We start from the raw sequence: 57671 nt of genomic DNA, 5'->3' as shown, positions 1-57671 counted from the left end.
AAAATGCCTTCGAGTCTGGCAGCCGTTTTGATAACGAATTTGTCACCGATGAAAGTCACCTAAAAGCACAAGTGGTTGCCGATTATTGGCGTAAACAATTTTACCCGTTGCCCATTCAACTGGCTGGTGAGGTTCGTAATATCTGGGGTTCACCTTCTGCGTTACTAGCGGACGTAAATCGCTATCTGACGGGATCTCCATTGAAGCTAACCGTAGATGCGATGTCGGGTGACTTGCAAACTTTGCACAACCAAAACCTAGACAAAGTGAAGCAGCTTAAGGCGTTGTGGTGCGAATCCGAAGCGGACTTTTTGGCTTTGATCTCTGGCTCGGATGTGAATAAGCGTAGCTACACCAAGAAATCTCTGCCGACATGGTTAGAAGCCGTAACAACATGGGCACAAAGTGATACTCATGATTACCAGTTTCCAGATAAATTAGAGAAGTTCTCTCAAGCTACTTTAATCGAGAAAACACCGAAAGGCACCGCACCTCAACATGCTGTTTTCGAAGCGATTGACGATTTCCTAAATAACCCAGCCGATCTAAAAGCTCCGTTATTGGCACATGCGATTACTCACTGTCGAACTATGTTAGCCAAGGCAAAACAGCAGAAGCAGTGGTTATCATTTGACGACCTACTGACTCAGTTATCCGCGTCGATTGATGTCGATGAGCAATCATTGCTGGTGGAAAGAATTCGCACGCTCTACCCGGTGGCGATGATCGATGAATTCCAAGATACCGATCCGCTGCAATACAGTATTTTTAGCCGAATCTATCTCGATAGCCCGCAGTGTGGTTTGTTTATGATCGGTGACCCGAAGCAGGCTATCTATGGCTTCCGTGGCGCAGATATCTTTACCTATATCAAGGCGAGAAACCAAGTTAGTGCTCACTACACCTTAGGCACCAACTGGCGTTCGAGTGCTGATATGGTTAGCGCAGTAAACCAAGTGTTTATGAACTCGGATAGTCCGTTTATCTATGACCAAGACATTCCATTTCTGCCTGTTGCAGCCAGTCCATCGGCCGACAAACGCCAATGGGTGATGAATGGTGAAACTCAGCACGCACTCACCTTTTGGCTGCAAGAGGCTGAAGACAAGCCATTACCAAAAGGCGAATATCACAAGGCAATGGCCGAGGCGACCGCGAGTCAAATTCAAACCATTCTGACCGCTTCTCAAAATCAGCAAGCCTATTTTGATAACGGCAAAAAACAACATGCCGTGAATGCGGGTGATATTGCTGTCTTGGTTCGAACCGGTAGTGAAGGTCGTCTGATCAAGAATGCGCTGTCTGAGCAAGGAATTGCGAGCGTGTACTTATCTAACCGAGACAGTGTGTTCACTAGCTTGGTTGCACAAGATATCCAACGCTTACTGCAAGCGGTACTGACACCTGAAAACGACCGTGCATTGCGCGCGAGTCTAGCCTCTGAGTTGTTTGCTTTGGATGCGGCTTCATTGGATGAACTCAATAACGATGAAGTAGTGTGGGAAAACGTCGTTAACGAGTTTCGTGAGTATCGTAAGTTGTGGCTACAGCGTGGTGTATTACCAATGCTTCGCAGCGTTATCAGTAAACGTCATCTAGCAGAGCGCTTGTTGGAAGAAGAAAATGGTGAGCGCTCACTCACCGATTTAATGCACATTGGCGAATTACTACAACAGGCAAGACAAGAGCTCGACAGTGACTATGGCTTGCTACGTTGGCTAGCAGAAGCGATCTCAGATGCTCAAAACGGTTTGGGCGGTAGTGAAGATGACATTCAGCGTCTTGAATCCGAAAGAAACTTGGTTCAAATCGTTACCATTCATAAGTCGAAAGGTTTGGAATATGACTTAGTGTTTCTGCCATTTGTCGCGAGTTACCGAGAAGCGAGCGAAGGCAAATTCTACGACCATGATTCAGATACTACAGTACTGGATATTACAGGTAGTGACAGTGCCTTAGCTCAAGCCGATAAAGAGCGACAAGCGGAAGATCTACGCTTGATTTATGTAGCGCTGACTCGTGCGGTTTATGGCTGTTTCATTGGTATGGCACCACTGCGTAAAGGGCGTTCAACCAAAGAGCCGACAGGCGTACATTTGAGTGCTATGGGCTACTTGGTTCAAAACGGTCAAGAGCAAGGTATTGCCGAATTGCATCAAGCTCTAGCGGCCATTGAAGGAAAAAATTCAAGTGTGCTGTTAGCCGAAACACCAACCGCTCACGAGCAAGTGTTTGTGCAAACAGAGCAGTTGAGTGAAGACTTACAGGCCAATGAACTCAAGGCTTCAATCGACAGAGCTTGGCGTATCACCAGTTACTCGGGGCTTGTAAAACAAGGCAGTCACGGAGCAAGCCATGACGCTACGATTGAGGTGTCTGGCTTCGATATTGATTCAGCCGATGAGCAAGATGAGTCGGAACTGATTGAGCCTGAACGTTCTATATTCACGTTCCCTCGCGGTGCTCGCCCGGGTACTTTCTTACACACCTTGTTTGAGAATGTTGAATTTACCGAGCCAGCAACCAGCGAACATAACACGCAAGTAATCACTCACTTGTTAGAGTCAGAGCAATACGAACTCGAATGGTTACCGGTGCTTCAACAACTGGTTGATACGGTGCTGAACACGGCTTTAGATGGAAAGAATTTAAAGCTAAGCGAGAAAGACTCAACGCAACGATTGGTTGAGATGGAATTCTTGTTGCCGATCGAAGTGTTAGCTGCATCTGAATTGAATCAAACCATTCAGTACCATGATCCGCTATCAGCAAAAGCCGGTGATCTTGGCTTTCAAACCGTGCAAGGCATGCTGAAAGGTTTCATCGATTTGGTGTTTGAGCACCAAGGTAAATACTATGTGCTCGACTGGAAATCGAACCATCTAGGTGATGACGTTGCCGTCTACCATGGTGAAGCATTGAAATCGGCGATGGCAGACCACCGCTACGATCTGCAATATCAAATCTATGCGTTGGCCTTACATCGCTTCTTACGCAGCCGCGTTGCGGATTACAGTTATGAACAACATTTCGGTGGGGTTTATTACTTGTTCTTAAGAGGAATGGACGGCCAATCTCAACAAGGTGTTTTCTCGGCTAAACCTACATTGGCTTTGCTCGATGAAATGGATCAATTGATTGACGGTAAAGTGATAGACAGACGTTCAGCACAATTGAATGATAATGAAACTGGACAGATGGGGCTTCTATAATGACAACGACCACGACGACTATGGAAACAGTTAACGCTGTAAAGCCAGTTTCACTTATCCCTGAGCAGATCATGGATGTACTCAAGTTCCTTGCAGACAAGGGTTCGATTCGCCAATTGGATTATCAGTTTGCTCGTTTTATTGCTCAGCAAGCGACGAGTCACTCTCAAGAGATCGGCTTTCTAGCTGGGGTGGTGAGTCATGAGTTGGGCAAGGGGCATATTTGTACTCAGCTTATACAGCAGCATAAGGCAGGCCCTGAACAAACAACAGATTTAGCCCAGTTACTCGGGTTATACGGTGAAACGGCACTGCAATTGAACCAAAAACTGTTGGGTATTGATTGGGTGACTGTTCTGCAATCATCTAACCTAGTTGGAACAACCAATGACTGTGTTAAGCCGCTAATGTTTGATGGACAGCGTGTCTACTTACAGCGTTACTGGAATTACGAGGTAGTGCTGGCAGACACGTTAAACCGTTTAAGTAAGCCGGTAGAGTTCAATATAGAACAGAAAAAGGCGCTGACGGAAACACTTAATCAGCTCTTTGCACGCAGCTATCACTTTCTGTTTAACGCCTTAGCGAAGGCTGAAGCAAGCCAACAAACGTCTCAAGTATTCCGCCAACAGCTGGTGTGTGATCATCTTGATATCGTCGATGAGCAATCTCTGAATTGGGGCGCAATCGACCAAGCGATTGTTCAAGCTAAGCAGGTAACAGACTTAGATGTTCTAGACAGCTTAGCACCGTTATCGGCATGTTTGAATTGGCAAAAAGTGGCAGCAGCGGTGGCGCTGAGTCGGCGCTTTGCGGTGATTTCTGGTGGACCGGGGACCGGTAAAACAACCACAGTAACCAAGTTATTGTCGGCTATGGTCGAGCAATCACTCAGCCAAGGTAAAACACCGACGATCAAGCTGGTGGCACCGACAGGTAAAGCGGCGGCGCGTTTAACCGAGTCGATTGGTAAAGCGATTGAACAACTGCCTCTAGCGCCAGAAGTTAAGGTGAATATACCGACTGAATCCAGTACCTTACACCGCTTACTGGGTGCGATTCCTAATCGAGCTGAATTTAGACATAACCGACGCAATCCACTTCACCTTGATATTTTGGTGGTGGATGAAGCATCGATGGTCGATCTGTCGATGATGTATAAGCTGGTGGATGCGCTTCCTGAGCACGCAAGGCTCATCTTATTGGGTGATAAAGACCAACTCGCTTCAGTAGAGGCAGGTGCTGTGTTGGGTGATATCTGTTCATTCAACTCTGCTGGTTACAGCACCGCGCAAGGAAACTTGATTGCGGAGATGACAGGCTTTGATGCGATAGCTAAAACAAGGCAAGGCAAAGCTGGAGCGGTTAACCCTCCTGCGATTGCGGATAGCTTGTGTATGCTGCAGAAGAGTTACCGTTTCGATGCGCGTTCAGGTATCGGACAGTTGGCAAAAGCGATCAATAACGGGTCTGCCAGTCAAGTTGACCAAGTGTTTGCTAAAGGGTTTGGAGACATTGAAAACCATCCTCTGTCGAGTGACAGCTATAATTTGATGCTGCGTACTTTAGTCAATGAGTATGGCGGGTATCTCAACCGAATGAATGTGCCGCTAGAAGATTTAGAAACTCAAGAAGCGCGAGCGAAGTCGGTGCTCGATCTGTTCAGCCGATGCCGACTGTTATGTTCTATTCGTGAAGGGGATTTTGGTGTTAAAGGCCTCAACCACAGAATCGAAAGAGCACTTGCTGCAAGACGTTTAGTGAATCCACACAACGATGAGTTGTGGTATCACGGGCGACCAGTGATGGTAACGCGTAACGATCATGGCTTGGGGTTATACAATGGTGATATTGGTATCTGTATGCTTGAAGCGGACTCAAGCCACTCTGACTCTGTGCCTAGATTGAAGGTCTACTTTGAGTTGCCGGATGGTAGTGTGAAAGCTGTGCTACCAAGCCGAGTGCCTGAGCATGAAACGGCTTATGCAATGACGATACACAAATCTCAGGGTAGTGAATTTGATCTGACCTTAATGATCCTGCCGCCGGATTTCAGCCCTATTCTAACGCGAGAGCTTATCTATACCGGTATTACACGTGCCAAGAAACGACTGATGATGTTCAGCGACATAAATGTGTTGAAGCGTGGGATTAAGGTGAAAACAGAGCGAATGAGTGGTTTAGGCAGTCGCTTAACAAACTAGTTGTTAATTACCGCTAGAAAGGACTTGAATTTAAGTTAGATAAACACAAAGCAACCATCCCTGGTTGCTTTGAACGTTATTAAGACTCTTTGCTTAAAAACGCTCGAGTAAACGATATGTGGTTTATCTTGTATTTTGCTTGGCAATTCAAAATAAACTCTTTTAGATTCTCGCTAACAGGGAACACGCAGTGTACGTCTAGCCCTTCTAAGAATTGGTTATCAGCCATATCCCAAAAACTTTGCAGCGAGTTACAAACAATGGTTCTCATATCAATGTTGCTCTTTTTGCTGTTTATATTAACGAGCAGAGCTAATGTTAGCGTGCTGACCGTCAACGGGTATAGCAATCCGTGCAGTGACCACCTCAATGCATGTGATATGACAACCGAGATGGTAATTCCAATAAAAACATTTGTTATTTTGTTAAAGCGACCAAATTCTATACAATTTTACTTGTGAGTTAAAGTGCATAGTTAATAAATCTCATATAGAAAACGATTACATTTGCAATTATTTTTCTTTTGAAGTGAGATTGTGCTCCAAAACTTTATTTATACGTTGAGCGCCAGGATCTTTGAGTTTCTCTGATAGTTGTATAGCCCTTGCTTTTCCATCGGTAATTCATCAACTGTTATCTCGTAAAAGCCCTGTTCACGGAACCAATGAAGGCTATGTGTCGTCAGGACAAAGATTTGGTCGATATCACGAGATTTAGATTGGTGACGCATGTAATCCAATAATAACTGGCCACGATTTCCATCACGATAATCTGGATGAATTGCAACACAGGCCATCTCTGCCATGTGATCTTCCGGGTAGGCGTATAGCGCTGCACAGCCGATGATCAGTCCGTCTTTTTCGATAATGGTAAAGCGGTGGATCTCCTGCTCTAATTGCTCTCTTGAACGACGAACCAAGATGCCTTGTTCTTCTAAAGGACGAATGAGATCAAATATGCCACCAATATCGTCAATCTGAGCTTGTCTTACTTGCTCAGCACTCGCCATAACCACTTGGGTGCCAATACCATCAAAAGAGAACAGCTCTTGGATTAATGCGCCGTCGACTTTGTAGCTGATTAGGTGGCAACGAGGGACTCCGGCACGACAAGCTGAGATCGCACCTTTCAAGAAGCGCAGTGTTCCTGTACTCATATCTTCAGCAGGACTTTGAGATTCCGTTAAGCGTTCCAGAATTTTCTTAGCGTCTTTAGGGAAGAGTTCAGCAAGTACATTGCCGTTTTCATCTGTTACACCTTGCTCAGAGCAAAAGCCAATCAGTTTGTCGGCCTTTAGACGAATAGCGACTTGGGTTGCGACCTCTTCAGAAAGCAGATTAAAGCTTTCGCCAGTCACGGAGCTAGCAATAGGGCCAAGTAGTACGATTGAACCTTGGTCAAGTGTGCGATTAATCCCTTCAATATCGATTCGACGAATACGTCCGCTGTGACAGTAATCGGTACCGTCATCCACGCCTAGTGGCTGTGCGGTAATGAAGTTACCACTCATCACATTGAGTTGAGTGCCTGCCATCGGGGTGTTGTTCAAACTCATTGAAAGGCGGGCTGTTATGGCGAGTTGTAGCTGGCCGGCTGCCTGCATAGCAACACCCAGAGAGTATTCATCGGTGACTCTAATATTCTTGTGATAAGGCGTATGGCAATCTTGTTTTTCTAGCAGTTGGTTGATCTGTGGTCTTGCCCCGTGAACGAGAACAATCTTCACGCCAAGGCTATGGAGTAGGGCAATGTCGCTAATAATGTTACCAAAGTTTCTATCGGCAACAGCTTCACCTCCCAGCATAATGACCATGGTTTTGCCACGGTGAGCATTCACGTAAGGGGTTGATTGTCTGAAACCTTTTACTAGCGCTGTACTTCTTAATTTCACAGAACAAGTCCATTTGTGTTTATTTATTCGTTAATTTAGCATTTAAATTCAAATCTAGACAACATCTTTTTGGAATAAAGCGCAAACTATTCTTATCTAGGCTTCAATATATAAACTGTCTCAGTGTAGAATGCGCATAGCATCCTTATGAGTCGTAAACGAATGCCACAAGCTTCAGCAACAAAGAACAAAATCGATGAGATAACCAAAGGCCTCTACAGTGAAGCAGATCAGCGCAATCAATCAAAGTTGAAGCGTAAGATCATTGAGCGCTGCTTAATGGTTTTAGCCTTGGTGGGTTCATTTGCGGTGGTTTCTTTATTCGGTGATGTGCTTTCCCGAGTGCAAGATGCGGCGACGCCTGATCATCTAATATATGGCACTTGGATAGAGCAGGATGTTGCACATTATGCGACAGACGAGTTTGTACTGAATGCTAATGGTGTGTCAGTTCGTGGGTCTGTTGTCTCGACGAACTTTGACTTTGATGGCCACTACTTCGAATATAAGGCCGGTGAAAAGACCTATCGCTACCGCATGACTAATTCTGACAATACAGAAATGGTGCTTGATTCGGACAGTCACTATAACCCTATCTTCCGTCTTAAAGGTCACATCGATAACTCCGTTCGGTAGGTTATCTTATTGTAAACTCTTACAATCTAAGATTGTGTTATCTGACTGTTTTTGTCATCCTCGATGCATAGAATTTTTAGGATGACTCTTGTGATTAAAAAATGGCTTCCCCTTATCGCAGCCTCTTTGTTATTTGGCTGTGCTCAACCCACTGATCTCGCTCAACAACACCTTGATGATGAATTTCCCCGCACCTTAAATAAGGTCGATCAGGTTGAATCCAATAAACCAAGAGACTATACCGCATTTTCAGAGCAAGCTGAGATGGTGGTTTCTAAATCCCCTTCGATGGCTAAAATCTATGAGCCGCTTTATCAGCAACTCAATGAGTGGGCAATGCTGAGTGGTGACCCGAGTGAGTTAGCAAACTTTGGCGTTCAAACTGCGCAGCTTGGTGGTGGTGATAAACAAGGCAATGTTTTGTTCACGGGGTACTTTTCTCCTGTAATGGAGTTGCGCCACGAAGCGAATGAAGAATACCGTTACCCAGTTTATGGACTTCCGGAGTGTGATAAAGAGTGCCCAACACGTGAAGAGATCTACAATGGCGCATTAGAAGGTCAAGGGCTTGAACTTGGCTATGCAGCTAACCGTATCGACCCGTTTATGATGGAAGTTCAAGGCAGTGGTTTTGTGCATTTTGGTGATGACGATACCCTGCAGTATTTTGCTTACGCAGGAAAAAACAATAAAGCTTACGTGAGCATCGGTCGTGTTTTGATCGAGCGAGATTTAGTTCCCCGTGAAAAAATGTCGTTGAAAGCGATTAAAGAATGGGTGTTGGCGAATGACCCTGAAGTGGTTAAAGAGCTGCTTGAGCAAAACCCTTCTTTCGTGTTTTTTGAAGCGAGAGACGACTTGTCGGTAATGGGCAGCGCTGGGATTCCTCTATTGCCTATGGCTGCAGTAGCAGGCGATCGCTCTATCTTGCCTATGGGAACTCCAATTTTGGCTGAGGTTCCATTATTGAATGCGGATGGCACTTGGAGCGGTGCGCACCAACTCAGACTGTTACTGGTTTTGGATACGGGGGGCGCGGTGAAGCAAAACCATTTAGACCTTTACCACGGCATGGGCCCGCGAGCGGGCACTGAAGCTGGTCATTACAAGCATTTTGGTCGAGTGTGGAAGCTTGGCTTAGATGGCAGCGCAACCGAAGCGCCTTGGGCTTTGCCTCCTGAAAAGGTTGAGTAAGCGACAATAAAATAGGGCATTGAAAGCGAATCGCTAATCCCCTAGACTTTTTATTCAAGAGTGCGTATAAAACGCACTCTTTTCTTTTTCTCAGAAATAAATTGGCGGCAACAATGCGTGAATTGACCACTCCAGCTTCAGAAAACTATGACCAACGATTTGGTGGCACTCGTCGCCTATATGGCAATAGTGAAGTCGACATACTTAGAGCAGCACACGTGTGTGTTATCGGTATTGGCGGTGTCGGTTCATGGGCGGTTGAAGCACTTGCTCGTACCGGTTTAGGTGAGCTGACATTGATCGATATGGACGATGTGTGTGTGACTAACATCAACCGTCAAATCCATGCAATGTCGGGTACCGTCGGCAAGAGCAAAATCGAAGTGATGGCAGAGCGCGTAAAGCTGATTAACCCTGAGTGTAAAGTGAACCTGATTGACGACTTCATTGGTCCTGATAATCAGGCGGAATACTTGTCTAAAGAGTTTGATTTTGTGCTAGATGCGATCGATAGCATGAAAGCTAAGGCTTCGCTGTTGGCGTATTGCCGTAGCAACAAAATCAAAGTGATCACCACTGGTGGCGCTGGTGGCCAAATCGATCCGACTCAAATCAAAGTGGCTGATCTGACTAAGACGATTCAAGATCCGCTAGCGAAGAAGCTAAAAGATACTCTGCGTCGTCATCATAACTTCCCTAAGAATCCAGCGCGTAAGTTTGGTATCGATTGTGTGTTCTCAACTGAACAGCTGAAATATCCTCAAGCTGACGGCAGTGTATGCGCTGCGAAAGCGACTGCAGAAGGTCCAAAACGTATGGACTGTGCGACAGGTTTTGGTGCGGCAACGGTTGTAACGGCGACTTTTGGATTTGTGGCTGTTTCACGTATTGTAGAAAAACTGATTCAAAAGCACGCTAAGTAACGTCTTCTATTTAACTAATAATCGACTGGATATTAAAATGACCTCATTTCCAAGCTCTCCATTCGGCACTGAAATTACCAGTGATGATATTGTCGCAAAAATGCAGACATTCAGCGGCTGGGAAGATCGTTATCGCCAAGTGATTCAATGGGGTAAGAAACTGCCAGTAATGCCTGATGAGCTGAAAAGTGATCAGGTGATTGTCTCTGGCTGTGAAAGCCAAGTGTGGTTGGTTTCTCACAATGTCGACGGTGTTTGGCACTTTTGTGCGGATTCAGATGCGCGTATCGTTCGCGGCCTGATTGCATTATTAATAGCTGCGTATGATGGAAAAACATCAGAGCAGGTTCAAGCGTTCGATATTGATGGCTACTTTGAAAAAATCGGTTTAATTACGCACCTTAGTCCATCTCGTGGTAATGGATTAAAAGCGATTGTTGCTCAAATCCAAGAGCTCAGCTCTTAACATTTCTTAGATGTACAGAAACAAAAAGGGTTGACGCTAAACGCCAACCCTAACTCATTTAGTTACTAGGTTATCCCCTAAAGCATATCAACGGCTTTTTCTATCGCCGCTACCAGCTTTTCAACATCATCCATGTTGCTGTAAATACCAAATGAAATTCGAACCGTGCCTTTCACATTAAGTGCATCCATTAATGGATGAGCACAATGATGTCCAGCTCGTACTGCGATACCTTGCTGATCCAGTAGAGTCGCTATATCTTGATGGTGAATACCATCCATCACAAAAGTAATCACACTCGCATTAGGTTGATACCCCAAAATCTGAATGTCATCCACTTTGCTGAGTGCAAGATAAGTCTCGTGTTGTAGTTGGTGGATATGCTTTTCGACATCTTGTTGGACAAAGTCATTTAACCACTCAATTGCGGCGCTTAATGCTATCGCTCCCGCCACATTTGGCGTGCCTGCTTCGAACTTCCCTGGTAGTTCAGAAAAAGTAGTGCCTGAGAAAGAGACGCGCTCAACCATTTTTCCACCACCGTGCCAAGGTGGCATCGCTTCGAGCAATTCAAGTTTGCCGTAAAGTACACCGATACCGGCAGGGGCATAGAGCTTGTGCCCTGAAAACACGTAGAAATCCGCACCTAGCGAAGAAACATCAACTGGCTCATGAACGATGCCTTGCGCGCCATCGACGACTACAATTGCATTCATCTTATGTGCTTTTTCTATGACAGCTTCGATCGGTTGACGAGAACCGGTTACGTTGGTGATCTGAGCTAACGCAACAATCTTGGTTTGTTCATTTAAAAGTGTATCAAATGCAGTTAGGTCGAATTCACAATCCGACGTCATTGGTACTTTAACGACTTTAGCGCCGGTTTGTTCCGCAACAATTTGCCAAGGCACGATGTTGGCGTGATGTTCCATTTCACTCACTAAGATCTCATCACCAGGTTTAAGGGTACTTCTTGCGTAAGTTTGAGCAATGAGATTGAGCGCTTCGGTAGCACCACGAGTCCAGATGATCTCTTTTGAAGAACCCGCGCCAATAAACTGAGCGACCTTGTCTCTTGCCGCTTCAAACTGACTGGTCGCGTTCGCCGTTAAGCTATGACTACCACGGTGAACATTGGCATTTTGTTTGGAGTAATATTGGCTAATGGCATCAATAACTACCTGAGGTTTTTGTGTGGTTGCCGCGCTGTCTAAGTAAATCAATGGTTGTTGATTGATGGTTTGTGATAGCGCAGGAAACTGCTCTCGGATGTGATTGATATCAAGCATCTATTCTTACCTAAAATCTTGGAAATTGGTGCCAGCGTTATGCTTGGCGGTATTGTTATTTTATCGCGACTTGTTGACCGTTGCTGACTAATCTTGATGATTCCAGCTATTTTCTCGTTCTTTAACCATTGCGAACAGCTTTTGGTTAACGGGAACTTCTATCTGATGCTTACGTGCAGTTTTTATCAGGTGCCCGGTGATGAAGTCGATCTCAGTCTTTCTTTGATAGAACATATCTTGCTTCATTGAAGAATTGTTTTGAGCCGTGGCTTGGATTACCTGTTTAATGCTTGCTTCCAATTCGTCGAATGAACAAGCGATCTCTTCGGCTTGCATAACTTGTGTTAGTTCTTCTGCGACAGAGCTTAAAATATCCCCAAACCTTTGGCCTGCAAGCTCGCCATTCTTGATTTGTTCCAGCCCAGTAAGTGGGTTGATAGCACAATTGATGGCGAGTTTAGTCCATAGTGCGGCTTTTATTTGTGGATTCCAATTCATAGCGGGAAGAGCATTATCCAATACATCAACTAAAAACGAGCACTGCTGACCCGTTTGGTTAAAAGCACCCAATTGAGTTTGGCCCAATCCTGTATGAGAAACATTATTACGGTCGGGTTTAAAGGCTGCTTGGGTGGTGGTCGCCAGTATTACCGGGTGATCATTAATCTGAGTGGCAATGTTATCGACCGCGCCCATTCCGTTGTGCATGAACATAAGAATGGTGTCTGAGTCGAGATGTTGAAGTAATGGAGTAGTCGCTTTTTCTACTTGCCAAGCCTTGACGGTGATGATCACTAAGTCACTTTCTGATAGCTTCTCGATATTGTTGTTACTGAAGGAAAGTGAAGCTTGTCCATCAAGCGATAAGTCAATTGAGTTATCAGTGGAGCGACTCCACAAATACACATTATGACCCGCTTGAAGTAGTTTTATCGCCCACAAAGAGCCGATAGCTCCAGGCCCAACAATAGTGATGTTCACAGCAATACCGAGATAAGAAAGTGATGCTGCAAGGATAACGAGGCATTAAATGAAAGCAATAAAAAATGGCACCCGAGGGTGCCATTTTATCTAATGAAGATTAAACTTGATTAGAAGTTGTACTGTAGACGGTAGATTATTAGATCTTGGTAATCTTCACGTGCTAGTTTGTTCACTGTGTAACGGTAAAGTACACCTGTTGACCAGTTTTGGTGGAAGTTCCAAAGTGCGTTGATGCTACCGTTTAGACCGTAGTCACCACCTTGAACTGCCGAGTACTCATCGTTACGAGCGAATTCGTATTCACCCCAAGTTGAGAACGTGAAGTTCTGACCTGCAATATCAGTATTGTAGTAACCAACCCAACCAGCCATACCACCGTTAGAACCACTGATATCGCCAGAGTTAATTTGGTGTGCACCGATGAATGGTGTAAATGCCCAGCCGTCACCGCTTAGACCTGTATAGCCAAGACCAAGAACACGGTTTTGCTCATGGAAACCGCTATCTGCATCAGTGTTGTAAACTTGTGCGTAAAGGCTAACTTTTGTATCCATTAGGTTGTAGTGGATAGTACCTTTAGTTGAAGCTCCGCGATCATCACCAGAACGATCAACACCTTCGTAGTCGTAGAAGCCGTAGATTTGACCCCAGTCAAATGCAGCGCCGCCTTCGATACCAATAACTGCTTGGTTACGATCAGAGATGTCGCCACCGAAGTTATCATCATCGTTACCAAAGCCTTGGTCCCAAACTTGGTAGTCAGCATACATGCTACCAAAGCCGTATAAGTATTCTGCTTGAGCAGGAATTGCTGTTGCTGCTGCAACGATGCCAAGAGCTAAAAGTGATTTACGCATAATGGAACTCTCTATGTTTGAAATAAGTAACCCGCTAATCCGTGCGTGTTTATGATGTCCGAATGCCGAGCATAATAGCGATTTTGTTCTCAAATAAAAGTGAGACGAGATGAAAATTGCAATTATTAAGGTGAACTTGATCACACTAATGATCTAAATGATGGAACTTTAAGATGGTAATGCATCTTGATGCACCATTGATTCTATTGATTTTGTGAAATTCGATTATTTTGTGGATAGATTGGTGAATTACTGCCCTAAGCAAACGATTCTACTGAATAGAGTGACATGCATATCAAAATCAACAGTATTCCTTTCCAAGGCTTTTCGTGCTGAAAAGTGACTAAATCAAATCGCCCTCCATCCTGTCTTTGATCTATTTTTGACCAACTCCGTAATGGTGGGGGAATCAATTGATGAACAACTCAGTGATGAGTAATTTGGAGTACGAGCCTGATTACTTTTCAAATCACAGATATATTTGAGACAGTTCACTGCACTAAATACCGAGAAAGTATTTAAAGATTTTTACTGAGCTAATCTTCTGTGTGACGAACTGGTCTAACTTTTTGGAGAGAAGACCAATGAAATATTCACCATTATTAGCGGTAGCAATTTCAGCGCTGTTCATTGTTGGGTGTGACGACGATGATGAACCAACGACACAACTGCAAGCCGTTCATGCATCACCCGATGCACCTTTAGCTAATGTTATCCTAAACAGTCAGGCTCGTTGGACTGGCGTTGATTATGCTCAGGCGTCTGGTTACGCCTCTGTCAATCAAGGACAGACATCAGTACAAGTCGATGTTCAACTTCCTGGTGACGCTGTTGCTACGGTGATCCCTCAAAGCCAATTCGATTTGAGCGGTGATCTAGATTACACCGTTATGGTGGTTGGTGATGCCGATGGTTCTAATAACCCTGTAGAGGCTTTAGTCGTGACACGCCCTGCTGAGGGAACGGCAACAAGTTCAAGCTTAGATGTGCAAGTTGTACATGCAGCAACAGGAGTTGGTGCGGTGAACCTGTATGTTACAGGGCCGAGTGATCCGTTGGGCGCGCCGCTTGGGACTCTAGACTACAAAGATTTTACTGATGTGTTGAACATTCCAGCTGGTCAGTACCGAGTAAGATTAGAAACAGTGAGCGGAAGTGCTATTGCTTTTGACTCTGGAGAAATCACTCTGTCTGGCGGTAGCGAGCTAACTATTGCGGCGGTGCCAAGAGCTGACTCAAACAGTGCATCTCCGGTGAAGTTGATGGTGATGGACGGTCGCGGTTCATCTTTAATTTACGACATGGCAGAAACTGCTGAGGTAAGAGTGGGGCACCTTGTTGATGGAGCACCGGTTGTTGATGTGTTCGTGAATGCAGCGGCATCGACTGATTTTGCAGATTTGATGTTCAAAGATGTAACGATGTTTAAAAATTTGGCTGTGGGTAGTTACGACTTAGATGTGTATCAAGATGGAACCACGACTTCGGCATTTATTGACGTCGATGGGTTAGCCGTATTTGCCGGAATGGATTACAGCATTTATGCCGTGGGGACTGTCTCTCCATTGAATTTGGAAGCTCTTGTCGTTCCTGAAAACCGTCGTCCGGTAGCGACCAGCGCAGTGTTGAACATTACCCATGCGGCGGCAAACCCAGTTGCAGCTTCGGTTGATATTTACTTGACTGAGAACGTAGGAATCTCTGGAAACACTCCTGCGCTGAGTGATGTGAAATTTAAAGATTACGCGAATGGCATTTATGTAGCTGCGGGCTCTTATTTTGTGACGATCACAGTCGCAGGTGACCCATCTACTGTTGCGATTGATTCTGCGCCTGCAACTTTGGCTAACGGTGTTGTGTATCAAGTGGTGGCGATTGATGATTCGATGGGAACTGGCTTTAACTTAATAGTGAGTGATACGACAGACTAGCTCCTGAACATCCGTATACAGAAAACAAAAGAGGGTAGCTCATTGCTACCCTCTTTCTTTCGTTTGCTTTTTCTCTTATTCGTGGTTCTGTTTAGCTTTTTCTAACAAATCAGTGAAAAAGTGGCGTAACGAATAGAGCATGATCAAACTCGGTATCACCATTAATGATGTCAGTATAAAGAAGGTTGACCAGTCATTGAGGAAGTCGACCAATTCACCGCTGAAAGATGCCAACGTCGTTCGACCGAAATTTCCCAATGATGCTAGCAAGGCATATTGCGTTGCAGAGAAAGCTTGCCCAGTTAGTAGCGTTAAGAAAGAGACAAATGCCACTGTCGAAAAGGCGGTTGTGAAGTTATCGACAATAATGGTTGCCAAAAATAAGTGCTCATTTGGTCCTACTTGCGCAATCCATGCGAACATTAGGTTGCTGGCCGCCATTGCAACACCACCGATCATCAGCCCGCGTACAATACCGAATTTCACATTAAAGACACTGCCTAGCAAGGTGAAGAATATGGTTGCACCCCAACCAATTAACTTCGAATAGTGGCCGATCTGTTCGTTACTGAAACCTATCTCTTTATAAAATGGTACCGACATCCGGCCTAAGAAGGCTTCACCGATCTTAAACAGGAAGACGAACAGCAGTAGGGTAATGGCAACTTGCACGCCGTTTCGCTTGAAGAAGTCATAAAACGGTTCTAACACCGTAACACTGAGCCACGCCACGACTTTTGAACCCACAACTTTATTGTGACGTTGCTGAGCTTGTTCTTGTAGGACTTCGCGTTGTGTATTTGGTTCGCCGACAAAAAGAGTAAACAGCATTAATACGACAACGACACCTGCCATTCCGTAATACACACCATTCCAACCGATTGAATCTGCATTGATAAAGGCGAGGTAACCGGGTAGGGAATAACCCGTCCACCAACCAACGACAGCCATTGCTGAAGCTTGCGGCAGTTTAGATGATTCAGATTTTGGAAACGAATCGATACGGAAGGCATCAATCGCAATATCTTGGGTAGCAGACGCAATCGCAATACCCAGTGCAAGCATTGAGGTGAACATCAAGTCATTAGCAGGATTCACTCCAGCAATGAAAAGTGTGCACACGAGTACAAAGCTTTGACAGAGGAATATCCAACTGCGTCGTTGGCCTAAAATTGCGTGTAAGATTGGCAGTTTTACTCGGTCGACCAATGGTGCCCATAGAAAGTTAATCGCATAGACGGCAAAGACACTACCAAAGTAGCCAATGGCTGCACGTGTTAAGCCTGCATCTTTTAGCCAACCAGACATGTTGGATCCAATCAGAACCCATGGGAAGCCACTCGAACAGCCAAGCATGAACACCCAAAGTAGGCGTTTATCTAGGTAGCTGCGGAAAGTCTGCATCCAAGAAAGAGAGGGAGTGCCTGATGACATAGGGCGTCCTTGTATAGAAAAACGCCCTTAAGAAATAAGGGCGTTACATTGGATTACTTAAGAAGGGTCACTTTAGTGATGACGATTGGGTCGACTGGGATGTCTGACATGCGTCCCATTCGCTTAGTCGGAATTGTTGCCATCTTTTGAACAACGTCAAAGCCTTCGGTTACTTTACCAAAGACAGCGTAACCTGGGTTGCCACCTTTAGCGTTTAAGAAATCGTTGTTAGCGAAGTTAATGAAGAACTGGCGAGTTGCAGAATCTGGCGCATTAGTACGAGCCATCGCGATTGATGCTGTATCGTTCTTCAAGCCATTGCTACCTTCATTCTTGATAGGAGCGTAAGTCGCTTGTTGATTCATCTCTTGATCGAAACCGCCACCTTGCGCCATAAAACCAGGAATAACACGATGGAAGATGGTGCCTTCATAGCTGCCGTCAGCAACGTATTTCAGAAAGTTCTCAGCACTAACTGGTGCTTGCTCTTGGTTAAGCTCGATAGTGAAGTCGCCTAATGTTGTCTCTACGTTCACTTTAGGACCAGCCCAAACGCTCACGCTCACCAGCATTAATGCGATAGAAGATAGAATACGACCCATTAGAAACGTTCCTTCATGTAAGTTTGCAGTTCTTGGTCATTGGCAATTTCTTTCAATACCAAGTTGATTACATCGTTAAGCACCATCGCGATATCATCGTTTGAAGCGCTCAATGCACCGGTACGCGTTGCAGTACCGTTGAATGTCTTAACTAGTTTGCCTTCAGGCGTTTCAGCCGTAACTTCAAGCGTTACTTTACCGTCCATTTTGTTTTCCATAATGGTGTGTTCTACGGTAACGAGTGCTTCTTGAATCTCTAAAACAATCGAGTTCTCACTGTTTACGCTTGCACGAAAACCTTGAGACTCTAACTGTTGAGCCACAGCGTTTTCTAGAGAAATACGCATGTTTTGCTTAGCGTGAATTGGTTGAATGTTTGAACGGCCACTATCAACCAATGCAACATATTGAGCAGCACGAACATCTTTACTGGTTAGTGTGTATGTTTTGCCTTGTACAAGGTTGCTTGAGCTTAGTGAAGCTTCTGGCATTACATTGATCTGTTCTTGCTGAGGGGCTGAACATGCTGTCAAAGCCATAATAGAAGCAGCCAAAATCAGTTTTTTCATTCCTTTATCCTTTCTAAATTCACACCAGAAGCTCGGTATCTTAAATTCTTGTGAAGTCGTTTCTGCTTATTTATTAAAATTTGCAGGTTCTCTTGTTGCTTGTAATATCTCAAATTTTTGGTTTAGTTCAAGCGTTTCAACGTTAGCTTCACCAAATAGTCTTGCTAGTTTGACATCGTATCCGAGGTGTCGGTTGCCAATAACAATTAATTTGCCTCCATTGCTAAGAACATGCTTTGCATCACAGAACATTTGCCATGCAATGTGATCAGTAATCGCTTGTTGCTGATGGAATGGAGGGTTACACATTACTAAGTAGGTGCTGTTCTTCTTAAAGCCATCTAAACAGTTATTGGCGATGAACTGGAAGTTGCCTTCTTCACCAAGGTTATCCTTGATATTTTGGCGCGCCGATTCCACCGCCATAAAGCTCTCATCAACACAAGTGATACGAGCCTGAGGGTTTAATTGCCCTGCTTTTACACTCAATACACCGTTGCCACAGCCTAGGTCTATGATATGACGTAACTCAGGATCTTGAGGGATGTGCTCTAGCATATAGCGAGCACCTTGATCGAGTGCTTCCCCTGAGTAAACATTTGGTAAATTTTTCAGACGGATATCTTCACCGTCTACATCCCATTCAACAAAAGGCTCTACCGTTTGAATTGGTTGGCAGTTAGGAGAAGAGAATACTAAGCGGTGTTTTTTCTTTGCTAGTGATGTTTTAGTTTCGCCTAGGTACTTTTCGAACAGGTTAAGCGTAGAGGTGTGAATCTCTTTGACTTTGTTGACACCAATCACTTGGCAGCCTTCAGGCAGTGCTTGGCGTAGCTGGCTCAGTTGCCAGATTAGGTGGCGATTTGTTTTTGGCAGCTGCATGATCACAAGGTCGATACCATGTGGGATATCATCCATTGTGTTCAAGAAGTTTACTCGGTTACTTTGATTGCGCTGCAAGTTTTTCAGAGCACCACGGTGAGAGATAAAGGAATCGCTCATCATAGTGACATCATGATCTTTCGAGAACCAAGTTGATAGAGCACCGAAGCTGTCGTTCATGATAAGGATGTGTTTGCCAGGTTCAAGGTCCATCTCTTCTACATGGCTAATAATGTATTCGTCGCCCGCATCCCAAGCTTGAAGGGTTTCATTTGAACGTTTCGGGAAACGATGTAAGGTCAAAGTTCTGTCGTGAAGGGTAAGTTCGGTTTTCATTGCTTGAGATACTTATGTAAGAAATAACAAAGATATTGTCTCAAATGCAGGCTGAACAAGATAGAAAAAACTCAACCAAACCTATGCCATTCACTATGAAATACTCAGACACTCGACCAGTTAGGGTTTATACTCACCCCACGGATAATGCCAATACGTTATTAAGGAATCACAATGATCCAAGAAGTTATCGAAACAAAATTGCACAATGAGTTTTCACCAAGTCATTTAAACGTGGTCAATGAGAGCTATATGCACAATGTTCCGGCTGGTTCTGAGAGTCATTTCAAAGTGATTGTTGTCAGCGATGTGTTTGAAGGATTGCGTCTTATTGCTCGTCATCGAGCGGTAAATAAAACCCTTTCAGAAGAGCTAGCGAACAATATTCATGCATTGTCCATTCACACTTATACAAAAGATGAATGGATGAAGCAGCTAGATAACGTGCCAGATAGCCCGATGTGCATGGGCGGTGGTAAGTAAGAAAGCTTATCAATATAGAAGAGGTGGCGATGCCGCCTTTTTTGTCGTCAAATCCATCTGTTTTTCGTTGTTATATCATTCAAACTGATGGTAAATCGAACGTCTAAAAATACCTACAATGAGTAATGTTTTTATTAACAGTGTTTCAACATAACTCGTAAAATATTAGTTTGTGACAGAGTATTAATCTCTTGTTTAAAACACGATTCAAAAGCCAATTTATCTGTGCGGCTCGTCAAATTTATACATATTTGAGAGTCCATATGCTTCAAATCTCACCAAATAAAGGCGGTATTCAAGTTATTGGTCATGGCATCAAGTTGTCAAAAAATGCTAGAATACGGCACCTGATAAATCTCACATAATATTTGTGATGAGTTTATTAATGTAATGTTGCGATTTTGGTATCTCAAATTTACCAAAACCGGACACTGTAATGTCGTGTCTAAGGGCGATTTTAAAACGTCCCGAATTTACGCAATTAAAAGAATCTTTTTCCCGATAAAGTAGTGCAAGTGCGTATGATTACAATAAAGAAGGGTTTGGATCTTCCTATCGCAGGAACTCCATCCCAGGTGATTAATGATGGTAAGTCCATCACTAAAGTCGCCTTGCTTGGCGAAGAGTACGTTGGTATGCGTCCTACGATGCATGCTCGCGTTGGTGATGAAGTGAAGAAAGGCCAAGTTCTTTTTGCAGATAAAAAGAACCCAGGTGTTGTATTTACTTCTCCAGCAAGCGGTAAAGTTATTGAAGTGAACCGTGGTGCTAAGCGTGTTCTTCAATCAGTAGTGATTGAAGTAGCAGGCAATGAGCAAATCACGTTCAATAGCTATGAAGCTAACCAACTAGCAAGTCTTGACCGTGAAACGGTTAAAACTCAGTTAGTTGAGTCTGGCGCATGGACCGCTTTGCGAACTCGTCCGTTCAGCAAGGTTCCAGCAGTTGATTCTGAAACTCAGGCTATTTTCGTTACTGCTATGGATACTAATCCGCTAGCAGCTGAGCCAGAATTAATCATTAACGAGCAGTCTGATGCTTTCGTTGCTGGTTTAGATCTTCTTTCAACTCTGACTAACGGTAAAGTGTACGTTTGTAAAAAAGGTACTAGCTTACCTCGTTCAGCTCAGTCTAACGTTGAAGAACATGTTTTTGATGGCCCACACCCTGCAGGTCTTGCAGGCACGCATATGCATTACCTATACCCGGTAAATGCACAAAATGTAGCGTGGAGCATTAACTACCAAGACGTTATCGCATTCGGTAAGCTTTTCCTTACTGGTGAGATTTACGCTGAGCGTGTTGTTTCTCTGGCTGGTCCAGTAGTGAACAACCCACGTCTAGTTCGTACTCAAATTGGTGCTAGCCTTGAAGAGTTGACGGACAGCGAGTTGATGCCAGGTGAAGTTCGCCTGATCTCAGGTTCAGTGTTATCTGGTGTTCACGCTTCAGGTCCACATGCTTACCTTGGCCGTTACCATCAACAGGTTTCGGTTCTTCGTGAAGGTCGTGATAAAGAGCTATTCGGCTGGGCTATGCCTGGTAAGAACAAGTTCTCTGTTACTCGTTCATTCCTTGGTCACGTGTTTAAAGGTCAGTTGTTCAACATGACAACGACAACAAACGGTAGTGATCGCTCTATGGTTCCAATTGGTAACTACGAGAAAGTAATGCCATTAGATATGGAGCCTACTTTGCTGCTTCGCGATCTATGTGCTGGCGACGTTGATAGTGCACAAGCACTTGGTGCGCTAGAGCTAGATGAAGAAGATTTAGCACTGTGTACCTTTGTATGTCCAGGTAAGTACGAGTACGGTCAGCTACTTCGTGAATGCCTAGATACAATTGTGAAGGAAGGGTAATTTTCATGGGCCTTAAAAAGTTTATTGAAGACATCGAGCATCATTTTGAACCAGGTGGTAAACACGAAACGTGGTTTGCGCTTTACGAAGCTGCAGCAACACTTTTCTACACACCAGGTACAGTTACAAAGAAAAGCTCGCATGTCCGTGATAGCGTTGACTTAAAACGTATCATGATCATGGTTTGGCTTGCGGTATTCCCAGCAATGTTCTGGGGTATGTACAACGCAGGTGGTCAAGCTATCGCAGCACTAAACCACATGTATTCAGGTGCAGAACTGGTTTCTATCATTGATGGTAACTGGCACTACTGGCTAACCGAAATGCTGGGCGCTTCTCTTGGAGCCGATGCAGGTTGGGGCAGTAAGATGCTCTTGGGTGCGACTTACTTCTTACCAATCTACGCGACGGTCTTTATCGTCGGTGGTTTCTGGGAAGTACTGTTCTGTATGGTGCGTAAGCACGAAGTTAACGAAGGTTTCTTTGTTACTTCTATCTTATTCGCGCTTATCGTTCCGCCAACACTTCCTCTATGGCAAGCAGCACTAGGTATTACCTTTGGTGTTGTGGTAGCTAAAGAGATCTTCGGTGGTACGGGTCGTAACTTCCTGAACCCTGCTCTTGCTGGTCGTGCGTTCCTATTCTTTGCATACCCTGCACAGATTTCAGGTGACGTAGTTTGGACTGCTGCAGACGGTTTCTCTGGTGCAACTGCTCTTAGCCAATGGGCTCAAGGTGGCGGTAGCGCACTAATGAACGTAACATCTGGTGAAGCAATCACTTGGATGGACGCATTCATTGGTAATATTCCAGGTTCTATCGGTGAAGTATCAACGCTTGCACTTATGATCGGTGCTGCAATGATTGTATACATGGGCATTGCTTCATGGCGCATCATTGCTGGTGTTATGATCGGTATGATTGCTGTATCAACATTGTTTAACGTGATCGGTTCTGACACGAATGCAATGTTCAGCATGCCTTGGCACTGGCACCTAGTTCTAGGTGGCTTCGCATTTGGTATGTTCTTCATGGCAACAGACCCTGTATCAGCGTCATTTACCAACGGTGGTAAATGGTGGTACGGCATCCTAATCGGCGCAATGTGTGTAATGATTCGTGTAGTTAACCCTGCATACCCAGAAGGCATGATGCTTGCGATTCTATTCGCAAACCTATTTGCTCCTCTGTTTGACCACGTTGTAATCGAGAAGAACATTAAGCGGAGACTAGCGCGCTATGGCAAGTAATAACGATAGCATTAAAAAGACGCTGTTTGTTGTTATCGCATTGAGCTTAGTGTGCTCAATCATCGTTTCAACAGCTGCAGTTGTTCTTAAACCTAAGCAACAAGCTAACGCGGTTCTGGATCAGCAAACTAAGATCCTTGAAGTTGCAGGCATTGAACTTGCGGGTAATATTCCAGCACTGTACGCAGAGAACATTGAACCTCGTCTAGTTGATTTCGCTACTGGCGATTTCGTTGACGGCGATGCTGCTGCATACGACCAACGTAAAGCGGCAAAAGATCCAGCTCAGTCAATAAAGCTTTCAGCTGAAGATGACATTGCTAAGATCCTTCGTCGTGCTAACACGGGTACTGTATACCTAGTGAAAGATGGCGCTGAAACTTCTAAAGTTATCATCCCTGTTCACGGTAACGGTCTATGGTCAATGATGTACGCATTCGTTGCGGTAGAAACTGATGGCAACACAGTTTCTGGTATCACTTACTACGAGCAAGGTGAAACTCCTGGACTTGGTGGTGAAGTTGAGAACCCAACTTGGCGTGCTCAATTCGTTGGTAAGAAATTATTCGACGAAAACCACAAACCTGCTATTCAGGTTGTTAAAGGTGGCGCTCCTCAAGGTTCTGAGCACGGTGTAGATGGCCTTTCTGGTGCGACACTGACTAGCGTTGGTGTTCAACATACATTTGACTTCTGGTTAGGTGATATGGGCTTTGGTCCGTTCCTAGCAAAAGTTCGTGACGGAGGTCTGAACTAATGTCTAGTGCAAAAGAAATTAAAAAGAGCATCTTAGCGCCGGTGTTGGACAACAACCCAATCGCGCTACAGGTTCTTGGTGTGTGTTCTGCTCTTGCGGTAACCACTAAGCTAGAAACAGCATTTGTTATGACTATCGCGGTAATGTTCGTTACTGCTCTGTCTAACTTCTTCGTTTCTTTGATCCGTAACCACATTCCTAACAGTGTGCGTATCATCGTTCAGATGGCAATTATCGCATCGTTAGTAATCGTGGTAGACCAAGTGCTTAAAGCATACCTATACGATATCTCTAAGCAGCTATCTGTATTCGTAGGCCTAATCATTACTAACTGTATTGTAATGGGTCGTGCTGAAGCATTCGCAATGAAGTCTGCACCAATCCCATCTCTAATCGATGGTCTTGGTAACGGTCTTGGTTACGGTTTCGTTCTTATCACTGTTGGTTTCTTCCGTGAGCTTCTAGGCTCTGGCAAACTATTTGGTATGGAAGTACTACCTCTAGTGAGCAACGGTGGTTGGTATCAGCCAAACGGCTTGATGCTTCTAGCACCTTCTGCATTCTTCCTAATTGGTTTCTTGATTTGGGCAATTCGTGTGTTCAAACCAGAACAAGTAGAAGCGAAGGGGTAAGGTAGTCATGGAACATTATATTAGTCTGCTAGTTAAATCGATTTTCATCGAAAACATGGCGCTTTCTTTCTTCCTAGGTATGTGTACATTCCTAGCGGTATCTAAGAAAGTTAAAACTTCTTTTGGTCTTGGTGTTGCGGTAGTTGTAGTACTTACAATCGCTGTTCCTGTAAACAACCTTGTTTACACACACATCCTAAAAGAAAACGCGCTTGTTGAAGGTGTCGATTTAAGTTTCCTTAACTTCATCGCATTCATCGGTGTTATCGCTGCACTTGTACAAATCCTAGAGATGGTTCTAGACCGTTTCTTCCCACCTTTGTACAACGCACTAGGTATCTTCCTTCCACTGATCACAGTTAACTGTGCAATCTTTGGTGGTGTATCTTTCATGGTAACTCGTGACTACAACTTTGCTGAATCTGTTGTTTACGGCTTCGGTTCTGGTGTGGGTTGGATGTTAGCTATCGTTGCTCTTGCGGGTATCCGTGAGAAGATGAAGTACTCTGACGTACCTCCAGGTCTACGTGGCCTTGGTATCACGTTCATTACTGTTGGTCTGATGGCGTTAGGCTTTATGTCTTTCTCTGGTGTTCAACTGTAGGGTAAGCACCCAGTAATAAGGAATAACAAATGCAAAGCATTATTCTTGGCGTAGCGATGTTTACCATTATTGTATTGGCTCTAGTACTAGTGATTCTTTTCGCTAAGTCTAAGCTGGTACCATCAGGTGACATCACTATTTCAGTAAACGGCGACCCTGAAAAGGCGATCGTTACTCAACCTGGTAGCAAGCTACTTGGTGCCCTAGCTGGCGCTGGTATCTTCGTATCTTCTGCTTGTGGTGGCGGTGGCTCTTGTGGTCAGTGTCGTGTAAAAGTTAAGTCTGGTGGTGGCGACATCCTACCAACTGAACTTGATCACATCACAAAAGGTGAAGCTCGCGAAGGCGAACGTCTTGCATGTCAAGTTGCTATGAAAACTGACATGGAGATTGAACTAGACGAAGATATCTTTGGTGTTAAAAAGTGGGAATGTACTGTTATCTCGAATAACAACGAAGCTACTTTCATCAAAGAACTTGCTCTAGCAATCCCTGAAGGTGAAGAAGTTCCGTTCCGCGCGGGTGGTTACATTCAGATTGAAGCTGAACCACATCACGTGAAATACGCAGATTACGATATTCCTGAGGAATACCGTGGTGACTGGGATAAGTTCAACTTGTTCCGTTACGAGTCTATCGTTAAAGAGCATTCGATCCGTGCTTACTCTATGGCTTCATACCCAGAAGAGAAAGGCATCATCAAGCTTAACGTGCGTATCGCAACTCCGCCGCCAAACAACCCTGACGTAGCTCCTGGTGTGATGTCTTCATACATCTGGTCTCTTAAAGAAGGCGACAAATGTACTATTTCTGGTCCATTTGGTGAGTTCTTTGCTAAAGACACAGACAATGAAATGGTATTCATCGGTGGTGGTGCAGGTATGGCGCCAATGCGTTCACATATCTTCGACCAACTTAAGCGTCTTAAGTCTACTCGTAAGATGTCTTACTGGTACGGTGCACGTTCTAAGCGTGAGATGTTCTACATTGAAGATTTCGATGGTCTAGCGGCTGCAAACGAGAACTTTGTGTGGCACTGTGCACTGTCTGATCCTCAACCTGAGGACAACTGGGATGGTTACACAGGTTTCATCCACAACGTATTGTACGAAAACTACCTGAAGGATCACGAAGCTCCTGAAGACTGTGAGTACTACATGTGTGGTCCACCAATGATGAACGCGGCTGTTATCGGCATGCTGAAAGACCTTGGTGTAGAAGATGAAAACATCCTACTAGATGACTTCGGTGGTTAATCCACTTAAGTGATTGATATTATGGCTGACTCTCACGAGTCAGCCATTTGTTTTTCTAAGACTATTTTTGACAACATACTGGCTTATATAAGAAAGAGTAAGGCATTCAAAATACCTATTTTTTACTCTTATTTTTCCTTATATAAATCCTTAACATTAGACAGGAGTAAGCAAGTGAGAATTTGGCTTGTTGCATTAACTTCTTTGATTTTTCTTGCGGGCTGTGAGCAGGCAAGAGAGCAAGTGCATTTAAGTGGCCCAACAATGGGCACTAGTTACAATATTAAATACATCAATGGTGATGAATTTCCTGAGTCTAATGAAGTTCATACGGAGATCGATCGTCTACTTGAAGAAGTGAATGATCAAATGTCGACTTACCGTGAAGACTCAGAGCTGAGCCGTTTTAACCAACACAAAGGTGCAGACGCATTCGAAGTCTCTGAACAAACGGCAATCGTTGTGAAAGAAGCGATTCGTTTGAACGGTCTTACTGAAGGTGCGTTAGATGTTACGGTTGGTCCATTAGTTAATCTGTGGGGGTTTGGTCCTGAAGCTCGTCCGGAAGTGGTTCCATCAGATGAAGAGCTTGCTGCTCGTAAAGCTAAGGTTGGTATTCACCACTTGAGCGTTGAAGGTAACAAGCTAACTAAAGACTTGCCTAATTTGTATGTCGACCTGTCAACCATTGCAAAAGGTTGGGGCGTTGATGTTGTTGCTGATTACCTTGATTCAATTGGCATTCATAACTACATGGTAGAGGTAGGCGGTGAGATCCGCTTGAAGGGCCTTAACCGTGAAAGTGTAGGCTGGCGTATTGCAATTGAGAAGCCAAGTGTTGACGAGCGCAACATTCAAGAGATCATCGAACCTGGTGATATGGCGATCGCGACGTCTGGTGACTACCGCAACTATTTTGAGCGTGATGGTGTTCGTTACTCACACATCATCAACCCAGAAACAGGAAAGCCTCTTCATCATAAAGTGGTTTCTGTGACTGTTTTAAACCCGTCTTCAATGACTGCAGACGGCTTATCTACGGGCCTTATGGTCTTAGGTGAGGAAAAAGGAATGGAAGTCGCAAACCAACATAACATCCCAGTGTTCATGGTGGTAAAAACAGCAGATGGCTTTAAAGAAATTGCTTCTGAAGCATTTAAGCCATACTTAGGTAAATAAGGTAAGCGAGATAATTATGAATACATTTCTGATTACATTTGGTGTTTTTCTTGCAGTAATCGCAGCGATGTCAATTGGCTACATTATCCAAAAGAAAGTTGTGAAAGGTAGCTGTGGTGGCTTAGGGGCTGTTGGTATTGATAAAGTATGTAACTGTCCTGAACCTTGTGACGCGCGTAAGAAGCGTGAAGCACGTGAAGCTTACCGTGAAGAGAAGCTGGCTGAGCGTCAACAAAAAGAAGCGGCTTGGAGTAAAGACCGTATCGCTTAATTGGTGACAGTCGTCGGGGTAGAGTTCTCTTTGCCTATAAAATCAAAAGCTCAAGATTATCGTCTTGAGCTTTTTGGGTTCTGAGGCTTAGTCATTTATCTTGGCAGATTAACGATGAAACAAAAATGAATGGCTATTGTTCTATTTGCATGCTATTACGCGCAAACACTAGCTGGTTTCTACCTTGCTCTTTTGCTGTATAAAGAAGCTCATCAGCGGCTTTGATCTGTTCATCTAGCTTAGCGTCTAAATCGGTTACGCCGATACTGATACTGACCTTGATTCTTTGGGAGTCATGCTCAACAACGTGGCTTTCAATGGCTTCTCTCATGGACTCCAAGTTGTCAACGAAGCTCTCAAACGCACCGCATGACTGAATACAAAACTCTTCGCCGCCGAAGCGCACAGCGACATCGTCTTTGAAATGATCTTTGATGATTTTCCCCACATCGATCAGCACTGCATCACCACCATCGTGGCCAAAGGTATCATTCACTTTCTTAAAGAAGTCGATATCCATCATAGCAATGTTTCGTTGATCGCAGCCCTTACAAGGATGATTGAACAGATAGCGACGATTCCATAAGCCAGTAAGAGCATCCTCGTTGGCATGTCGAAACAGCTCATTGGCCGCTTCTTTCATATCAAGCAGTTGATGGATTCGGCAGAAAAATTCTTCTTGGTTAAAAGGCTTGTAAAGGAAGTCGTTAGCTCCCGCTTTAAGAAATCGCGCTGTCATGGTGCGGTCATCGCTGCCCGATAGCCCTAAAATAGCCAACTGGTTTCTATCGTGATCGCGTCGAATTTCACGGATCATAGTTATACCGTCTTTGTTCGGCATATCATGGTCTGTAACAACGAATGTAATATCGGGATCGTTATGCAGAAGCTTTAATGCTTGTTCGCCGTCTTCGGCTTGGATAGTTTGAATATATTGGTGTTCGAGAAGTTGAGCTATGTAACGGCGAACAACCGCAGAATCATCGACAACTAGTGCTTTGTGGTGGCGATTATTCGAAATTCTTTGAACTAGAGGGAGTAGGTAGCTTACTGATGACATGCTGTCTTTAAGTATGTAGTCAATAACGCCTTTTGCTAGGACTTGCTCTCGCAGTTGATTGTCGAACATCCCGGTAAGAACGATTATTTTCTGTTGATAGCCTAAGACGAGATCAATGATCTCACCGTCTTGCCCATCAGGTAGGCAGTAATCCAATACGGCACACAAGAAATCAGTCTCTTGTTCCAAGATGTTTTTTGCTTCTGCAATCGATTCAGCAACTGCAACCTCATAACCGCTATTTTTCAGCTGTTGGTACAGGTAGTTGCGGAATGCTCGGCTATCTTCCACCACTAGTACTTTTTCACTCACAAGCGATCCCTACTTATAGACTAAATACTCGTTAACAATAGTATCAGAAGAGCTCATGGCTATTGAAGCGAAACCTTTTTAGCTGGACTCGAGATCGTTTTAAATCTGATAATAATTGGATTATACTGTTTATAGATACAGTTGTAAGGTCGAGTTATTCCTAGATGTGTAGCATGGGTGAAGAGAAAGTAAGAAAAATAATCCATGTCGATATGGATTGTTTTTACGCGGCCGTAGAGATGCGTGACAACCTATCCTACCGAAACCGACCGCTTGCAGTGGGTGGGCATGAAAAGCAACGCGGTGTTTTGAGTACATGTAACTACGAAGCGCGTAAGTTTGGTGTTCGTTCTGCAATGCCAACCGGAAAAGCGCTACAGCTTTGCCCTAATCTATTAGTTGTACCGGGAAGAATGTCTGTCTATGTCGAGATATCTAAAAAAATCCGTGAAATATTCGCTCGATACACATCTATCATTGAACCTCTTTCTTTAGATGAAGCTTTTCTTGATGTCACCGATTCTAAACAATGTCACGGTTCGGCCACTCTGATTGCCGAGTCGATTCGTCGGGATATATGGAACGAACTGAACCTGACAGCTTCTGCTGGTATTGCGCCGATTAAATTCTTAGCGAAAGTGGCCTCGGATCTGAATAAGCCCAATGGTCAGTTTGTTATCCCTCCACAAGACGTACAATCAGTGATAGATGAATTGCCACTCGAAAAGATTCCCGGCGTTGGCAAGGTGAGCATTGAAAAGCTCCATCAAGCAGGTTTCTTTACTTGTAAGGATATTAAAGAGTCTGACTATCGCGACCTACTGCTTAAGTTTGGCCGTCAAGGTGCATCACTCTGGAAGCGCAGTCATGGTGTTGATGATCGAGAAGTTATTATCGAGCGCGAGCGAAAATCAGTCGGCGTAGAGCGCACCTTCACCCAAAACATTTCAACCTACGCCGAATGTTGGCAGGTAATCGAAGACAAGCTGTTTCCTGAGCTTGAAACTCGCCTAGAAAAGGCTAGTCCAAGCAAAGCGATCATCAAACAAGGAATTAAGCTCAAGTTCGCCGATTTTCAGCAAACCACTATTGAGCACATACACGCCTCTCTGGATCGCGAACATTTCAAAGAATTGTTGAGTGAAATACTGAAAAGACAACAAGGACGAGAAATACGCTTGCTTGGTTTAAGTGTGATGCTACAACCCAAAGACCAAATGCGTCAGTTGAGTTTCTTCTAAATAAACTGATTGTGAATGAGTTTGATGAACACCGACTAAGCTTGGTAGCTTAGTCGATGATTTATATGTAGAGCTGAGGTTACCTAGGAAGCTGTTTAACTCGCGCTAAGGTATCACTGAATGGTTGCTGCTCTAGCTTACCGTAACCGACCATTTTACTGGCTTTCAGTTTGGTTGAAAGCGGTGTAGCGATTCCACACAAGAAGCGAGTAATTGCCTCGTCGGTAATCAGTTGTTGGCTAGCGGAAATGAACTCATGTATCCATGTTATCACCGTCTCATCATCGACAGGTTCAACATCAACGGTTGGTAAGATTGCCACTTCTCCTCGACATACAGAGCAATGACCACAGTTGGTTGGTACTTTATCATCGGCAAAGTAACTCGCAAGGCGTGAGCTTAGGCAAGTATCCGCCTCAAAGAAATTCAGCATTTGGTTAAGACGGTTTATCTCGCTGTTTTCTTTTGCTTTAAACAACTCAGTTAGGCGTTCGGACAGTTGCATTACATCTTCAGAAGTATTGTGGATCGCGTAGACATCCGTGATTTGTTTGCTTTCTAGCTCAATCCAGCCCTGTTCATTGAAGTAGTCGATAGCCGCAATCACGCGCTGACGATCAGCTTGGAAATGAGTCCAAAGCGCATCGAAGTCGACTTGGCACCACACTCTTGCCTGAGGAGAGCATTGGAAAATCGCTTCTACAAATTGACGACGTTCACCTTGAAATTGCTCTGTGATCTGTTGCTTTGGGCGAATGAACTTAAATTTGTAATCAGCAAAGTAGCTGTACTTCGGCTCAATCACGCCTTCAATTTCGAGATACACCAGCAGCGTCTTTAGTGGCAACTGACGAATGTTGGATTCACGCGATAGTTGGTTGAGCATGATTTCCCATTGGTTTGAGCCAGAAGCACCAATGTTTTGATTTTCGTAGATCTCTTTCAATACTGCTTGGATCGATATGTTGTCAGGTGTATCACCAAAAACGAAGTTCTCGAGAGTGCTTAAACCATGTTTGTTAGCGAGTAGAATACATTCAGACGCTTGACCATCTCGTCCCGCTCTGCCGATCTCTTGTGAGTAGTTCTCGATCGATTTTGGTAAATCAAAGTGAATCACTCGGCGAATGTTGGACTTATCTACGCCCATACCAAACGCAATCGTTGCCACGATACAGTTGACGTCATCATTCATGAATTGATGTTGTATGGCATCTCTGTTTTCAGGCTTAAGGCCCGCATGGTAAGCCACGGCATTAACGCCAGCATTACGAAGTTGCTGAGCAACCATCTCAGCTGTTTGTTGAAGGGTGACATAAACAATAGTCGGAGCGAGAGAAGCTTGGTTAACGACATTACACAAGGTTTCTAGCTTGTTGGTTTGTTCGCAAGGTTGAATCGACAGATCGAGATTTTGACGATAGAAACCCGTAACCACAACGCGCTCTTCATCAATTTCAAACTTTGACTTCATATCTTGGATAACCGAGGTGGTTGCGGTGGCTGTCAGTAGCAGTACTTGAGGAATATTGAGCTGTTTTTGGTATTGAGGAAGCTTCAGATAATCTGGTCTGAAGTTGTGTCCCCATTCTGAAATACAGTGCGCTTCATCGACTACAAGCAGTGAGATTGGTACTTGGGAGATAAACTGACGAAAGCGTTCGTTCTTCAAGCGCTCAACGGAGATCATGAGGATCTTTGTGTCCCCATTACGTACCGACTGCATGACCTGTTGTGTGGTTTGTCTGTCTTGGCTTGACTCGATTGCAGCTGCGCTAATGCCTTTACTGTGCAGGAAAGCGAGTTGGTCTTTCATCAAGGCTAACAGTGGCGATATCACCAAGGTTAAGTGCGGCAACTCTAATGCTGGTAATTGATAGCACAGTGATTTACCTGAGCCTGTCGGGAATATGGCCGCAGTCGAGTGACCAGATAGAACGTTATCAATGACTTGCTTTTGCCCATTACGCAGTGAGTCGAATCCGAATACTTGTTTTAGCTTCTGCTCAATCATTTATGTTCTACCTGAGTTATTAAGTGTCGTATTGATGCTAAAGCGGGCGCCTATTCATGATAGCGTCGCTTGATGAATCAAATGTCTTGCACCTGATTGTACCTAATTCTATTCTGTAGCTCCTATAGAAAAGCACCCCAATAGTATGAATAAGTCTGAGCTTCGCCAAATAATCATAGAGCAACTCGAATCCCGATTACGTATCGCACAATCTGCTACTCAACGCGCGATTGATGCTGCGACAGATGAAGAGACAGTGCCAGAGCATAAGTACGATACATTGGCGCTAGAAGCTTCGTATCTCGCCCATGGTCAAGCGGTGAGGGTGCAAGAGTGTGAGGATGACATTCAGTGTTATCGCAACTTAGTACTGCGTGATAGCGAGAAGATTACGGTGAGCAGCTATGTTGTGGTCATAGACGAGCATGAGCAATATAAACATTTCTTTATGGGGCCGAGAGTAGGGGGGCTTTCTGTCTCGTGGAATGACAATGAAGTTGCTATTGTGACGGCAAATGCACCTTTTGGTCAGGCTCTAATGGGTAAAGAAGTTGGCGATGAGATTGAATTTAAAGTCGCTGATAAACAGTTTTGCTACGAAGTTATCTCTATCGACTAACTAACTGACTAATATATAAAACGTTTCTCTGACATAGAAGCATAATCCAAGGGTATAGTAATCTGTCAGATTGATGAGAGGATGTTATGAAAAGCAATGTATTTATGAAAAATAAAATATTTATTAAAAACAATGTATTAATCGCATCGTTAACAGCGGTAATCTCTGTTGTGAGTCTGCCAACGTTTGCTGCTCAGTGCCGAGTTGATTTGAAGAATGAATTACGAATCGATGACCAAAAAGTCGAAATCCATCAAGTGAATGGTGATACTGCTGTTTTTGATGGCAACAACGATCTCTATATTCATGGTGAGAAGGTTGAGCTTGATGCCGACCAACAAGCGGCAATTGAGAAATACCGTGAAAGCATGAGCGAGTACTTACCACGAGCAAAACAAATGGCTAGCGATAGCTTAGCGTTAGCTAATGACGTTATTGATGATATCGCGGCTAGCCTAGATTCTCCTGAGTCATTTGATAATGTAAAAGAATCAATGAAAACCTACTTTGCGGAACTGGAAGCTCGTTACTACAAAGATGGCGAGTTAGTGTTACCAGCAGAAAGCTTTGATTCGATGGCCAATGGCTGGTCTGAAGATTTCGAGAAGGCAAAAGAGATCTTTAACCAAGAATTCATCTCTAGTGCGTTCAATGCGATGTCAGAAAAAATGAAACAAGAGGGTGGGTTAAACCTGACTGAATTGGCTGATAGCATGGCTGAGTTAAAGCTTAAAGTTGAAGAGCGAATGAAAGAGCATGCCCAGCAAATGGAAGAGGAAGGCACTGAGTTCTGTGATTCACTTGATGAGATGGCAGAGCAAGAACAAGAGCTGCATGAAATCATTCCGAACCTAAAAGATTACCAAGTATTCACGATCTAATTTGAATCTAGTGATGAATAGCAAGAGCACCGGTTGGTGCTCTTTTTGTTTGTATCATTTGCTCAACGTTCAGTATCCGGTTTGGTGACTGAGATGTGCTGATAATCCTTTTCTATCTAGTAATAAAAAAACTATCGAACTGGATTTTTGTTAATTTTGTGGTTCTAAATAGCGCATTGATTGTAAAAATTAGAGAATTGTTCATTTATTGGTTGTGCCTATCATTGCTTTTTATTACTGTACTCCTCAACTAGTTCACTGATTTTTAATGCGGGCGATATGGACCAACAATCTTCCTCTTCAAGAGAGCACTTTAGCTCTCGTTTGGGTTTTATTTTAGCAGCGGCCGGTGCAGCCGTTGGCTTGGGTAATATTTGGGGTTTCCCAACTCAAGTTGCCAGCAACGGTGGTGGTGCTTTTCTGCTTGTTTACCTAATCATGATCTTCGTGGTTGCTTTCCCGATGCTGGTGGTTGAGATGGCGATTGGTCGCCACGGCCAAGCGAACCCAGTCGATAGTATGCGTTCACTAACTACTAACCCGCTAGGCAAGAAAGTCGGTGAGTTTGTTGGTTGGATTGGTCTCAGTGTTCCAAGCGCAGTATTAGCGTTCTATAGCATTGTCGGCGGTTGGTTGATCTGCTTCCTAATCGGCGCTGTTGCAGATCTTATTGGCCTAGAGGCGATTGCGGATTGGTTTAAAGGTTTCAGCGTTGAGCGTAATGTCTTTGGAACCGTTGCGTTCTACGTACTGACGATTTTGATTGTACAGGGTGGTGTTAAACAAGGTATCGAGAAGTGGTCGACGCGCTTAATGCCTGCACTGTTTGTATTGTTCGGCCTACTGTTTGTTTACATCATGACGCAATCAGGCGCGATGGAAGGCCTAAAGCATTACCTAGTGCCAGACTTCGAGAAAGTGTGGGATAGAAAACTGATCCTAGCGGCAATGGGGCAGGGTTTCTTTTCGCTCACCATTGGTGGCTGCTCAATGTTGGTTTACGGTTCTTACTTAAGCAAGAAAGAAAACCTGCCAAAAATGGCCATGAACGTTACTTTGGTTGATACCGCAGTTGCTTTTATTGCTGGCTTAGTGGTAATGCCAGCGATGTTTGTTGCGATGCAAAAAGGCGTTCAAATCTACGCTGAAGACGGCTCACTATTAAGCTCTGACACGCTAGTATTCACGGTTCTGCCGTTGATGTTTGATAGTTTAGGTGTGCTTGGCCAGATCTTCGCAATTGTGTTCTTCTTACTGCTAACGATTGCTGCACTGACTTCTTCTATCTCAATGCTAGAAGGTCCAGTTGCATTAGTGAGTGAGCGATTCAATACCAGAAGAACCCCAACAAGTTGGGTGATTGGTGGTGCTATTGCGCTGTTTAGTGTGGTGATTGTTTACAACTTTGCAGCGATGTTTGGCATGGTGGCGATGATAGCCACTCAATACCTTCAACCGGTCGCAGCACTGATGTTCTGCCTATTTGGTGGTTGGGTATGGAGCCGTGTTTCAAAAGTGAAAGAGCTTGAGCAAGGTTGTCCTGATTTTCAATTGGGTTGGTTTGGTAAGGTTTGGCCGGTGTATGTGAAGTTCGTGTGCCCAATCTTAGTGGCAACGGTAATCTGGGCATCGTTTGGGTAAAGATTATTAGTCTGATAGTTAATTTAGTTAAATAGCTGATAAGAAAAAGGCGCTCTACCAATAGGAAGAGCGCCTTTCTTATATCTGTTTAGAAATCAGATTACTTAATTTCCATACCTTGAGCTTGTAGGTCTGCATGGTAAGAAGAACGTACAAACGGGCCACACGCTGCGTGAGTGAAGCCAAGCTCTAGAGCAATCTCTTTTAGCTCATCGAACTCAGAAGGCGGCACGTAGCGTTCTACTGGTAAGTGGTGACGGCTTGGTGCTAGGTATTGGCCTAGTGTCAGCATAGTCACACCATGTTCGCGAAGGTCTTTCAGAACTTGAACGATCTCTTCTTTCGTCTCACCAAGACCCATCATCACACCTGATTTTGTTGGGATATCAGGGTGCTGCTCTTTGAATTTCTTAAGTAGGTTAAGAGACCACTTGTAGTTCGCACCTGGACGAGCTTTACGGTATAGACGTGGCGCTGTCTCTAGGTTGTGGTTGAAAACATCTGGCGGGTTGTCTTTCATTAGATCAAGTGCAACGTCCATACGACCGCGGAAGTCTGGAACCAGTGTTTCGATACGAATATTTGGGTTTAATTCGCGAATCTCACGGTTACAGTCAGCAAAGTGCTGAGCACCGCCGTCACGCAAGTCATCACGGTCAACAGAAGTGATTACAACGTACTTCAGTTTCATGTCTTTAATCGTCTTAGCTAGTTTCTTCGGCTCTTCAGCTTCAGGAGCAACAGGACGACCATGAGCAACATCACAGAACGGGCAGCGACGAGTACAGATAGCGCCAAGAATCATAAACGTTGCCGTACCGTGGTTGAAACACTCGGCTAGGTTAGGGCAAGACGCTTCTTCACAAACTGAGTGCAGGTTGTTTTTACGCATTGCTGATTTGATTTCTTGAATACGATGGCTGTCTGAAGGAAGTTTAATCTTCATCCATTCAGGCTTACGTAGAACTTCTTTCTGTTCAGCAGGCATATTCTTTACGGGAATTAATGCCATTTTGTCAGCGTCACGATATTTAACGCCTTTTTCCATTTGGATTGGTTTGCTCATGATTTTATGCTTCTGCTGTAATGTTACTGGTGGCTTGAATGTCTACCTGGTCATAGCCGAGTAGCTCTACGAGCTCTTGTATTAACTGTTGCTCAACGTTTTCTAGTTCACTTGGTCCGCCTAACTGGCTTACTTGTGCCATTTCCATACCTTGATAACCACATGGGTTAATACGTTGGAATGGAGACAGATCCATATTGACGTTGAGTGCTAGCCCGTGGAACGAGCAACCACGTCGAATGCGTAATCCGAGTGAACAGATCTTCTTGCCATCGACATAAACACCAGGAGCGTCAGGTCGGGCAGCTGAATCTATATTGTAAGCTTTCAGAGTATTGATTACGAGGTTCTCGATATGAGTCACCAAATCGCGTACTCCGAATTTCTTGCGGCGGATGTTAATCAGAAAGTAAGCCACTAACTGGCCTGGGCCGTGGTAAGTCACCTGGCCACCGCGATCGCTTTGTATTACAGGGATATCACCGGCATTTAATACATGCTCAGCTTTTCCTGCTTGTCCTTGAGTGAAGACAGGGTTGTGTTCAACCAACCAAACTTGGTCTGCGTCTTCTTCCGTGCGTTCGTCTGTGAACTTATGCATGGCTTTCCATACAGGTTCGTAATCCTGACGGCCTAATTTTTTTACGATTAGCTTATTTTGCAAAGCTGCACTCCCTCAAGGATTAATAAAGTGAACGCATTATAAACGTGAAACAGGATTCTAACTACAGACGGACTGCAAGGTTTTTCAACTTTCTTTGTATTTATTGAAAATTAAGTTGAATGAATTTGATGGCAAACGAGGGCTTTAAACAAAAACAGCGGCAATAAGCCGCTGTTTTTCATGTGTAATCGGTGATTACAGAACCATACGAACGATTTCGATCTCGCCAAGTTCTTTGTAAAGCGTTTCTACTTGTTCAATTGAAGTCGCAGTAATATTGATAGAAACAGAGTGGTAGTTACCCTTTGCACTCGGTTTTAGTGTTGGGCTGTAGTCACCAGGAGCATGACGCTGGATCACTTCTAGTACTAGCTCAGTCAGTTCTGGCTTAGCGTGGCCCATTACTTTGTAAGTGAATGAACAAGGGAACTCTAAGAGGTCTTTTAGTTTTGCATCAGAATTGATGTTCATGATTAGCTCCAAAAGGCTAGACTCTCGCAAATTGGCGAAATGTCGATAAAAAGCGTGTTCGGTCTACAGACACGAGTAATAAGGCGGAATATTACGTGTAAATATCATCGAACTCAAGATCAACAAAAGCCGCACGTGGCGGCTTTTGTTTCGTTAATGAGTAAATAATGAACTTACTCATTAAGTTAGCTTTATAAGAAGTTTAGGTTTTGTTTAGAACAAACCATTTACTTACTTAGAATAAGCCTTTGAACAGCAGTACTAGGTAGTCCCACAGGCGACTGAATAGGCTACCTTGGTCTACATCTTCAAGTGCTAGTAGCGGGTATTCAGCAACGTCTTCACCATCTACTTGGTAGAATAGTTTACCAACCACATCGCCTTTGCTGATTGGTGCTTCTAGCTCTTTCTCAAGAACGAAGCTTGCCTTCAGGTTCTTAGCTTGACCACGTGGTAGCGTAACAAACGTATCTTCGTCGACACCGAGCGCAACTGTGTCTTTGCTGCCCATCCAGATCTTCTCTTCTACGAAGGTTTCACCTGCTGTGTGTGGTGCTACTGTTTCAAAGAAGCGGAAGCCGTAGCTAAGCAGCTTTTTGCTTTCTGTCTTACGAGCATTAGCATTTTTGGTACCCATAACTACAGCAACTAGGCGCATTTTGCCTTCTGTCGCTGAGCTTACTAGGCTGTAACCCGCATTGCTTGTGTGGCCCGTTTTGATGCCGTCAACGTTCATGCTCTTATCCCATAACAGACCGTTACGGTTGTATTGGGTGATGCCGTTGTAAGTGAATTTTTTCTGTGAGTAGATACGGTACTCGTCAGGCACGTCACGAATCAGCGCTTGACCAAGTAACGCCATATCGTAAGGCGTAGAGTATAGGTTCGGGTTGTCTAGACCGTGCACGTTAGCAAAGTGCGTGTCTTTCATGCCGATAGAGCTTGCCCAAGCGTTCATTAGGTCAACGAATGCATCTTCAGAGCCAGCGATGTGTTCAGCCATCGCAACACATGCGTCGTTACCTGATTGAATGATGATGCCGCGGTTCAGCTCTTCAACTTTAACCGTAGTACCAACTTCAACGAACATCTTAGATGAGTCTGGGAAGTTTTTAGCCCAAGCATTTTCACTGATAACTACATCGTCGTTTAGGTTGATGTTGCCACGCTCAAGCTCTTGGCCAATAACGTAGCTCGTCATCATCTTGGTTAAACTTGCTGGAGAAAGTTGAGTATTCATCTCTTTCTCTGCTAGTACTTTGCCTGAATGGTAATCCATCAGAACAAAACCTTTAGCGGCGATTTGAGGTGCATCAGGAACAACAATAGGAGCGGCGAATGACGATGTAGCTATTGTTGCAGAAAGAGCAACAGAAGTAGCAAAAATCGATTTAACAAGTTTATTAGATTTAATCATTTTGAATGCAATTATTTGGTGAACTATTCATATATTAACAGAATCACTCTGTCACACCAGAGCGCTGATTACCAGAAGTAACTGTTAGATTAATTAGCGAGTTAGGGTGTGTTTCTTTATATAAGCTGACGGGTAACCCATTAGCTTAACTTGTTCTAATTTCTCTTGAGTCAGAGCATAGTCATGAAATGGCCCAATCATCAGACGATAGTTGCCATCATTTGGCTGCAAGAACGTTGCTACTTCTAGCTTTTCGCTAAGATCTTTGGCTAACTTCTCGGTTCTATCTTCATGCGGAGATGTCGCGACTTGAATGATAAATTGCGGTAAAGCGGCCTTTTTATTTGCGTCTGTTGGCATAGCTACTGTAATAACTTCAATCTCAACATTTGCTGTGCCGGTTCTCAACACATCGAGCTTGTAAGCTGCCGCATAACTAAGGTCAATGATTCGGCCTTCATGGAATGGGCCGCGGTCATTGATACGAACAATCGTCGTTTTGTTATTGTCGGTATTCGTTACCTTTACGTAGCTTGGAATCGGCAATGTTTTGTGCGCTGCCGACATTGAATACATGTCGTAGATCTCGCCATTTGATGTCAAGTGACCATGAAATTTCTTACCGTACCAAGAGGCTTTGCCTTTCTCAGTAAACCCTTCGGTCTTTCTTATGATCTTGTAGTCTTCACCACGCAGGGTGTAATCAGTGTTACCACCTAAACTGTAAGGTTCATATTGAGGGTGAGCATCCTCGAGATGCTCTACTGAGATCGGTGCGTCTGGTGCAATATCTGAATCAATATCGTAGCGGCCTGCTGGCTGTTTTGAAGAACAACCATTGATTAAAATCGCTAGCCCCAAGATAGAAACTATTTTTTTGATTGGCAGCTCGTCAACCAAGGATGCTTTTTTTTGAAACGTTGTAATAGACATCGATTAGGTCGCCTTTGAGAATGCTTTTCTGTGTGTATGGATCGACATTAAAATACCAAAACCAGCCATAAGGGTAACCATTGAAGTACCGCCATAACTGACTAGAGGAAGAGGAACTCCAACCACAGGCAGAATGCCACTTACCATGCCAATGTTTACAAAAATATAAACGAAGAAGCTCAGTACAATACTGCCGCCCATCATTCGACCGAATGCCGTTTGAGCTTGGCTCGCAAGTACTAAGCCACGGCCAATAATGAATAGGTAGATAGCAAGTAAGAACAATATACCTATCATGCCCCATTCTTCGGCAATAACCGCAAAAATGAAGTCGGTGTGTCTTTCTGGAATGAACTCGAGTTGGGACTGAGTACCTTGCAACCAGCCTTTTCCGGATATACCACCAGAACCTATCGCAATCTTACTTTGAATGATGTGGTAACCCGCACCTAATGGATCTGATTCAGGATCAAAAAGGGTTCTTACACGTACTTTTTGATATTCGCGCATCAAGAAGAACCATAAGATTGGGATAAATGCCCCTAACGCGATTGCAGCACTAGCAATGATTTTCCAACTGATACCTGCCAGGAATATCACGAAGATCCCGGATGCGGCGATAAGGATAGATGTGCCTAGGTCGGGTTGCTTCGCAATTAGAATTGTCGGTACAAACACCATCACTAGCGAGATTGCTAATGTTTGAAAGGTTGGTGGAAGTGAGCGTTTACCGATAAATCGTGCTAGCATCAAAGGCACTGCAAGTTTCAATAGCTCTGAGGGTTGGAATCGAACAAAGCCGAAATTCAGCCAACGCTGTGCACCTTTAGAGGCTTCACCAAAGAACAACACGCCCAATAGTAAGATAACACCACCTGCAAAAAGCAGTGGTGCTAGGGTCTCATAAGTGCGAGGTGAGATTTGTGCTAAGAAAATCATCACACCTAAAGACAGAGCCATACGCATCGCCTGGCGATCCATCATCGCAAGGCTTTGTCCGCTCGCGCTGTACATGATCAGTAGGGCAAAGCCCATTAAAACCAGAATGCCAAGCAATAGCGGCAGGTCGATATGCAGCCTTTCGAATAGGGCTCTATTTCGTCCAGTTGAAGGATCAAGTTTCATTATTTAATTGGCTCACTTTGATAATCTTCTGCAAGGATAATGTGGTCTAAAATCCTTCTTACTACTGGTCCGCCGTTAGAAGAACCGCCACCTGCGTTCTCTAGAACGATAGTCACGACAGCTTCTGGATCTTCAAAAGGCGCGTAGCCAGTAAAGAGGGCGTGGTCGCGTAAGTGCTCAGCGATTTCGTCCGCGTTGTACTCTTCATCTTCTTTTAAGCCGAATACCTGCGCTGTCCCCGATTTACCAGCGGTTTGGTAAGACATCTTTTGGAATGAACGTCTTGCAGTGCCTTTCTTACCGTGGTTTACCAATCTCATACCTTCTTGCGCGATGTCCCAGTATTTCTGCTTAACTCCAGTCACTGGCGGATACGTCTCGATTTCTGAGATTGTTTGCTCATCAAATGGCTGACCATTATCAATCGTCGCACGTAGCAGATGAGGGGCTGTTACTTCGCCTTCATTAACCAAAACAGAGGTCGCTTTCGCAATCTGCATTGGTGTTGCAGTCCAGTAGCCTTGGCCAATACCAACAGGGATGGTGTCACCTTGATACCAAGGCACACGGTGTCTTGCCATCTTCCATTCACGGGTTGGCATGTTCGCTTTACTTTCTTCGTAGATATCGATGCCGGTGTAATCACCGAAGCCAAACAACATCATCCACTTAGATAGGCGATCGATGCCTAGATCAAAGGCTATCTGGTAGAAGAAGGTATCCACTGACTCTTCGATGGCTTTTTCTATATCAACGACACCGTGCCCCCAACGTAACCAGTCGCGGAACGGCTTCGTTTTCGAATTTGGTATTTTCCAGTAGCCTGGGTCATTACGTGTTGTGTTTGGTGTAATCACACCTTCTTGCAGAGCTGCGACGGCTATGAATGGTTTGATCGTGGATGCTGGTGGATAAATACCTAGCGTTGCACGGTTAACCAAAGGTCGGTCTTTATCTTGAAGTAGTGCGTTGTAACCTTTAGACGAAATGCCGTGTACGAATGCATTTGGATCGTAGCTTGGGCTAGATACCATAGCTAAAACACCGTTGTCTTTCGGATCGAGAACGATAGCTGAGCCACGGCGGTCATCAAGTAGCTTATGGACATAAAGCTGTAGATTGATATCCAAATTGAGCACGATATCTTTACCTGGAATCGAAGGCACAAACTTGAGGGTACGGATCACTCGTCCACGGCTGTTCACTTCGACTTCTTGATAGCCAGCAGTACCGTGCAACATGTCTTCGTAGTAGCGCTCAATGCCAAGTTTACCGATGTCACGAGTCGCTTGGTAATTGGCGTCTTTTTCTTCTCTTGCTAGGCGCTGCATATCACGGTCATTGATGCGCGATACATAACCAATAACGTGAGTGAGCACATCACCATAAGGGTAGAAACGTTTTAACGTACCTGTGACTTCAACGCCTGGGAATTTATGTTGGTTTACAGAGAAGATTGCAACCTGTTCTTCGGTAAGTTGATTCAGAATCGGCACTGACTTGAAGCGTCTTGAATTACGGCGATCACGATTAAAACGCTCGATGCGTTCTGGTGGAATCTCGATTAATTCTTGTAGACGGACAAGCGTGTCATCCATATCTTTTATTTTTTCTGGTGTAATTTCTAGATTGAAAACAGGGCGGTTTTCGGCAAGAAGCACACCGTTGCGATCGTAAATCAAACCACGGTTGGGTGCGATTGGAACGACCTTGATACGGTTGTCGTTAGAGCGGGTTTTATAGTCCTGATATTGGTTGATTTGAATGTTGTAAAGATTCATAACCAACATCGACATCATCACTATGATCCCTGCAAACGCAACAAAAGCACGACTATTAAATAGTCGTGCTTCTGCTTTGTAGTCACGGATTTGGCTACGTTTACGTAACATTAACGCTTATTCTCGATGATAAGGGTGGTTAGCAGTGATGCTCCAAGCTCGATACAAGCTTTCAGCCATGATAACGCGTACTAATGGGTGAGGGAGAGTAAGTGCCGATAGAGACCAACTTTGGTCTGCTGCCGCTTTACATGCAGGTGCTAATCCTTCAGGCCCGCCAATAAGGATAGAAACATCGCGTCCATCCAACTTCCAGCTTTCCAATTGCTCTGCCAGTTGCGGGGTATCCCACTTTTTACCTGGGATATCAAGAGTGACAATGCGATTGCCTTTTGGAACGGCAGCCAACATTGCTTCGCCTTCTTTTTGAAGGATACGTGCAATGTCAGCATTTTTACCGCGTTTACCCGCAGTGATTTCAATGAGTTCTAATGGCATATCATGAGGGAAGCGGCGCTTATATTCTTGAAAGCCTTCTTCAACCCATTTTGGCATTTTTGTACCAACTGCGATTAACTGGATCTTCAAAGCTTAGCCCCAAAGTTTTTCTAGTTGGTACAGTTCACGGTGTTCTTCTTGCATAACGTGAAGCATGCTTGTGCCCATATCTAGAACAACCCATTCACCTTCTTGCTGACCGTCCATGCCTAGTGGCTGCATGCCTGCTTTACGTACTTCATCTGCAACATGCTGTGCAATCGAAGCAACATGACGCTTCGAGGTACCAGTACAAACAATCATGTAATCAGTAACGCTTGATTTGCCTTCTACATCGATAGTCACAATCGATTCTGCTTTCATGTCGTCGGCTTTGTCTGCAAGAAAATCTTTTAGTTCTTCACGTAACACGGGGTGTTCCTTTAATCTGAATTTAGCTTTTTAGGGGCTGTCGACCCTAGAATATACCACGCTTTTATGCGTGAAATGGTATTGAAGCTGAAGGGATACAAAACTCTACGCTTAACTGATGAATTAGTGGCCAAGGCGACTGCTCATATTGAGTTTTTGTCATCAATTCAGCTTGAGTGAGCAACGCGAACAAAGAGTGTAATTGAGAAATCGAAACTCTTGTTAGCGCGGCGTTATAAAGTGGTTTTTTAGACTGCCAGATACGGTGTTTGTCGAAGACCTGACCAATCGGCATTTGTTTCATTTGTTGCTGCATTTGCAACAGCAAAGCGAGCTCACGTTGTATGCTACGCAATAAAATGACGGGCTCGACACCTTCGGCTTCTAGCTGACGTAGGATTCTTTGTGCTCGGTTTCCTTTGCCAGCTAATAACGCATCACTCCAGTGGAATGGCGTAAAGTGGTTATGGCGGCTCAGCGACTCTTCTAAGCGTACCAAAGTCAGTTTTCCATCTGGGTACTGAAGTGCCAGTTTTTCAAGGCTTTGAGTGAGAGCAAATAGATTACCCTCGTGCCACTGCGCCAACATTTGAATCGCCTCAGGATCTGGCGTTAAACCGATTTGACGGCAACGCGCTTGGACAAACTGAGGTAATCGACTGATATCTGGCGTTAGGCAACTGACCCAGTGACCCTGATTCGAAAGTGCCTTAAACCACTTAGCGCTTTCTTGAGCTTTAGTGAGCTTAGTGCCTATCAATATCAACAGGATATCACTATGGATATGCTCTGAGATCGCCAGTAACTCTTTTGCTATTGCAGCATTGACCCCTGACTCTGGCAGTTCAAGCTCGATGACCTGACGGCTAGAGAATAAGCTCAGCGCTTGAGTGCAATCGTAGACTTGATTCCAGTCAAGACTGCTATCAATCGCAAAGCGGTGACGTTCTTCAAAGCCTTGTTGTTTTGCAGCCTTTTGAATCGCTTCGCGGCTCTCTTGCAGCAGTAGAGGCTCGTTACCAAAAATGAGGTAAACATTACTCAACTGTTTAGCAAGTTGCTCTGATAAGCGGTCAGCAAAAATACGCATCAAATGAACCTATTACTCAGCCGATTCGCTATGTGTTGATTGTTCTTCTGAAGCGGGCGCGATCTCTACGTCTTCAACTTCAACATTCTTGATGTTGTATTGCTTTTCGAGTTCTTTCACTTGAACGTGTTCCATAGCCTCTAGATCCATACTATCAGCGGCAATATTAGCTTTAAGACGAGCCATTTGACGAAGAATTTGACTTGTTGCCAGTTTACGCATTTCATCTTCGATCATGTCGCGCTCAACCGATTTCGCAAGTGCTGTCAGTGGGTTATCTAGGTAACTACGGGTTACGCTAGTAGAGAATGTTTTGGAGCCAATTTTAGGGATAGTTACGCGATATGAAGCGCGGAATGTCAGCTCTTTTTCTGCTGCACGAGTGTTTTGGTATAGAGACAGAGTTCGCTCACCAACGCTCTCACTAATAATGTGTAGGTTAGGGGTATTTTCAGCCGGTGGCACGATTTCTACATCATTCATGCGCAGCTGACCTTTCATCATACGTGTAAACGTACTGTATTGGTCATAACTGGTTACGGAGATCTTGTTGAGTTCTTCTGGCACGGAGTAATCACCACGTAGGTGGAAACCACAGGCACTTAACAGGCTAACGGCTAAAACAACAATAGTAACTTTCAATGAAGATAGTGAAATCAGGCGCATTATTTGATGGCTCTCATGAAGGTAGAATACTTATTTAAAGGCTCTATTTTGTTGGTGTGAGCTTAGTCACTGAAAGTAAAGCGTTTAAATAAGTAGACAGGGTAATTTAATTACCCTGTCTAGAGACTGCTAAAAACGAATAAAGTTCGTTTTAGTCTGCAGCTGCTTAGTTAGCAACGATGTTTAGAAGCTTACCAGGTACGAAGATAACTTTACGAATCGTTAAGCCATCTAGGAACTTCTTAGCATTCTCATCGTTTAGACCAAGCTCACGAACTTGCTCTTCTGTTGCATCGGCAGCAACGGTTAGTTTCGCACGTAGCTTGCCGTTGATCATGACAACGATAGTCTTCTCATCTTCAATCAGCGCTTTCTCGTCAAATGTTGGCCATGTTGCAGAGTCAACGTCTGATTCGCCAAGAGCAATCCACATTTCGTAAGAGATGTGTGGAGTCATTGGGTAAAGCATGCGAACCACAGCTTTTAGCGCTTCATCAAGGATTGCACGGTCTTGTACAGATTCTTGAGGTGCTTTAGCTAGTTTGTTCATCAGCTCCATGATTGCAGCGATTGCCGTGTTGAACGTTTGGCGACGGCCGATATCGTCCGTTACTTTCGCGATCGTCTTGTGGATGTCACGGCGAAGTGCTTTTTGGTCGCCAGATAGCACAGAAGCATCAACAGACTCAGCAGCACCTTTAGAAGAGTGAGCGTGAACCAGTTTCCAAACACGTTTAAGGAAACGGTTTGCGCCTTCAACACCAGACTCTTGCCATTCAAGAGTCATGTCTGCAGGTGATGCAAACATCATGAATAGACGTACTGTGTCAGCACCGTACTTGTCTACCATCTCTTGTGGGTCGATACCGTTGTTTTTTGACTTAGACATTTTGATCATGCCTGAGTGTTCAACTTCGCGGCCTTGGTTGTCGACAGCTTTTTCGATACGGCCTTTACCGTCACGATCGATAGTCACGTCAGTTGGAGCAATCCACTCTTTCGTGCCTTTCTCATTCGTGTGGAAGAATGCGTCAGCTAGAACCATGCCTTGACATAGAAGTTGCTTGAACGGTTCGTCAGACGTTACGTAACCAGCATCACGTAGCAATTTGTGGAAGAAACGAGAGTACAGTAGGTGCATACAAGCGTGCTCGATACCACCGATGTACTGATCTACTGGTAGCCAGTAGTTCGCTTTTTCTGGATCTAGGATGTCGTCAGCTTGTGGTGAACAGTAACGAGCATAGTACCAAGAAGACTCCATGAACGTATCAAACGTGTCTGTTTCACGTAGAGCAGGTTCGCCGTTAAATGTTGTTTCTGCCCAAGACTTGTCTGCCTTGATTGGGCTAGTTACGCCATCCATTACCACGTCTTCTGGAAGAATAACTGGCAGTTGGTCTGCTGGTACTGGGTGAACTTCACCATCTTCAGTCGTTACCATTGGGATTGGAGCACCCCAGTAACGCTGACGAGATACACCCCAGTCACGTAGACGGAAGTTTACTGTCTTCTTACCTTTGCCTTCAGCTTCAAGCTTCGCAGCAATTGCATCGAATGCTTCTTGGAAAGCAAGACCATCAAATTCACCAGAGTCGAACAGTACGCCTTTCTCTGTGTAAGCCGCTTCAGAAACATCCAGCTCAGAACCGTCTTCAGGTTTGATTACTGGGATAATGTCGATGCCGTACTTAGTTGCGAATTCGTAGTCACGTTGATCGTGAGCTGGAACCGCCATTACCGCACCTGTGCCGTAATCCATAAGTACGAAGTTTGCTACGTAAACAGGAACAACACGACCGTTAAGAGGGTGGATAGCTGTTAGGCCAGTATCCATACCTTTCTTTTCCATCGTTGCAAGTTCTGCTTCAGCAACCTTGGTGTTACGACACTCTTCAACGAATGCTGCAAGCTCAGGGTTGTTCTTAGCGGCTTTCTCTGCAAGTGGGTGACCTGCAGCGATACCAACGTAAGACACACCCATCAGCGTATCTGGACGAGTTGTGTAAACTTCCAGCGGCGCTTCTTCACCGTTAACAGCGAAAGATAGCTCAACACCTTCAGAGCGACCGATCCAGTTGCGCTGCATGGTCTTAACCATTTCAGGCCAACCTTCAAGGTTATCTAGATCGTCTAGTAGCTCTTGAGCGTACTCAGTGATCTTAATGAACCACTGTGGGATTTTCTTTTGCTCTACTGGAGTATCACAACGCCAACAGCAGCCGTCTTCTACTTGCTCGTTTGCAAGTACCGTTTGGTCGTTTGGACACCAGTTAACAGAAGATGTCTTCTTGTAAACCAGGCCTTTTTCGTAAAGCTTAGTGAAGAACTCTTGCTCCCAACGGTAGTACTCTGGAGTACACGTTGCGAATTCACGGTTCCAGTCGTAACCAAAGCCTAGAAGTTTAAGCTGGTTCTTCATGTACTCAATGTTTTCGTAAGTCCATGGTGCAGGCGCTGTGTTGTTCTTAACAGCTGCGTTTTCTGCAGGTAGGCCGAATGCATCCCAACCAATTGGCTGCATTACGTTTTTGCCTTGTAGACGTTGGAAACGAGATACCACATCACCGATGGTGTAGTTACGCACGTGACCCATGTGCAGTCGGCCACTTGGGTACGGGAACATAGAAAGACAGTAGAATTTTTCTTTGTTTGGGTCTTCACTTACAACGAAAGTCTCGCTGTTATCCCAGTGTTGTTGAACCTTTTGTTCAATCTCTTGCGGGTTATATTGTTCTTGCATCGATGGTATCCGGTTATCTTGGAATTTGTGAGTTCGGTTAGAACAGAATCTTACAGATCGTCATAGAATACCTAAAGGAGCTGAGTACAACAATAGTTATACCCTTCATACTTGCAGTTGCTGCCTAGTAGATTGTGTAATTTTTACTGAATTTCGCAGGGCAACTATACTTAAGAGTATGAATTGCATTTGTTTGTAAGCGGGAGTGCATTGCAGCGCATCCGTTTGCTCACTAAAAGGTTGGTTATCTTAAGGAGGTTGTTATGCCGAAGAAAAAAGCACTCTATGAAGAAGTCGTCGAAGAGGTGATTGAAACGCTGAAGCATAGTCCTGAAGAGCTCAACAACAAAATCGAAACGTCGGGCAAGTTTGCGAAAGCAGCTAATGATATGACAAAAGATGAGCTTTCATTGATCTCTGCCTACGTGAAGTCGGACTTAAAAGAGTTTTCCGAAAGCTATGAAGAGAGTAAAAGCGGTCCATTCTATTTGATGATTGCAGACTCTATTTGGCAAGGGCTGTTGGATATTACTGATCGCACTAAGGTGGAGTGGGTTGAACTGTTCCAAGACCTAGAACACCAAGGCTTGTATCAAGCGGGTGAAGTCATTGGCTTAGGAACGTTAGTGTGTGACGAGTGTGGTCATCAAACCGAATATAACCACCCAACCAATATCATTCCATGCATCAAGTGTGGGTCTAAAGGATTTAGCCGTAAGGCCCTTAAGCCTTAAGCTCCCGAACCATACCGTTATCCATTTTAAACCGCAGTCATAAAAAAGGGTTGACCCGATCAGTCAACCCTCAATTCACTTTTCGTCGAATTTAGCTTTTTGGTTTTCTTATAACCCAGCCAATTGCCAAGCTGAGCATAGTCCAGATGTACAGAGGCCATGTACCAACTGTGTGATAAGGCGTTTGACCATCCGTTGAAATGAGCTCCGCTTTTAATACGGCCGTTTCAAACTGAGGGACTTGCTTGATTATATTACCTTTGTAATCGGTAACTGCCGTCACACCATTGTTGGTAGAGCGAATCAGCGGCTTACCAAGCTCCAGAGCACGCATTTGCGCGATTTCCATATGCTGTAACGGGCCAATAGAACGACCAAACCACGCATCGTTAGAGAGCGTGAGGATAAAGTCAGTCTCATCGGTCACGTTCTGTCTCACTTGATCATTAAAGATGATCTCGTAACACAACGCAGGCGCTAGATGACGACCATTTGCTACGATGTTTGGTTGAACAAAGTCGCCACGGCTAAATGATGACATTGGCAGGTTAAAGAAAGGGGCTAATGGGCGTAAGATCTCTTCAAACGGCACAAACTCACCAAACGGTAATAGGTGATGTTTATGGTAGCGTTCGTCGGGATCGTAACTGTACTCACCGTATGGGTTCACGCCTAGGGAAAGAACACTGTTGTAGTATTTCTTATCAGCAGACTGATTAAGCACACCAGTGATGATCGAGCTGCTGTTCATCTTGGCTGCTCTGTCTAAGTTACGCAGGAAAGAAGGAATCTCTACCTCAAACGCAGGAATCGCGGCCTCTGGCCAGATGATTATATCCGCCTCCCAATTTTCTCTGCTCAGGTCGGTGTATTTCATCATAGTCGGCCAGCGATGACTTGGTAGCCACTTGCTGTCTTGGTCGACGTTGCCTTGAATCAATACTATTGACGTTGTTTTGTCAGGGTTTGGTGTCACCCAGTCGATATTTCGAATACCAAAACCTGCGCTAAATACAACGGCAGGGATGACGGCGACACTCCAAGCTTTATTGATGATCGTATAAGCTAGCGCAGAAGCTGAAACAATGATTGCCAGAGTCACTAACTCTACGCCGCCAATTGGTGCGAAAGACCCTAGCGGAGAATCGATTTGACTGTAGCCTAGCCATAACCAAGGGAAACCCGTCATTACCCATCCACGTAGCCAATCACTGATTAACCACAAAGCTGGAGCTGCGAGGAAAAAACGACTGAGATTATTGGTCGGGAAGAACTTGTTCAAACTCCAGGTAAATAGACCTGAATAAACAGCTAGGTAACCAACAAGCAGTGCCATCAAAAATAGGTTAGCTGCCAGTGGCATGCCACCAAAGCCATTAATACTGACGTATACCCAGCTGATACCTGTCGTGAATTGGCCTAAACCCCATGCGTAGCCAATCCAAAGCGCATTCTTAGGAGAGCGGTTGTGAATCAGTAACAGCAACAAAGCTGGGCTGAGAATAGCAAGAGGCCATATAGAGTATGGAGCGAATGAAAGGGTGGTTATAGCGCCAACAAAAACGGCCGCAAGCGGCCGTAATAGGCGATGAATAAAAGTCTTAGTCATCTAATTTCTGTCATCTCTTTAGAGAGAAGTTGTTATTCTTCGATAGTCGGAAGAGGCTGCTCGTCAGGAATGGTTACCTGTAGCTGAATTACTCGACGGTTATCTGCTGATGTTATTTTGAAATGGTAGTTTTCGATTTCTACAATTTCGCCACGAACCGGCAAGTGACCGAGTGCTGTCATAACCATGCCACCAACCGTATCCACTTCATCGTCACTAAAGGCAGTGTTAAATGTATCGTTGAACTCTTCAATAGTGGTTAAAGCTTTTACAGAGAAGGTATGCTTGCTCAGCTTACGAATATCTAGCTCTTCTTCATCGTCGAACTCGTCTTCAATTTCACCAACGATTTCTTCGAGGATATCTTCAATGGTTACCAGGCCTGAAACACCGCCAAACTCATCGACAACGATAGACATGTGGTAGCGCTCTTCTTGGAATTCCTTAAGCAGGCGATCAACACGCTTACTTTCAGGAACCACCACAACAGGGCGAATCACTTGTTCAATGTCGAATGGAGCACTGTCTGAACCCAAGTATTTAAGTAGGTCCTTCGCTAACAGAATGCCTTCAACATGGTCTTTGTCTTCACTGATCACTGGGTAGCGAGAGTGCTGAGCATCAGTAATAAGCGCAATCAATGTATCTAAATCATCGGTGCGTTCAACTGTAACCATTTGAGAGCGAGGCAGCATGATATCGCGTACTCGCATCTCTGAAATTTCCATAACACCCTCGAGCATGTCGCGTGTGTCGTGGTCAATTAGGTCGTTAATTTCTGAGTCGCGGATTACATCTACGAGCTCTTGGCGGTCTTTTACCTCGCCTTGAAATAGTTGGCCTAGGCGTTCAAAGAAGGACTTTCTACTCGGACCTTCAGATTTTTTACTTCCCTCAGAAGTGGGGGGGTTACCTTCGTTCATGATTTCTCAAAAAATAACGCTATCAGAAGTGTGATAGCACACGTTATAACTCAGATTCCTACGAGAATCACAGGTTCGATGAGTCATTGTTTCTCTGCAACCTACTTAACTAGAATCGATTTACTTTTCTAGAATGTAAGGGTCTTCAAACCCCATAGCTTGCATGATTTCTGTCTCGAGTGACTCCATCTCTTCAGCTTCATCATCTTCGATATGATCATAACCTAGCAGATGCAGACTGCCATGTACAACCATATGAGCCCAGTGTGCTAGCAGAAGCTTACTTTGCTCTTCTGCTTCTTTTTCGACAACTTGGCGACAGATAATGAGGTCGCCAAGAAGATCTATCTCGATCCCTGGTGGAGCCTCGAATGGAAAAGACAACACGTTAGTTGGCTTGTCTTTACCACGATATTCATGATTCAGCTGGTGGCTTTCCTCTGTATCTACGATACGGATAGTAAGCTCAGCGTTCTTTTGAAACTGAGGTATTGTCTTATCCAACCACAGCTGAATATCCTGCTCTGTTGGAAGACCTTGTTCATTTTCGACCGCTAATTGTAGGTCTAGTTCAATAGACATCTATTTATCACCTTGTTCTGGAATTACAGAACTATTTTGTGTTGCTAATTGTGTCGTAACGGCCTGCTGAGTCTCAAGAAGTTTTGCTTCACGCTCTTCACGTTTACGCTTCTCAAACTCTTTGCGCTCTTGCTGGTCTTTTGCTTCCCATTTCTCGTAAGCATTAACGATACGAGCAACAACAGGGTGACGAACCACGTCCTCAGACATAAAGAAGTTAAAGCTTATGTCATCCACTTCGCTAAGTACTTCTGTCGCATGACGCAGGCCAGATTTCGCACCACGAGGTAAATCGATTTGAGTGATATCACCCGTGATTACCGCGCGAGAGTTGAAACCAATACGGGTCAGGAACATTTTCATCTGCTCAACCGTGGTGTTTTGGCTTTCATCAAGAATGATAAACGCATCATTCAGCGTACGGCCACGCATGTAAGCCAGTGGAGCCACTTCGATTACATTGCGCTCAATCAGTTTCTCAACACGCTCAAAGCCCAGCATTTCAAACAGTGCATCGTAAAGTGGGCGCAAGTACGGGTCTACTTTCTGGCTTAAATCACCAGGTAAAAAACCAAGCTTCTCACCAGCTTCAACCGCAGGGCGTGTCAGTAAGATTCTGCGAACTTCTTGGCGCTCAAGTGCATCAACTGCTGCCGCAACGGCTAAGTATGTTTTACCTGTACCTGCAGGCCCAATACCAAATGTGATGTCATGGGTAACCATGTTCATTAGATATTGCGCTTGGTTTGGTGTACGAGGTTTGATAACGCCTTTTTTAGTCTTAATGGTCACTTCTTTGCCGTAGTCAATTTCAGACTCGACGTGTTGCTCCAAAATGCCAGATTCGGTGATCGCCAGATGTACTTGTTCTGGTTCGATATCGATTATGTTGCCTTTAACTGGAGCCGTTTCAACATAGAGGTGTTTGATGATGTCTAAAGCGGCGGCTGTCGTGTGAGGCTTACCGACAATCGTGAAAAAGTTGCTACGGTAATTAATCTCGACGCCCAGACGACGCTCAAGGTGCTTGATGTTGTCGTCAAATGGTCCGCACAAACTTGCCAAGCGCTTGTTGTCTGCTGGCTCTAGATTTATCTCTAAGGTAACGATTTTATTGCTCAAATTAGCCTCTCATTTTGTGCCACTCACTCTTTTCAATGAACAAAGAGCAAAAAGCCCGATTTAGACCGGGCTTCTGATGGTGATGTCCCTATTTCTAAGATGGTCACTTAGTTAGGTAATTTCAAGCTTTGTGTTTGCGCTTTGTGCTCAAACAGTTGTATTGCCTATGGCGTAAATGTCGCTACACCTAGCTCGTCTTCACGTTTTGTTTTTTCCATCATTTCTGCTGGAGTCATTACAACGCGTAGACCCATGTCTTTTTCTGTACGAACTAGTTCACCACGTAATGAGTTAGTGTAAACCTCAGTGATCTTCACATCTACGAACTGGCCGATGAGATCAGCAGAACCTTCGAAGTTCACAACACGGCTGTTTTCAGTGCGGCCGCGAAGCTCCATTAGGTTCTTTCTTGATGGCCCCTCAACAAGGATACGTTGTTCTGTACCTAACATTAGGCGAGAGAAACGCATAGCTTGAGTGTTTACCGTTTGTTGCAACTCGTATAGACGATCTTTCTTCTCTTGTGCTGGTACATCACATGGGTAATCTGCCGCTGGCGTACCTGGGCGAGGAGAGAAAACAAAGCTGAAGCTCATATCGAAATCAACTTCTTTGATTAGCTTCATTGTATCTTGGAAGTCTTGCTTAGACTCACCAGGGAAGCCAACGATAAAGTCTGAGCTGATTTGAATATCAGGACGAGCTTTACGCAATTTACGGATAATAGATTTGTACTCGATAGCCGTGTGTGGACGCTTCATCATAGTAAGAATACGGTCACTGCCACTTTGTACTGGTAGGTGAAGGAAGCTCACTAGTTCAGGTGTGTCTTTGTAAACTTCAATGATGTCGTCACCAAACTCAAGCGGGTGGCTCGTTGTGAAACGAATACGGTCGATACCATCGATAGAAGCAACAAGACGAAGCAGTTCTGCGAATGAACAGATGTCGCCTTCGTGTGTTGGACCGCGGTATGCGTTTACGTTTTGCCCCAGTAGGTTAACTTCACGTACGCCTTGCTCTGCAAGTTGAGCAACTTCGAATAGCACATCGTCCATTGGACGGCTAACTTCTTCACCACGCGTGTATGGTACAACGCAGTAAGTACAGTATTTAGAACAACCTTCCATGATAGAAACGAATGCCGTAGCACCTTCAGCTCTTGGCTCTGGCAGGTTATCGAACTTTTCGATTTCAGGGAAAGAGATGTCCATTACTGGCTTTTCGTTAGACAGTGATGACTTAATCATCTCTGGCAAACGGTGCAGTGTTTGTGGGCCAAAGATTACGTCGACATACGGTGCACGTTGACGAATGTGATCACCTTCCTGAGTCGCTACACAGCCACCCACACCGATCACCACACCTTCTTTTTTATCTTTAAGCGTTTTCCAACGACCAAGCTGATGGAATACTTTCTCTTGCGCTTTTTCGCGGATAGAACAAGTATTCAAAAGTAGTACGTCTGCTTCCTCAGGTACTTCAGTTAGCTCGTAGCCATTTGCAGCGTTAAGCAGGTCGGCCATTTTTGATGAATCGTATTCATTCATCTGACAGCCCCAAGTTTTAATTAGCAGTTTCTTACTCATTATATGTTCGCTCGATCGTTAGTTTAATTTAAGGGAGCAAATCGCCCATTATTCATCCGCTAGCAATGTTTGTCATAATTCGGTATTCAATTTTATGACAGGCCCTAGCGGCAAGCGGCGTATTGTACTGGTTTCAAAACCGACTGACTAGTAGTCTGAACAAATCTCTTATGTAGTGGTTTTTATTATCGTTAACACCATATGCCATAAGGGATAACCCTTTTTTCGAATACGGTTTTTGGTTACAAGTTAGTTATGAAAAAGTACAATCAAAAACAGTCAAAGAATCAAACTGATAAGTATAAAATATGAACAGTTACGATATTGTAGTAGTCGGTGGCGGCATGGTTGGCGCAGCAACAGCAATTGGTTTTGCAAAGCAAGGGTTGAGTGTTGCGGTGATCGACGGTTTCGCCCCACAAGCTTTTGATGAGTCGCAAGCGATGGACATTCGTGTGTCTGCGATCTCTCAAGCATCGGTCGATTTGCTTGAAGAGCTTGGTGCATGGCAAAGTATTGAGGCGATGCGAGTGTGTTCTTATAAGCGTCTAGAGACGTGGGAGCACCTAGAATGTCGTACTCGGTTTGATGCTGCATCACTGAATCTCCCTCGTTTGGGCTATATCGTAGAGAACAGACTCATTCAATTAGGTTTATGGTCTCAATTTGATGCCTACGACAATCTCGCGCTGTTATGTCCAGAAAAGCTCGATGAGATTGAGTTTGGTGAAACCAATATCGTTAAGCTTCAATCAGGGGTTGAGTTATCCGCGAAGTGGGTGGTTGGTGCTGATGGGGCGAACTCAGCCGTTCGCCAACAAGCTGGAATTGGCATTACGGCTTGGGATTATCGACAACACTGTATGCTGATCAACGTCGAAACAGAACAACCTCAACAAGATATTACTTGGCAGCAATTTTTACCAAGTGGCCCTCGTTCATTTTTGCCTTTGTGCTCTTTAACCTCAGACGGTCAAGAAGTCGGGCAGGGGTCATTGGTTTGGTATGACTCGCCATCTCGTATTAAGCAATTGTCAGCAATGTCCCCTGAAAAACTGCGTAACGAAGTACTTACTCACTTCCCTAAAGAGTTAGGTGACATCAAAGTCCTCAATTCTGGTTCGTTCCCTCTCACTCGACGTCATGCGCAATCTTACGCTAAGAACAACTGCATTCTAGTTGGCGACTCGGCCCACACGATCAACCCATTAGCAGGACAGGGCGTAAACTTAGGCTTTAAAGATGTTTCCGCTCTATTGGATGTGACCAAAGAGAAAGGAGAGCTGAATCAGTCTGTGGCAAGATGCTATGAAGTGATGAGAAGAGGTGACAACCTCATGATGCAGAGTGGCATGGATTTCTTCTACAAGACATTCAGTAACGACATTGGCCCACTAAAGTTTGTACGTAATGCCGCGCTAAAATTAGCAGAGAACTCAGGGCCGATTAAAGATCAAGTATTGAAATACGCGCTGGGCCTTTAATTTAGTCGTTCTGGTTATTTATGTAGAGAAGGAGAGCTGATGCTCTCCTTTTTTGTATGGTATGAATGTTATAACTGCTGCGTAACGCAAACTGGTGCATCGATCTCTAAAGAGTACCCTGTATAAACCAAAGATCCATCCTCACTATCTCGCTTGAAGGAGGTGACGTTGCTAGAGTGTTGGTTGGCGGCAATAAGCCATTGTCCATCGTTAGTTATATGGAAGTCTCTTGGGAATTTGCCTTTAGTGTCGTAGCTATCAATGAAAGTCAGTTTTTGAGTTTCAGAGCCGACTTTGAAGCTGCTGATTCTTGATTGGTGTCGACATGACACATAAAGGAATTGCTCATCAGGCGATAGCTTAATGGCAGCAGCGGCCTCACCCTTTTCCATATTAGGTAATGCATCAATTTCTTCTATTACATTCCAAATACCTAAAACCTTTTCCAAAATCAGTAATGTTTCAGAGAGTTCACAGACTAAATAGGCTTTGTCTTCAGCTTTGTTAAAGATTATATGGCGAGGTCCATTGCCGGCTGGCACTTTAATAGATTGCATTGCCTCATCAAGGAACTCTTCCTGCTCTTCATCAAAACAATAGAAGTTGATTCGATCAGCGCCAAGGTCGACGGTGACAAATTGTGGTGAGTTTTTTAAGAATAGACATTGATGAGCGTGTGGGCTCGTTTGCCTCTCTTTGTTCGGCCCTGAACCAACCATCTTGATTGTTTTGAGTCTCTTATCGATGCTGCCATTGATACTTAAGCTAAATATATCGAACGTGCCTGATGAGTATTGCGACGTAATAGCAAATCTATTGTTTGGATCTATCGCGACATGACAGGGGTGATCTCCAGATATGAGGCTTCCATTTGACGTTAACTCTGAATCAACACTAGGTATATGAATTAGCTGTGGCTGTTTTTGCTGATTAACTTCAGAGGCAGTATAGATGCCAGCCTTTGTCACAGTAACAAAAGAGGGGTTAGTACATTTGGTTATCAGCTCAAGAGGTAATAGTTTTCCAGTTTCTAGATCTAACTGAGTTTGATAAACACCTTGGCTTTTACTTGGCGTATCCGTGTAGCAACCGATTGTTAAGGGGAGGGTTTTCATAGGCTCGTCATACTCAATTAGAAAATGGAGCTGACATTGTCTTATAAAATCGTATTAAAAGTGAGGTTATAGAAGGGAATACTTGGTGACTTAGCTAGCAGATTTGCATATTCCAGATAAAACAAAACCCAGCTAAAAGCTGGGTTCTATTTAATGATGGTGCGGTCGGAGAGACT

Annotated in this window: 51 protein-coding genes (1 of these 51 cut by a window edge); 22 read left to right on the top strand and 29 right to left on the bottom strand. The window is 44.4% G+C overall.

Annotation, left to right across the window (positions count from 1 at the left end; all coding sequences use genetic code 11):
- Both recB and recD read left to right on the top strand, forming a co-directional pair.
- Positions 1 to 3212 carry the 3' portion of an exodeoxyribonuclease V subunit beta gene (recB, locus tag BCT34_RS11120; protein ID WP_076654645.1) on the top strand. Its footprint begins 463 nt before the window's first position, so only the last 3212 of its 3675 coding nucleotides appear in the window; its start codon lies beyond the left edge, outside the window; its stop codon occupies positions 3210 to 3212.
- Positions 3212 to 5416 (top strand): exodeoxyribonuclease V subunit alpha, encoded by a 2205-nt coding sequence (recD, locus tag BCT34_RS11115; RefSeq protein ID WP_076654644.1) that lies wholly within the window; start codon positions 3212 to 3214, stop codon positions 5414 to 5416. Before recB ends, recD begins: the two co-directional genes overlap by 1 nt.
- A gap of 79 nt (positions 5417 to 5495) precedes the next feature.
- On the opposite strand, the gene BCT34_RS11110 is transcribed toward recD, so the two are convergent.
- Positions 5496 to 5687, bottom strand: coding sequence for a hypothetical protein (locus BCT34_RS11110; RefSeq protein ID WP_004735192.1), 192 nt, complete (start codon positions 5685 to 5687; stop codon positions 5496 to 5498).
- Between the two features lie 282 nt (positions 5688 to 5969).
- Entirely contained in the window at positions 5970 to 7307 is a 1338-nt protein-coding gene (argA, locus tag BCT34_RS11100; protein WP_076654642.1) for an amino-acid N-acetyltransferase, read from the bottom strand.
- 162 nt (positions 7308 to 7469) lie between these two features.
- On the opposite strand from argA, the gene BCT34_RS11095 reads away from it, so the two are divergent.
- The 4 genes from BCT34_RS11095 to csdE all read left to right on the top strand — a co-directional run bounded on the left by BCT34_RS11095 (position 7470) and on the right by csdE (position 10526).
- On the top strand, positions 7470 to 7943 hold the full coding sequence (locus tag BCT34_RS11095) for a DUF2850 domain-containing protein (RefSeq protein ID WP_076654641.1): 474 nt from the start codon (positions 7470 to 7472) through the stop codon (positions 7941 to 7943).
- A gap of 81 nt (positions 7944 to 8024) precedes the next feature.
- Entirely contained in the window at positions 8025 to 9137 is a 1113-nt protein-coding gene (gene mltA, locus BCT34_RS11090; protein ID WP_076654640.1) for a murein transglycosylase A, read from the top strand.
- 113 nt (positions 9138 to 9250) lie between these two features.
- Positions 9251 to 10060, top strand: a complete 810-nt coding sequence (tcdA, locus tag BCT34_RS11085; protein WP_017059899.1) for a tRNA cyclic N6-threonylcarbamoyladenosine(37) synthase TcdA — start codon at positions 9251 to 9253, stop codon at positions 10058 to 10060.
- 37 nt (positions 10061 to 10097) lie between these two features.
- Positions 10098 to 10526 carry a cysteine desulfurase sulfur acceptor subunit CsdE gene (gene csdE / locus BCT34_RS11080; RefSeq protein ID WP_076654639.1) on the top strand — a complete coding sequence of 143 codons (429 nt, stop codon included), beginning with the start codon at positions 10098 to 10100 and terminating at the stop codon, positions 10524 to 10526.
- A gap of 77 nt (positions 10527 to 10603) precedes the next feature.
- Here the strand turns inward: csdE and csdA are convergent, their stop codons facing one another.
- From csdA to BCT34_RS11065, 3 genes are all read right to left on the bottom strand, one after another.
- Complete coding sequence (gene csdA / locus BCT34_RS11075; RefSeq protein WP_076654638.1) at positions 10604 to 11815, bottom strand: cysteine desulfurase CsdA; 1212 nt, start codon at positions 11813 to 11815, stop codon at positions 10604 to 10606.
- Positions 11816 to 11902: 87 nt separating this feature from the next.
- Positions 11903 to 12796 carry a 2-dehydropantoate 2-reductase gene (gene panE / locus BCT34_RS11070; RefSeq protein ID WP_076654637.1) on the bottom strand — a complete coding sequence of 298 codons (894 nt, stop codon included), beginning with the start codon at positions 12794 to 12796 and terminating at the stop codon, positions 11903 to 11905.
- Between the two features lie 110 nt (positions 12797 to 12906).
- A complete protein-coding gene (locus BCT34_RS11065; RefSeq protein WP_017092167.1) occupies positions 12907 to 13656 on the bottom strand; it encodes an outer membrane protein OmpK in 750 nt (249 codons plus the stop codon).
- Positions 13657 to 14240: 584 nt separating this feature from the next.
- Between BCT34_RS11065 and BCT34_RS11060 the strand changes: the two genes are divergently transcribed.
- Positions 14241 to 15587, top strand: coding sequence for a DUF4397 domain-containing protein (locus BCT34_RS11060; RefSeq protein ID WP_076654636.1), 1347 nt, complete (start codon positions 14241 to 14243; stop codon positions 15585 to 15587).
- A gap of 75 nt (positions 15588 to 15662) precedes the next feature.
- Here BCT34_RS11060 and BCT34_RS11055 read toward each other — a convergent pair whose 3' ends face one another.
- The 4 genes from BCT34_RS11055 to BCT34_RS11040 form a co-directional block, all read right to left on the bottom strand.
- Complete coding sequence (locus BCT34_RS11055; protein WP_076654635.1) at positions 15663 to 17021, bottom strand: MFS transporter; 1359 nt, start codon at positions 17019 to 17021, stop codon at positions 15663 to 15665.
- Between the two features lie 53 nt (positions 17022 to 17074).
- Complete coding sequence (locus tag BCT34_RS11050) at positions 17075 to 17623, bottom strand: peptidylprolyl isomerase (RefSeq protein ID WP_076654634.1); 549 nt, start codon at positions 17621 to 17623, stop codon at positions 17075 to 17077.
- Complete coding sequence (locus tag BCT34_RS11045; protein ID WP_048663688.1) at positions 17623 to 18192, bottom strand: YajG family lipoprotein; 570 nt, start codon at positions 18190 to 18192, stop codon at positions 17623 to 17625. Before BCT34_RS11045 ends, BCT34_RS11050 begins: the two co-directional genes overlap by 1 nt.
- A gap of 66 nt (positions 18193 to 18258) precedes the next feature.
- Positions 18259 to 19410: a methyltransferase gene (locus BCT34_RS11040; protein ID WP_076654633.1), complete on the bottom strand. Its 1152-nt coding sequence runs from the start codon at positions 19408 to 19410 to the stop codon at positions 18259 to 18261.
- Between the two features lie 174 nt (positions 19411 to 19584).
- Here BCT34_RS11040 and bolA point away from each other — a divergent pair, with 174 nt between their 5' ends.
- The 9 genes from bolA to nqrM all read left to right on the top strand — a co-directional run bounded on the left by bolA (position 19585) and on the right by nqrM (position 27704).
- On the top strand, positions 19585 to 19893 hold the full coding sequence (gene bolA, locus BCT34_RS11035) for a transcriptional regulator BolA (protein ID WP_076654632.1): 309 nt from the start codon (positions 19585 to 19587) through the stop codon (positions 19891 to 19893).
- A 521-nt stretch (positions 19894 to 20414) separates the two neighbouring features.
- Positions 20415 to 21755, top strand: a complete 1341-nt coding sequence (locus tag BCT34_RS11030; protein WP_076654631.1) for a Na(+)-translocating NADH-quinone reductase subunit A — start codon at positions 20415 to 20417, stop codon at positions 21753 to 21755.
- Positions 21756 to 21760: 5 nt separating this feature from the next.
- Positions 21761 to 23005, top strand: a complete 1245-nt coding sequence (locus BCT34_RS11025) for an NADH:ubiquinone reductase (Na(+)-transporting) subunit B (RefSeq protein WP_076654630.1) — start codon at positions 21761 to 21763, stop codon at positions 23003 to 23005.
- Positions 22995 to 23762, top strand: a complete 768-nt coding sequence (locus BCT34_RS11020) for a Na(+)-translocating NADH-quinone reductase subunit C (RefSeq protein ID WP_076654629.1) — start codon at positions 22995 to 22997, stop codon at positions 23760 to 23762. The genes BCT34_RS11025 and BCT34_RS11020 overlap by 11 nt, the downstream gene beginning before the upstream one ends.
- Complete coding sequence (locus tag BCT34_RS11015) at positions 23762 to 24394, top strand: NADH:ubiquinone reductase (Na(+)-transporting) subunit D (RefSeq protein WP_008223083.1); 633 nt, start codon at positions 23762 to 23764, stop codon at positions 24392 to 24394. The genes BCT34_RS11020 and BCT34_RS11015 overlap by 1 nt, the downstream gene beginning before the upstream one ends.
- Positions 24395 to 24401: 7 nt before the next feature.
- The gene (gene nqrE / locus BCT34_RS11010) at positions 24402 to 24998 is read left to right on the top strand and encodes an NADH:ubiquinone reductase (Na(+)-transporting) subunit E (protein ID WP_009848375.1); all 597 of its coding nucleotides are present in this window, start codon (positions 24402 to 24404) and stop codon (positions 24996 to 24998) included.
- A 29-nt stretch (positions 24999 to 25027) separates the two neighbouring features.
- Complete coding sequence (nqrF, locus tag BCT34_RS11005; protein WP_008223085.1) at positions 25028 to 26254, top strand: NADH:ubiquinone reductase (Na(+)-transporting) subunit F; 1227 nt, start codon at positions 25028 to 25030, stop codon at positions 26252 to 26254.
- 174 nt (positions 26255 to 26428) lie between these two features.
- On the top strand, positions 26429 to 27433 hold the full coding sequence (locus BCT34_RS11000; RefSeq protein ID WP_076654628.1) for an FAD:protein FMN transferase: 1005 nt from the start codon (positions 26429 to 26431) through the stop codon (positions 27431 to 27433).
- Between the two features lie 16 nt (positions 27434 to 27449).
- Entirely contained in the window at positions 27450 to 27704 is a 255-nt protein-coding gene (gene nqrM / locus BCT34_RS10995; protein WP_009848378.1) for a (Na+)-NQR maturation NqrM, read from the top strand.
- A gap of 133 nt (positions 27705 to 27837) precedes the next feature.
- On the opposite strand, the gene BCT34_RS10990 is transcribed toward nqrM, so the two are convergent.
- Positions 27838 to 29076 carry a response regulator gene (locus tag BCT34_RS10990; protein ID WP_076654627.1) on the bottom strand — a complete coding sequence of 413 codons (1239 nt, stop codon included), beginning with the start codon at positions 29074 to 29076 and terminating at the stop codon, positions 27838 to 27840.
- A 164-nt stretch (positions 29077 to 29240) separates the two neighbouring features.
- Between BCT34_RS10990 and dinB the strand changes: the two genes are divergently transcribed.
- Entirely contained in the window at positions 29241 to 30317 is a 1077-nt protein-coding gene (dinB, locus tag BCT34_RS10985; protein ID WP_076654626.1) for a DNA polymerase IV, read from the top strand.
- 79 nt (positions 30318 to 30396) lie between these two features.
- Here the strand turns inward: dinB and BCT34_RS10980 are convergent, their stop codons facing one another.
- Positions 30397 to 32331, bottom strand: coding sequence for a RecQ family ATP-dependent DNA helicase (locus tag BCT34_RS10980; protein WP_076654625.1), 1935 nt, complete (start codon positions 32329 to 32331; stop codon positions 30397 to 30399).
- Positions 32332 to 32476: 145 nt separating this feature from the next.
- On the opposite strand from BCT34_RS10980, the gene BCT34_RS10975 reads away from it, so the two are divergent.
- From BCT34_RS10975 to BCT34_RS10965, 3 genes are all read left to right on the top strand, one after another.
- Complete coding sequence (locus tag BCT34_RS10975) at positions 32477 to 32950, top strand: GreA/GreB family elongation factor (RefSeq protein ID WP_076654624.1); 474 nt, start codon at positions 32477 to 32479, stop codon at positions 32948 to 32950.
- 86 nt (positions 32951 to 33036) lie between these two features.
- Entirely contained in the window at positions 33037 to 33831 is a 795-nt protein-coding gene (locus BCT34_RS10970; RefSeq protein ID WP_083702835.1) for a YggN family protein, read from the top strand.
- A 279-nt stretch (positions 33832 to 34110) separates the two neighbouring features.
- Complete coding sequence (locus tag BCT34_RS10965; protein ID WP_076654623.1) at positions 34111 to 35472, top strand: sodium-dependent transporter; 1362 nt, start codon at positions 34111 to 34113, stop codon at positions 35470 to 35472.
- A 100-nt stretch (positions 35473 to 35572) separates the two neighbouring features.
- Here BCT34_RS10965 and lipA read toward each other — a convergent pair whose 3' ends face one another.
- From lipA to leuS, 12 genes are all read right to left on the bottom strand, one after another.
- Positions 35573 to 36538 (bottom strand): lipoyl synthase, encoded by a 966-nt coding sequence (lipA, locus tag BCT34_RS10960; protein WP_076654622.1) that lies wholly within the window; start codon positions 36536 to 36538, stop codon positions 35573 to 35575.
- Positions 36539 to 36542: 4 nt separating this feature from the next.
- Complete coding sequence (lipB, locus tag BCT34_RS10955) at positions 36543 to 37202, bottom strand: lipoyl(octanoyl) transferase LipB (RefSeq protein WP_076654621.1); 660 nt, start codon at positions 37200 to 37202, stop codon at positions 36543 to 36545.
- A 195-nt stretch (positions 37203 to 37397) separates the two neighbouring features.
- The gene (gene ybeD, locus BCT34_RS10950; RefSeq protein ID WP_026084358.1) at positions 37398 to 37676 is read right to left on the bottom strand and encodes a DUF493 family protein YbeD; all 279 of its coding nucleotides are present in this window, start codon (positions 37674 to 37676) and stop codon (positions 37398 to 37400) included.
- A gap of 232 nt (positions 37677 to 37908) precedes the next feature.
- Positions 37909 to 39090 (bottom strand): serine hydrolase, encoded by a 1182-nt coding sequence (locus BCT34_RS10945; protein WP_083702834.1) that lies wholly within the window; start codon positions 39088 to 39090, stop codon positions 37909 to 37911.
- Between the two features lie 93 nt (positions 39091 to 39183).
- Positions 39184 to 40023 (bottom strand): septal ring lytic transglycosylase RlpA family protein, encoded by an 840-nt coding sequence (locus BCT34_RS10940; protein WP_076654620.1) that lies wholly within the window; start codon positions 40021 to 40023, stop codon positions 39184 to 39186.
- A gap of 3 nt (positions 40024 to 40026) precedes the next feature.
- On the bottom strand, positions 40027 to 41148 hold the full coding sequence (rodA, locus tag BCT34_RS10935; protein WP_048607962.1) for a rod shape-determining protein RodA: 1122 nt from the start codon (positions 41146 to 41148) through the stop codon (positions 40027 to 40029).
- Positions 41148 to 43040 carry a penicillin-binding protein 2 gene (mrdA, locus tag BCT34_RS10930; protein WP_076654619.1) on the bottom strand — a complete coding sequence of 631 codons (1893 nt, stop codon included), beginning with the start codon at positions 43038 to 43040 and terminating at the stop codon, positions 41148 to 41150. The genes rodA and mrdA overlap by 1 nt, the downstream gene beginning before the upstream one ends.
- A 6-nt stretch (positions 43041 to 43046) precedes the next feature.
- Positions 43047 to 43517, bottom strand: a complete 471-nt coding sequence (gene rlmH / locus BCT34_RS10925) for a 23S rRNA (pseudouridine(1915)-N(3))-methyltransferase RlmH (protein WP_048657916.1) — start codon at positions 43515 to 43517, stop codon at positions 43047 to 43049.
- 3 nt (positions 43518 to 43520) lie between these two features.
- Positions 43521 to 43838, bottom strand: a complete 318-nt coding sequence (gene rsfS / locus BCT34_RS10920) for a ribosome silencing factor (protein ID WP_004735247.1) — start codon at positions 43836 to 43838, stop codon at positions 43521 to 43523.
- A gap of 64 nt (positions 43839 to 43902) precedes the next feature.
- Entirely contained in the window at positions 43903 to 44928 is a 1026-nt protein-coding gene (gene holA / locus BCT34_RS10915) for a DNA polymerase III subunit delta (protein WP_076654618.1), read from the bottom strand.
- Between the two features lie 12 nt (positions 44929 to 44940).
- Positions 44941 to 45594 (bottom strand): LPS assembly lipoprotein LptE, encoded by a 654-nt coding sequence (lptE, locus tag BCT34_RS10910; protein ID WP_076654617.1) that lies wholly within the window; start codon positions 45592 to 45594, stop codon positions 44941 to 44943.
- Between the two features lie 166 nt (positions 45595 to 45760).
- Positions 45761 to 48337, bottom strand: coding sequence for a leucine--tRNA ligase (leuS, locus tag BCT34_RS10905; protein ID WP_076654616.1), 2577 nt, complete (start codon positions 48335 to 48337; stop codon positions 45761 to 45763).
- Between the two features lie 263 nt (positions 48338 to 48600).
- Here leuS and BCT34_RS10900 point away from each other — a divergent pair, with 263 nt between their 5' ends.
- Positions 48601 to 49071 carry a zinc ribbon-containing protein gene (locus tag BCT34_RS10900; RefSeq protein ID WP_017062329.1) on the top strand — a complete coding sequence of 157 codons (471 nt, stop codon included), beginning with the start codon at positions 48601 to 48603 and terminating at the stop codon, positions 49069 to 49071.
- Between the two features lie 91 nt (positions 49072 to 49162).
- On the opposite strand, the gene lnt is transcribed toward BCT34_RS10900, so the two are convergent.
- The 5 genes from lnt to miaB form a co-directional block, all read right to left on the bottom strand.
- Positions 49163 to 50680 (bottom strand): apolipoprotein N-acyltransferase, encoded by a 1518-nt coding sequence (gene lnt / locus BCT34_RS10895; protein ID WP_076654615.1) that lies wholly within the window; start codon positions 50678 to 50680, stop codon positions 49163 to 49165.
- 32 nt (positions 50681 to 50712) lie between these two features.
- Positions 50713 to 51603 carry a CNNM family magnesium/cobalt transport protein CorC gene (gene corC, locus BCT34_RS10890; protein ID WP_017631907.1) on the bottom strand — a complete coding sequence of 297 codons (891 nt, stop codon included), beginning with the start codon at positions 51601 to 51603 and terminating at the stop codon, positions 50713 to 50715.
- A gap of 120 nt (positions 51604 to 51723) precedes the next feature.
- The gene (gene ybeY, locus BCT34_RS10885) at positions 51724 to 52185 is read right to left on the bottom strand and encodes an rRNA maturation RNase YbeY (RefSeq protein WP_076654614.1); all 462 of its coding nucleotides are present in this window, start codon (positions 52183 to 52185) and stop codon (positions 51724 to 51726) included.
- The gene (locus BCT34_RS10880; protein ID WP_076654613.1) at positions 52186 to 53307 is read right to left on the bottom strand and encodes a PhoH family protein; all 1122 of its coding nucleotides are present in this window, start codon (positions 53305 to 53307) and stop codon (positions 52186 to 52188) included.
- Positions 53308 to 53471: 164 nt separating this feature from the next.
- On the bottom strand, positions 53472 to 54896 hold the full coding sequence (gene miaB, locus BCT34_RS10875) for a tRNA (N6-isopentenyl adenosine(37)-C2)-methylthiotransferase MiaB (protein ID WP_076654612.1): 1425 nt from the start codon (positions 54894 to 54896) through the stop codon (positions 53472 to 53474).
- Between the two features lie 308 nt (positions 54897 to 55204).
- On the opposite strand from miaB, the gene BCT34_RS10870 reads away from it, so the two are divergent.
- Positions 55205 to 56380 (top strand): 2-octaprenyl-3-methyl-6-methoxy-1,4-benzoquinol hydroxylase, encoded by a 1176-nt coding sequence (locus BCT34_RS10870; protein WP_076654611.1) that lies wholly within the window; start codon positions 55205 to 55207, stop codon positions 56378 to 56380.
- A gap of 68 nt (positions 56381 to 56448) precedes the next feature.
- Here BCT34_RS10870 and BCT34_RS10865 read toward each other — a convergent pair whose 3' ends face one another.
- Positions 56449 to 57495: a lactonase family protein gene (locus BCT34_RS10865; RefSeq protein WP_076654610.1), complete on the bottom strand. Its 1047-nt coding sequence runs from the start codon at positions 57493 to 57495 to the stop codon at positions 56449 to 56451.
- Between the last annotated feature and the right edge of the window lie 176 nt (positions 57496 to 57671).

The sequence above is a fragment of the Vibrio sp. 10N.261.45.E2 genome, from assembly GCF_002875705.1.
Lineage (GTDB): Bacteria > Pseudomonadota > Gammaproteobacteria > Enterobacterales > Vibrionaceae > Vibrio.
This window is presented reverse-complemented; position numbering and strand designations above follow the sequence as displayed.

Coding starts and splice junctions, on each gene's coding strand:
- nqrM (WP_009848378.1), top strand. CDS start 27,450: ATGAATACATTTCTGATTACATTTGGTGTTTTTCTTGCAGTAATCGCA.
- BCT34_RS10980 (WP_076654625.1), bottom strand. CDS start 32,331: ATGATTGAGCAGAAGCTAAAACAAGTATTCGGATTCGACTCACTGCGT.
- BCT34_RS10940 (WP_076654620.1), bottom strand. CDS start 40,023: ATGTCTATTACAACGTTTCAAAAAAAAGCATCCTTGGTTGACGAGCTG.
- BCT34_RS11020 (WP_076654629.1), top strand. CDS start 22,995: ATGGCAAGTAATAACGATAGCATTAAAAAGACGCTGTTTGTTGTTATC.
- miaB (WP_076654612.1), bottom strand. CDS start 54,896: ATGAGTAAGAAACTGCTAATTAAAACTTGGGGCTGTCAGATGAATGAA.
- BCT34_RS11095 (WP_076654641.1), top strand. CDS start 7,470: ATGCCACAAGCTTCAGCAACAAAGAACAAAATCGATGAGATAACCAAA.
- BCT34_RS11025 (WP_076654630.1), top strand. CDS start 21,761: ATGGGCCTTAAAAAGTTTATTGAAGACATCGAGCATCATTTTGAACCA.
- BCT34_RS11030 (WP_076654631.1), top strand. CDS start 20,415: ATGATTACAATAAAGAAGGGTTTGGATCTTCCTATCGCAGGAACTCCA.
- mltA (WP_076654640.1), top strand. CDS start 8,025: ATGACTCTTGTGATTAAAAAATGGCTTCCCCTTATCGCAGCCTCTTTG.
- dinB (WP_076654626.1), top strand. CDS start 29,241: ATGTGTAGCATGGGTGAAGAGAAAGTAAGAAAAATAATCCATGTCGAT.
- ybeY (WP_076654614.1), bottom strand. CDS start 52,185: ATGTCTATTGAACTAGACCTACAATTAGCGGTCGAAAATGAACAAGGT.
- recD (WP_076654644.1), top strand. CDS start 3,212: ATGACAACGACCACGACGACTATGGAAACAGTTAACGCTGTAAAGCCA.
- leuS (WP_076654616.1), bottom strand. CDS start 48,337: ATGCAAGAACAATATAACCCGCAAGAGATTGAACAAAAGGTTCAACAA.
- BCT34_RS10900 (WP_017062329.1), top strand. CDS start 48,601: ATGCCGAAGAAAAAAGCACTCTATGAAGAAGTCGTCGAAGAGGTGATT.
- BCT34_RS11050 (WP_076654634.1), bottom strand. CDS start 17,623: ATGGGTCGTATTCTATCTTCTATCGCATTAATGCTGGTGAGCGTGAGC.
- BCT34_RS11060 (WP_076654636.1), top strand. CDS start 14,241: ATGAAATATTCACCATTATTAGCGGTAGCAATTTCAGCGCTGTTCATT.
- BCT34_RS11110 (WP_004735192.1), bottom strand. CDS start 5,687: ATGAGAACCATTGTTTGTAACTCGCTGCAAAGTTTTTGGGATATGGCT.
- BCT34_RS11055 (WP_076654635.1), bottom strand. CDS start 17,021: ATGTCATCAGGCACTCCCTCTCTTTCTTGGATGCAGACTTTCCGCAGC.
- nqrF (WP_008223085.1), top strand. CDS start 25,028: ATGCAAAGCATTATTCTTGGCGTAGCGATGTTTACCATTATTGTATTG.
- bolA (WP_076654632.1), top strand. CDS start 19,585: ATGATCCAAGAAGTTATCGAAACAAAATTGCACAATGAGTTTTCACCA.
- BCT34_RS11040 (WP_076654633.1), bottom strand. CDS start 19,410: ATGAAAACCGAACTTACCCTTCACGACAGAACTTTGACCTTACATCGT.
- BCT34_RS11065 (WP_017092167.1), bottom strand. CDS start 13,656: ATGCGTAAATCACTTTTAGCTCTTGGCATCGTTGCAGCAGCAACAGCA.
- holA (WP_076654618.1), bottom strand. CDS start 44,928: ATGCGTATTTTTGCTGACCGCTTATCAGAGCAACTTGCTAAACAGTTG.
- BCT34_RS10970 (WP_083702835.1), top strand. CDS start 33,037: ATGAAAAGCAATGTATTTATGAAAAATAAAATATTTATTAAAAACAAT.
- csdE (WP_076654639.1), top strand. CDS start 10,098: ATGACCTCATTTCCAAGCTCTCCATTCGGCACTGAAATTACCAGTGAT.
- lipA (WP_076654622.1), bottom strand. CDS start 36,538: ATGAGCAAACCAATCCAAATGGAAAAAGGCGTTAAATATCGTGACGCT.
- lnt (WP_076654615.1), bottom strand. CDS start 50,680: ATGACTAAGACTTTTATTCATCGCCTATTACGGCCGCTTGCGGCCGTT.
- BCT34_RS10945 (WP_083702834.1), bottom strand. CDS start 39,090: ATGATTAAATCTAATAAACTTGTTAAATCGATTTTTGCTACTTCTGTT.
- lptE (WP_076654617.1), bottom strand. CDS start 45,594: ATGCGCCTGATTTCACTATCTTCATTGAAAGTTACTATTGTTGTTTTA.
- BCT34_RS10975 (WP_076654624.1), top strand. CDS start 32,477: ATGAATAAGTCTGAGCTTCGCCAAATAATCATAGAGCAACTCGAATCC.
- nqrE (WP_009848375.1), top strand. CDS start 24,402: ATGGAACATTATATTAGTCTGCTAGTTAAATCGATTTTCATCGAAAAC.
- BCT34_RS10965 (WP_076654623.1), top strand. CDS start 34,111: ATGGACCAACAATCTTCCTCTTCAAGAGAGCACTTTAGCTCTCGTTTG.
- BCT34_RS11015 (WP_008223083.1), top strand. CDS start 23,762: ATGTCTAGTGCAAAAGAAATTAAAAAGAGCATCTTAGCGCCGGTGTTG.
- BCT34_RS10865 (WP_076654610.1), bottom strand. CDS start 57,495: ATGAAAACCCTCCCCTTAACAATCGGTTGCTACACGGATACGCCAAGT.
- corC (WP_017631907.1), bottom strand. CDS start 51,603: ATGAACGAAGGTAACCCCCCCACTTCTGAGGGAAGTAAAAAATCTGAA.
- BCT34_RS10870 (WP_076654611.1), top strand. CDS start 55,205: ATGAACAGTTACGATATTGTAGTAGTCGGTGGCGGCATGGTTGGCGCA.
- rodA (WP_048607962.1), bottom strand. CDS start 41,148: ATGAAACTTGATCCTTCAACTGGACGAAATAGAGCCCTATTCGAAAGG.
- tcdA (WP_017059899.1), top strand. CDS start 9,251: ATGCGTGAATTGACCACTCCAGCTTCAGAAAACTATGACCAACGATTT.
- BCT34_RS11045 (WP_048663688.1), bottom strand. CDS start 18,192: ATGAAAAAACTGATTTTGGCTGCTTCTATTATGGCTTTGACAGCATGT.
- mrdA (WP_076654619.1), bottom strand. CDS start 43,040: ATGTTACGTAAACGTAGCCAAATCCGTGACTACAAAGCAGAAGCACGA.
- csdA (WP_076654638.1), bottom strand. CDS start 11,815: ATGCTTGATATCAATCACATCCGAGAGCAGTTTCCTGCGCTATCACAA.